The sequence below is a fragment of the Lysinibacillus sp. JK80 genome, assembly GCF_027557635.1.
GTDB classification, from domain to species: Bacteria; Bacillota; Bacilli; order Bacillales_A; family Planococcaceae; genus Lysinibacillus; species Lysinibacillus capsici.
Map to the genome: position 1 here is coordinate 496711 of NZ_CP058997.1, position 57671 is coordinate 554381.

Annotated in this window: 62 protein-coding genes and 1 pseudogene (1 of these 63 running past the window's edge); 38 read left to right on the forward strand and 25 right to left on the reverse strand. The window is 37.9% G+C overall.

What is annotated here, in order from left to right; genetic code table 11:
* Positions 1-2: 2 nt before the first annotated feature.
* Positions 3-1193, forward strand: coding sequence for an MFS transporter (locus HXV90_RS02530; RefSeq protein ID WP_009370354.1), 1191 nt, complete (start codon positions 3-5; stop codon positions 1191-1193).
* A gap of 253 nt (positions 1194-1446) precedes the next feature.
* Positions 1447-4053 carry a cation-translocating P-type ATPase gene (locus HXV90_RS02535; protein ID WP_269898276.1) on the forward strand — a complete coding sequence of 869 codons (2607 nt, stop codon included), beginning with the start codon at positions 1447-1449 and terminating at the stop codon, positions 4051-4053.
* A 48-nt stretch (positions 4054-4101) separates the two neighbouring features.
* Here the strand turns inward: HXV90_RS02535 and HXV90_RS02540 are convergent, their stop codons facing one another.
* Both HXV90_RS02540 and HXV90_RS02545 read right to left on the reverse strand, forming a co-directional pair.
* Positions 4102-4584: a DUF3231 family protein gene (locus HXV90_RS02540; protein ID WP_269898277.1), complete on the reverse strand. Its 483-nt coding sequence runs from the start codon at positions 4582-4584 to the stop codon at positions 4102-4104.
* A 97-nt stretch (positions 4585-4681) separates the two neighbouring features.
* Entirely contained in the window at positions 4682-5338 is a 657-nt protein-coding gene (locus HXV90_RS02545; protein ID WP_442916333.1) for a cupin domain-containing protein, read from the reverse strand.
* Between the two features lie 240 nt (positions 5339-5578).
* Between HXV90_RS02545 and HXV90_RS02550 the strand changes: the two genes are divergently transcribed.
* From HXV90_RS02550 to HXV90_RS02565, 4 genes are read left to right on the forward strand one after another with little or no spacing between them, the layout of a single operon-like run.
* Positions 5579-5800 (forward strand): transcriptional regulator, encoded by a 222-nt coding sequence (locus tag HXV90_RS02550; RefSeq protein WP_048392481.1) that lies wholly within the window; start codon positions 5579-5581, stop codon positions 5798-5800.
* On the forward strand, positions 5797-7056 hold the full coding sequence (locus HXV90_RS02555) for a Y-family DNA polymerase (RefSeq protein WP_269898279.1): 1260 nt from the start codon (positions 5797-5799) through the stop codon (positions 7054-7056). The genes HXV90_RS02550 and HXV90_RS02555 overlap by 4 nt, the downstream gene beginning before the upstream one ends.
* A gap of 12 nt (positions 7057-7068) precedes the next feature.
* Complete coding sequence (locus tag HXV90_RS02560) at positions 7069-7404, forward strand: YolD-like family protein (RefSeq protein WP_269898280.1); 336 nt, start codon at positions 7069-7071, stop codon at positions 7402-7404.
* Positions 7388-7741, forward strand: a complete 354-nt coding sequence (locus tag HXV90_RS02565) for a YhjD family protein (protein ID WP_009370358.1) — start codon at positions 7388-7390, stop codon at positions 7739-7741. The genes HXV90_RS02560 and HXV90_RS02565 overlap by 17 nt, the downstream gene beginning before the upstream one ends.
* A 61-nt stretch (positions 7742-7802) precedes the next feature.
* On the opposite strand, the gene HXV90_RS02570 is transcribed toward HXV90_RS02565, so the two are convergent.
* The 5 genes from HXV90_RS02570 to HXV90_RS02590 all read right to left on the reverse strand — a co-directional run bounded on the left by HXV90_RS02570 (position 7803) and on the right by HXV90_RS02590 (position 10556).
* Positions 7803-8543 (reverse strand): hypothetical protein, encoded by a 741-nt coding sequence (locus tag HXV90_RS02570; protein ID WP_269898281.1) that lies wholly within the window; start codon positions 8541-8543, stop codon positions 7803-7805.
* Positions 8544-8749: 206 nt separating this feature from the next.
* On the reverse strand, positions 8750-9226 hold the full coding sequence (locus tag HXV90_RS02575; protein WP_048392488.1) for a GNAT family N-acetyltransferase: 477 nt from the start codon (positions 9224-9226) through the stop codon (positions 8750-8752).
* An 87-nt stretch (positions 9227-9313) separates the two neighbouring features.
* Positions 9314-9598: a hypothetical protein gene (locus HXV90_RS02580; protein WP_036076476.1), complete on the reverse strand. Its 285-nt coding sequence runs from the start codon at positions 9596-9598 to the stop codon at positions 9314-9316.
* Between the two features lie 360 nt (positions 9599-9958).
* The gene (locus HXV90_RS02585; protein ID WP_269898282.1) at positions 9959-10084 is read right to left on the reverse strand and encodes a YjcZ family sporulation protein; all 126 of its coding nucleotides are present in this window, start codon (positions 10082-10084) and stop codon (positions 9959-9961) included.
* A gap of 247 nt (positions 10085-10331) precedes the next feature.
* Positions 10332-10556: a hypothetical protein gene (locus HXV90_RS02590; protein ID WP_004224247.1), complete on the reverse strand. Its 225-nt coding sequence runs from the start codon at positions 10554-10556 to the stop codon at positions 10332-10334.
* Positions 10557-10755: 199 nt separating this feature from the next.
* Here HXV90_RS02590 and HXV90_RS02595 point away from each other — a divergent pair, with 199 nt between their 5' ends.
* On the forward strand, positions 10756-11736 hold the full coding sequence (locus HXV90_RS02595; protein ID WP_269898283.1) for a DUF2268 domain-containing putative Zn-dependent protease: 981 nt from the start codon (positions 10756-10758) through the stop codon (positions 11734-11736).
* Positions 11737-12268: 532 nt separating this feature from the next.
* On the opposite strand, the gene HXV90_RS02600 is transcribed toward HXV90_RS02595, so the two are convergent.
* Positions 12269-13255 (reverse strand): SDR family oxidoreductase, encoded by a 987-nt coding sequence (locus HXV90_RS02600; protein ID WP_112118814.1) that lies wholly within the window; start codon positions 13253-13255, stop codon positions 12269-12271.
* 92 nt (positions 13256-13347) lie between these two features.
* On the opposite strand from HXV90_RS02600, the gene HXV90_RS02605 reads away from it, so the two are divergent.
* The 9 genes from HXV90_RS02605 (at position 13348) to HXV90_RS02645 (ending at position 21504) form a co-directional block, all read left to right on the forward strand.
* Positions 13348-13518 (forward strand): hypothetical protein, encoded by a 171-nt coding sequence (locus tag HXV90_RS02605; protein WP_167444824.1) that lies wholly within the window; start codon positions 13348-13350, stop codon positions 13516-13518.
* 557 nt (positions 13519-14075) lie between these two features.
* Positions 14076-14798 (forward strand): SDR family NAD(P)-dependent oxidoreductase, encoded by a 723-nt coding sequence (locus HXV90_RS02610; protein ID WP_048392494.1) that lies wholly within the window; start codon positions 14076-14078, stop codon positions 14796-14798.
* A 337-nt stretch (positions 14799-15135) separates the two neighbouring features.
* Positions 15136-15684, forward strand: a complete 549-nt coding sequence (locus tag HXV90_RS02615; RefSeq protein ID WP_036076496.1) for a hypothetical protein — start codon at positions 15136-15138, stop codon at positions 15682-15684.
* Between the two features lie 372 nt (positions 15685-16056).
* On the forward strand, positions 16057-17118 hold the full coding sequence (locus tag HXV90_RS02620; protein WP_269898284.1) for a suppressor of fused domain protein: 1062 nt from the start codon (positions 16057-16059) through the stop codon (positions 17116-17118).
* A gap of 65 nt (positions 17119-17183) precedes the next feature.
* The gene (locus HXV90_RS02625) at positions 17184-18845 is read left to right on the forward strand and encodes a DUF6138 family protein (protein WP_269898285.1); all 1662 of its coding nucleotides are present in this window, start codon (positions 17184-17186) and stop codon (positions 18843-18845) included.
* A gap of 13 nt (positions 18846-18858) precedes the next feature.
* Positions 18859-19554 (forward strand): DUF4274 domain-containing protein, encoded by a 696-nt coding sequence (locus HXV90_RS02630; RefSeq protein ID WP_269898286.1) that lies wholly within the window; start codon positions 18859-18861, stop codon positions 19552-19554.
* Between the two features lie 17 nt (positions 19555-19571).
* Complete coding sequence (locus HXV90_RS02635) at positions 19572-20372, forward strand: hypothetical protein (protein WP_269898287.1); 801 nt, start codon at positions 19572-19574, stop codon at positions 20370-20372.
* Between the two features lie 175 nt (positions 20373-20547).
* Positions 20548-21015, forward strand: coding sequence for a DUF4259 domain-containing protein (locus HXV90_RS02640; RefSeq protein ID WP_269898288.1), 468 nt, complete (start codon positions 20548-20550; stop codon positions 21013-21015).
* A 21-nt stretch (positions 21016-21036) separates the two neighbouring features.
* Complete coding sequence (locus tag HXV90_RS02645; RefSeq protein ID WP_103118297.1) at positions 21037-21504, forward strand: hypothetical protein; 468 nt, start codon at positions 21037-21039, stop codon at positions 21502-21504.
* A gap of 61 nt (positions 21505-21565) precedes the next feature.
* On the opposite strand, the gene HXV90_RS02650 is transcribed toward HXV90_RS02645, so the two are convergent.
* The gene (locus HXV90_RS02650) at positions 21566-22600 is read right to left on the reverse strand and encodes a YdcF family protein (protein ID WP_269898289.1); all 1035 of its coding nucleotides are present in this window, start codon (positions 22598-22600) and stop codon (positions 21566-21568) included.
* A gap of 116 nt (positions 22601-22716) precedes the next feature.
* Positions 22717-23883, reverse strand: a complete 1167-nt coding sequence (locus tag HXV90_RS02655) for an immunity 26/phosphotriesterase HocA family protein (protein ID WP_269898290.1) — start codon at positions 23881-23883, stop codon at positions 22717-22719.
* 183 nt (positions 23884-24066) lie between these two features.
* Between HXV90_RS02655 and HXV90_RS02660 the strand changes: the two genes are divergently transcribed.
* The 4 genes from HXV90_RS02660 (at position 24067) to HXV90_RS02675 (ending at position 26635) form a co-directional block, all read left to right on the forward strand.
* Positions 24067-24501, forward strand: coding sequence for a GNAT family N-acetyltransferase (locus tag HXV90_RS02660; RefSeq protein WP_269898291.1), 435 nt, complete (start codon positions 24067-24069; stop codon positions 24499-24501).
* A gap of 12 nt (positions 24502-24513) precedes the next feature.
* Positions 24514-25005 carry a nucleoside 2-deoxyribosyltransferase gene (locus tag HXV90_RS02665; protein ID WP_103118295.1) on the forward strand — a complete coding sequence of 164 codons (492 nt, stop codon included), beginning with the start codon at positions 24514-24516 and terminating at the stop codon, positions 25003-25005.
* Positions 25005-25319 carry a YbjQ family protein gene (locus HXV90_RS02670; RefSeq protein ID WP_004225046.1) on the forward strand — a complete coding sequence of 105 codons (315 nt, stop codon included), beginning with the start codon at positions 25005-25007 and terminating at the stop codon, positions 25317-25319. Before HXV90_RS02665 ends, HXV90_RS02670 begins: the two co-directional genes overlap by 1 nt.
* A gap of 395 nt (positions 25320-25714) precedes the next feature.
* On the forward strand, positions 25715-26635 hold the full coding sequence (locus HXV90_RS02675; RefSeq protein ID WP_259951132.1) for a helix-turn-helix transcriptional regulator: 921 nt from the start codon (positions 25715-25717) through the stop codon (positions 26633-26635).
* A gap of 32 nt (positions 26636-26667) precedes the next feature.
* Here HXV90_RS02675 and HXV90_RS02680 read toward each other — a convergent pair whose 3' ends face one another.
* Positions 26668-27099, reverse strand: a complete 432-nt coding sequence (locus HXV90_RS02680; RefSeq protein WP_257960817.1) for a hypothetical protein — start codon at positions 27097-27099, stop codon at positions 26668-26670.
* A 93-nt stretch (positions 27100-27192) separates the two neighbouring features.
* Here HXV90_RS02680 and HXV90_RS02685 point away from each other — a divergent pair, with 93 nt between their 5' ends.
* From HXV90_RS02685 to HXV90_RS02710, 6 genes are all read left to right on the forward strand, one after another.
* Complete coding sequence (locus tag HXV90_RS02685; RefSeq protein ID WP_269898292.1) at positions 27193-28881, forward strand: AAA family ATPase; 1689 nt, start codon at positions 27193-27195, stop codon at positions 28879-28881.
* A gap of 198 nt (positions 28882-29079) precedes the next feature.
* Complete coding sequence (locus tag HXV90_RS02690) at positions 29080-29589, forward strand: TetR/AcrR family transcriptional regulator (protein ID WP_269898293.1); 510 nt, start codon at positions 29080-29082, stop codon at positions 29587-29589.
* 92 nt (positions 29590-29681) lie between these two features.
* Complete coding sequence (locus HXV90_RS02695; protein WP_269898294.1) at positions 29682-30101, forward strand: DUF3995 domain-containing protein; 420 nt, start codon at positions 29682-29684, stop codon at positions 30099-30101.
* A 44-nt stretch (positions 30102-30145) separates the two neighbouring features.
* Positions 30146-30763 carry a histidine phosphatase family protein gene (locus HXV90_RS02700; RefSeq protein ID WP_269898295.1) on the forward strand — a complete coding sequence of 206 codons (618 nt, stop codon included), beginning with the start codon at positions 30146-30148 and terminating at the stop codon, positions 30761-30763.
* 78 nt (positions 30764-30841) lie between these two features.
* On the forward strand, positions 30842-31678 hold the full coding sequence (locus HXV90_RS02705) for a D-alanyl-D-alanine carboxypeptidase family protein (RefSeq protein ID WP_131520045.1): 837 nt from the start codon (positions 30842-30844) through the stop codon (positions 31676-31678).
* A 467-nt stretch (positions 31679-32145) separates the two neighbouring features.
* The gene (locus tag HXV90_RS02710) at positions 32146-33408 is read left to right on the forward strand and encodes a polysaccharide deacetylase family protein (RefSeq protein WP_048392523.1); all 1263 of its coding nucleotides are present in this window, start codon (positions 32146-32148) and stop codon (positions 33406-33408) included.
* Between the two features lie 48 nt (positions 33409-33456).
* Here the strand turns inward: HXV90_RS02710 and gltS are convergent, their stop codons facing one another.
* Together gltS and hutG are read right to left on the reverse strand one after the other, a co-directional pair.
* Positions 33457-34641 (reverse strand): sodium/glutamate symporter, encoded by a 1185-nt coding sequence (gene gltS, locus HXV90_RS02715; protein ID WP_016993292.1) that lies wholly within the window; start codon positions 34639-34641, stop codon positions 33457-33459.
* Entirely contained in the window at positions 34638-35603 is a 966-nt protein-coding gene (gene hutG, locus HXV90_RS02720; RefSeq protein ID WP_269898296.1) for a formimidoylglutamase, read from the reverse strand. Before hutG ends, gltS begins: the two co-directional genes overlap by 4 nt.
* A gap of 140 nt (positions 35604-35743) precedes the next feature.
* On the opposite strand from hutG, the gene HXV90_RS02725 reads away from it, so the two are divergent.
* From HXV90_RS02725 to HXV90_RS02745, 5 genes are all read left to right on the forward strand, one after another.
* Positions 35744-36631 (forward strand): LysR family transcriptional regulator, encoded by an 888-nt coding sequence (locus tag HXV90_RS02725; RefSeq protein ID WP_048392528.1) that lies wholly within the window; start codon positions 35744-35746, stop codon positions 36629-36631.
* 150 nt (positions 36632-36781) lie between these two features.
* Complete coding sequence (locus HXV90_RS02730) at positions 36782-38017, forward strand: acyl-CoA dehydrogenase family protein (RefSeq protein ID WP_269898297.1); 1236 nt, start codon at positions 36782-36784, stop codon at positions 38015-38017.
* Positions 38014-38790, forward strand: coding sequence for an SDR family oxidoreductase (locus HXV90_RS02735; protein ID WP_048392531.1), 777 nt, complete (start codon positions 38014-38016; stop codon positions 38788-38790). Before HXV90_RS02730 ends, HXV90_RS02735 begins: the two co-directional genes overlap by 4 nt.
* Positions 38791-38803: 13 nt before the next feature.
* Positions 38804-39847, forward strand: a complete 1044-nt coding sequence (locus tag HXV90_RS02740) for a phosphotransferase family protein (RefSeq protein ID WP_269898298.1) — start codon at positions 38804-38806, stop codon at positions 39845-39847.
* A 290-nt stretch (positions 39848-40137) separates the two neighbouring features.
* Complete coding sequence (locus tag HXV90_RS02745) at positions 40138-40353, forward strand: DUF3955 domain-containing protein (RefSeq protein WP_269898299.1); 216 nt, start codon at positions 40138-40140, stop codon at positions 40351-40353.
* Positions 40354-40390: 37 nt separating this feature from the next.
* Here the strand turns inward: HXV90_RS02745 and HXV90_RS02750 are convergent, their stop codons facing one another.
* Both HXV90_RS02750 and HXV90_RS02755 read right to left on the reverse strand, forming a co-directional pair.
* Entirely contained in the window at positions 40391-40876 is a 486-nt protein-coding gene (locus HXV90_RS02750; protein WP_257960826.1) for a tetratricopeptide repeat protein, read from the reverse strand.
* Positions 40877-40906: 30 nt separating this feature from the next.
* Positions 40907-41350, reverse strand: a complete 444-nt coding sequence (locus tag HXV90_RS02755; protein WP_112118483.1) for an SMI1/KNR4 family protein — start codon at positions 41348-41350, stop codon at positions 40907-40909.
* A gap of 183 nt (positions 41351-41533) precedes the next feature.
* Here HXV90_RS02755 and HXV90_RS02760 point away from each other — a divergent pair, with 183 nt between their 5' ends.
* Complete coding sequence (locus HXV90_RS02760) at positions 41534-42376, forward strand: alpha/beta fold hydrolase (protein WP_269898300.1); 843 nt, start codon at positions 41534-41536, stop codon at positions 42374-42376.
* A gap of 81 nt (positions 42377-42457) precedes the next feature.
* Here HXV90_RS02760 and HXV90_RS02765 read toward each other — a convergent pair whose 3' ends face one another.
* From HXV90_RS02765 to HXV90_RS02775, 3 genes are all read right to left on the reverse strand, one after another.
* Positions 42458-42880 carry a hypothetical protein gene (locus tag HXV90_RS02765; RefSeq protein WP_269898301.1) on the reverse strand — a complete coding sequence of 141 codons (423 nt, stop codon included), beginning with the start codon at positions 42878-42880 and terminating at the stop codon, positions 42458-42460.
* 142 nt (positions 42881-43022) lie between these two features.
* Complete coding sequence (locus tag HXV90_RS02770; RefSeq protein ID WP_269898302.1) at positions 43023-43598, reverse strand: GNAT family N-acetyltransferase; 576 nt, start codon at positions 43596-43598, stop codon at positions 43023-43025.
* A gap of 16 nt (positions 43599-43614) precedes the next feature.
* Positions 43615-44481: an AraC family transcriptional regulator gene (locus HXV90_RS02775; RefSeq protein WP_269898303.1), complete on the reverse strand. Its 867-nt coding sequence runs from the start codon at positions 44479-44481 to the stop codon at positions 43615-43617.
* A gap of 267 nt (positions 44482-44748) precedes the next feature.
* On the opposite strand from HXV90_RS02775, the gene HXV90_RS02780 reads away from it, so the two are divergent.
* A complete protein-coding gene (locus HXV90_RS02780) occupies positions 44749-45504 on the forward strand; it encodes a class I SAM-dependent methyltransferase (RefSeq protein ID WP_269898304.1) in 756 nt (251 codons plus the stop codon).
* A 47-nt stretch (positions 45505-45551) separates the two neighbouring features.
* On the opposite strand, the gene HXV90_RS02785 is transcribed toward HXV90_RS02780, so the two are convergent.
* The gene (locus HXV90_RS02785; protein WP_269898305.1) at positions 45552-46745 is read right to left on the reverse strand and encodes a Ger(x)C family spore germination protein; all 1194 of its coding nucleotides are present in this window, start codon (positions 46743-46745) and stop codon (positions 45552-45554) included.
* Positions 46746-46887: 142 nt separating this feature from the next.
* Between HXV90_RS02785 and HXV90_RS02790 the strand changes: the two genes are divergently transcribed.
* On the forward strand, positions 46888-47271 hold the full coding sequence (locus HXV90_RS02790; protein WP_054550489.1) for a VOC family protein: 384 nt from the start codon (positions 46888-46890) through the stop codon (positions 47269-47271).
* A 161-nt stretch (positions 47272-47432) separates the two neighbouring features.
* On the opposite strand, the gene HXV90_RS02795 is transcribed toward HXV90_RS02790, so the two are convergent.
* Complete coding sequence (locus HXV90_RS02795; RefSeq protein ID WP_269898306.1) at positions 47433-48347, reverse strand: class I SAM-dependent methyltransferase; 915 nt, start codon at positions 48345-48347, stop codon at positions 47433-47435.
* A gap of 134 nt (positions 48348-48481) precedes the next feature.
* Between HXV90_RS02795 and HXV90_RS02800 the strand changes: the two genes are divergently transcribed.
* Entirely contained in the window at positions 48482-48739 is a 258-nt protein-coding gene (locus tag HXV90_RS02800; RefSeq protein WP_269898307.1) for a hypothetical protein, read from the forward strand.
* 1647 nt (positions 48740-50386) lie between these two features.
* Here the strand turns inward: HXV90_RS02800 and HXV90_RS02805 are convergent.
* The 3 genes from HXV90_RS02805 to HXV90_RS02815 all read right to left on the reverse strand — a co-directional run bounded on the left by HXV90_RS02805 (position 50387) and on the right by HXV90_RS02815 (position 52243).
* A complete protein-coding gene (locus tag HXV90_RS02805) occupies positions 50387-50677 on the reverse strand; it encodes a hypothetical protein (protein ID WP_269898308.1) in 291 nt (96 codons plus the stop codon).
* A gap of 142 nt (positions 50678-50819) precedes the next feature.
* A complete protein-coding gene (locus tag HXV90_RS02810; protein ID WP_269898309.1) occupies positions 50820-51689 on the reverse strand; it encodes a hypothetical protein in 870 nt (289 codons plus the stop codon).
* Between the two features lie 2 nt (positions 51690-51691).
* The gene (locus tag HXV90_RS02815) at positions 51692-52243 is read right to left on the reverse strand and encodes a VanZ family protein (protein ID WP_269898310.1); all 552 of its coding nucleotides are present in this window, start codon (positions 52241-52243) and stop codon (positions 51692-51694) included.
* 398 nt (positions 52244-52641) lie between these two features.
* Between HXV90_RS02815 and HXV90_RS02820 the strand changes: the two genes are divergently transcribed.
* Positions 52642-52803, forward strand: coding sequence for a hypothetical protein (locus HXV90_RS02820; RefSeq protein WP_004225101.1), 162 nt, complete (start codon positions 52642-52644; stop codon positions 52801-52803).
* Between the two features lie 465 nt (positions 52804-53268).
* On the opposite strand, the gene HXV90_RS02825 is transcribed toward HXV90_RS02820, so the two are convergent.
* A complete protein-coding gene (locus HXV90_RS02825) occupies positions 53269-53730 on the reverse strand; it encodes a DinB family protein (protein ID WP_269898311.1) in 462 nt (153 codons plus the stop codon).
* A gap of 174 nt (positions 53731-53904) precedes the next feature.
* Positions 53905-54108, reverse strand: coding sequence for a hypothetical protein (locus HXV90_RS02830; protein WP_048392560.1), 204 nt, complete (start codon positions 54106-54108; stop codon positions 53905-53907).
* Between the two features lie 246 nt (positions 54109-54354).
* On the opposite strand from HXV90_RS02830, the gene HXV90_RS02835 reads away from it, so the two are divergent.
* Together HXV90_RS02835 and HXV90_RS02840 are read left to right on the forward strand one after the other, a co-directional pair.
* Positions 54355-54864, forward strand: a complete 510-nt coding sequence (locus HXV90_RS02835; RefSeq protein WP_054550367.1) for a ClbS/DfsB family four-helix bundle protein — start codon at positions 54355-54357, stop codon at positions 54862-54864.
* A gap of 749 nt (positions 54865-55613) precedes the next feature.
* Positions 55614-57671, forward strand: a pseudogene (locus tag HXV90_RS02840) (chitobiase/beta-hexosaminidase C-terminal domain-containing protein) (it continues 2069 nt past the right edge of the window).

Consider the following 57671-nt stretch of genomic DNA (forward strand, 5'->3'; position numbering starts at 1 on the left):
CGATGAATTGGAGAGTTTATATTCTTGCTGTGACTACCTTTGCAGTAGGGTTAGTTGAATTAATTGTTGGTGGAATCCTGCCAAATATTGCAGAGGATTTAGATGTGTCTTTAGCGACAGCAGGACAATTAATTACTATTTTTGCACTTGTTTATGCGATTTCTGCGCCTGTCCTACTATCCTTGACAGCCAAGGTGGAACGCAAGCGCTTATTCCTTATTTCTTTATTTATTTTTACGTTAGGAAATTTAATGACCTTCTTTAGTACAACGTTTATCATTGTGCTAATCGCACGTATTTTCACAGCTATGAGTACAGCGTTAGTGATTGTTTTATCATTAACGATTACAACTAAAATCGTAGAGCCTCGCCATCGTGCTAAAGCACTGGGGCTTGTTTTTATGGGGGTAAGTTCTGCGCTGGTGATCGGTGTGCCAATGGGTATTTTTATTACAGAAGCGTTTGGCTGGCGAGCTGTATTTTTAGGTATTAGTATCCTATCAACGATTTCAATGATATTAATTGCTTTATTACTTGAAAAAATGCCAATTGGAGAAGTAGTGCCACTCAAGGCGCAAATTAAATCGCTGGCGAATTTAAAAATCCTGACAGCACAGTTAACTACCCTATTTATGCTAGCGGGCCATTACATGCTCTATGCCTATTTAACACCATTTTTAGTAGAGGCATTTGATATGAATGCTTCATGGATTAGTATCTGTTACTTAATCTTTGGTATTGCCTCTGTTAGTGGGAATGCTGTAGGTGGATGGGTGAGTGATAAAATTGGCACAAGTAAAGCCATAATTTTAATTGTCTCAGCCTTTGCCATTGTCTTATTTAGTATTCCTTATACAATTATTGCCCTTCCACTGTTTTTAGTATTTACGGTTTTATGGGGTGCGTTGAGCTGGGCACTGACACCGCCATTACAAAATTACTTAATTCAGGCGGATCCTCAATCATCGGATATTCAGCAAAGCTTAAATACAGCTGCCCTGCAAATTGGTATTTCTATCGGATCAGCAGTTGGTGGCGCAATGTTTGCTTGGACAGGGTCCGTTATGCACCTAGCTAGCTTTGGTACAATTCTAGTTCTTTGTGCATTAGGCTGCGCGATCTTTTCTATTAAAAGGGCACCTCTTGGACAGGAACAGCACGTAGATTATCAGTCAGCACATCATCATTCATAATCGAACGATAGCCCTGAAAGGTATTGGGAAAGCCATCCCAATACCTTTTTAATTGGTTTGCATGAATCTATTTTCGTACACTTCCCAAAATTAAATTCTCTATGGTTTCTTAGCATACTCTAATTACCTATGGAATAGATTGTTGTAGTTAATGAATTTACAGATTTGAGGAGTTTGAGATTTTAAGAGCGAATATTATTTTTAAGAAAAATAGTAGGAGACTTTCAAATCTTGTAAATGGAAGGAGAACTCAATGACTGAATATCATCAACAATCAACTGCTGAAGTCATGAAGATATTGAACGTCACCATGCAAGGTTTGACTGATGATGACGTCCAAAAGAGGCAACAGGTCTATGGCTATAATGTATTAGAGGAAGGGAAAAAGACAAGTACGTTGGCTGTTTTTATGGGCCAATTCAAAGATTTATTGGTCATCATTTTACTCGTTGCTGCTTTCGTTTCCTTTCTACTAGGAGAAGTAGAAAGCACCATTGTGATCATGATCGTGGTTATTTTAAATGCCATTTTAGGTACAGTGCAGCATGTGAAGGCCGAACAATCATTAGATAATCTAAAAGCATTGACCTCTCCCATTGCCAAGGTCATGCGTCATAATCAACTAGTCGAAATTCCTTCTGAAGAAATTGTAGTAGGGGACCTCCTGATGTTGGAGGCTGGAGATTATATTAATGCGGATGGAAGACTACTAGAAAGCCATAATTTACACATCAACGAAAGCTCTCTTACAGGCGAATCGATTGCTGTGGCAAAAAGTACAGACCCCATTCGGAAGCAGAATATCACCATTGCGGATAAGAAAAATATGGTGTACTCAGGAAGCTTTGTGACCAATGGACGTGGCATCGTGATGGTTACGGCAATTGGGATGCAGACGGAAATCGGAAAAATTGCGAATTTACTCGATACAGCCAAGGAAAAGAAAACGCCATTACAAATTAGTCTCGATCAATTCGGTGAAAAATTAGCCTTAGGGATTACGCTGATTTGTTTAGCAATCTTTACGATTGATCTTATCCGAGGACGAGCCTTAGTAGAATCCTTTATGTTTGCTGTATCTCTTGCTGTGGCGGCTATCCCTGAGGCTTTAAGTTCTATCGTGACCATCGTATTAGCTTTTGGCACCCAAAAGATGGCAAAGGAAAATGCGATCATCCGCAAGCTTTATGCTGTGGAAAGCTTGGGGAGTGTATCGGTCATCTGTTCTGATAAAACAGGTACTTTAACAGAAAATAAAATGGTGGTACAGGAAGTTTTTGTGGACCAGAAGAAAATTCCTCATGATTGGCTCAATCCAATAAATCCAGTGGAAAAAGAACTAATGGTAAAAGCGCTTTTATGTAGTGACGCTGTCGAGCGTGACCACAAAGAAATTGGTGATCCTACAGAAATTGCGCTCGTGAAATTGGGGAAACAGTATGGGTTAGATGAATTGAAGATACGTGAGCAATATCCACGATTGGCTGAAGTTCCATTTGATTCGACGAGGAAGCTTATGAGCACTGTCAATCAGATGGACAAGCAGCCCATCATGATTACCAAAGGGGCTCTGGATGTACTCTTACCAAAAGTGACACGAATCAAAACATCAACAGGTATTTTTGAGATAACCCCGCAGCATCGCCAGAAAATCGAGGCGGTGAATCGTGATTTTTCTATGAATGGTTTAAGGGTGTTAGCCATTGCTTATAAGGAGGTATTGCCTCTACAAAAAGTCGATCCACGAGCGGAACGAGATTTAATCTTTGTCGGCTTAGTAGCGATGATGGACCCTCCAAGAAAAGAGTCGAAAGAGGCTGTGGAAAGCTGTATAAAGGCAGGTATTAAACCCGTCATGATTACAGGAGACCATAAAATTACAGCAACCGCGATTGCCGAACAAATTGGTATTTTGCAAAATCCAGCTGAAGCTATAGAGGGACATGCGCTCGAAGGCTTAACTGATCAAGAGCTGCAAGAGAAAGTACAGGATTATTCTGTTTATGCCCGTGTTACACCAGCCCAAAAAATTCGAATTGTTAAAGCATGGCAGGATAAAGGACATGTGGTTGCCATGACAGGAGACGGTGTCAATGATGGACCTGCTTTGAAGCAAGCAGATATTGGGGTGGCTATGGGCGTAACAGGCACAGAGGTTGCAAAAGATGCCTCATCCATGATTTTAACGGATGACAATTTTTCAACAATTGTTAAAGCAATCGCCAATGGCCGTAGCATCTATACAAATATTAAAAATGCCATTCTGTTCTTATTATCTGGAAATGCAGGCGCTATTTTTGTCGTGTTATATGCAACGGTTCTGGGCTTACCTGTTCCTTTTGCACCTGTCCATCTTCTATTCATCAACTTATTAACAGATAGTCTGCCTGCTATTGCCATCGGTTTAGAGCCAAATAATAAGAAAACAATGAAGGACAAGCCTAGAAACATTCATACTCCTTTATTAAATAAAAAATTTACCACACAAGTTGTGCTTGAAGGGATATTAATCGCCATCTCCACCATTATTGCGTTTCAAATCGGTTTATCGACAGGCGATACGTTAACAGCAAGCACGATGGCCTTTACAACACTATGCCTGTCAAGGTTAGTCCATGGCTTTAATTCTCGATCCAAACAATCCATCTTTGCGATTGGTGTATTTTCGAATAAATATACGTGGTTCGCCTTTATCATTGGTGTGCTAAGTTTACACATGGTCTTATTTATGCCGATGCTTACAACGGTCTTTGAGGTAGCTCCATTAACACCTGCTCAGCTAGGCTTTATTTATAGCCTATCGGTGTTACCATTCCTAGTCAATCAATGGTATAAGCTACTGTTCGTGAGAAATCGATAAAGATTAAAAAAAGAAGCTTCCGTTAGTTATTAAAACGGAGGCTTCTTTTTAGTGTGTAGAGGCTAATAACCAGCCTTTACTCTTACTTAGGTCAATCAATCTCGCTCCAAGTAGCGCATAACGCATATGGAGTTCACTATATTTAGTTAGATGTGTCTTCTTTACTGCCAGCTCTAAAGCTTGGCTTACGGCAATCAAAGAAGAGGCAATATTCATCGATAAAATAGCACTTATTTCGCCATCATTAATGAAAGATTTCCCACGAATATCCGTTATTTTCATTTTACTGTATTCTATCGATGCTGTTGGTGCCAGCACACCGTTTTCCTTTAATAGCAGTGTTAGCTGTTTATTTTCCTCTTTTAAACATTGAATAAATTCCAATGTAAGGATTTTTAAGTTTTTATCACGCGTATGCTTAAAAAAAGCATGACTGGAAGCAATATAGCCTTGATTGATCCCAAGCTGTGACCAAAGCTTGAAAACCTCCTTAAATCGTAGCGATGCTAGATTATCATTTATCATTGTCATCCTGACACTTCCTAACTCTTAGGTTGATTTAAGATTAGGATGTAGCAGTAAATGACATTCTATTCATCTTTTACAATAAAAAATGTATAAGAGGTCGCTAATAGTAGGTGCCATAAGGGTACATAGGAGGGTAACGATAGGGATAAGGGTATGGACATGGTTTCATATATTGCTGTGGCATGGTTGGTTTATAAGGGGCTTGATCGGTTGCTGATTGGACACGATTGCAGCCTTTTGCTGGTCCGATATAAGTCGTAGGAACAATCGGTGCAATCGTTTTCTTCCATTGTTCTTCATCTAAACAATACGTATGGGCCATAATATTGGCTGGTGTGAATTTTAAGATATCAGAGCCTAAAATGACCTCTGGCGTTGGCGCATCAAAAATAGCAAGTAGATGCGTGTCATCTTCTGTGGCTACTTCATAATGCCACCAGCCCTGTGGTACATTCGCAACCTGCCCAGGCTTGATAGGATAGTTTTGAATTTTCTTGGTAAAGGGATTCAATAGAGAAACCGTTACTGCTCCTGCAATACAATAGACAAGCTCTGCAGCATTTTGATGGTAATGTGGCTCGATGACATTGTCTTTACTTAAAAAAATATCAAGCAAAGATGTATTTTCTAATGTATTTAATTGTTCCACACCGAGAATATTAATGTAATTTCGGGAGTCTTTTTTAAAAAGCGTACTTTTATTGACATCAAAAGTGAACGCTGCAGAAGGGGAGCTATAATCGATATTTGAGCTGATACTTACATCCTTTCTCATATAAATTGAGCTATTCATCATCATAGATTATGTTTTAGGTACTTCTAGACTTACACAAATGCCTAGCTACAGTCAGCCTCTATCTGGATAAAAAATTAGCTAAAATTACCACTTCTATTTCAGAACATACGTGCGTATAATAAAAACACAAACGTTTGTTCTTAGTTATCAAAAACTCTGTTCAACATGAACGCAAACAGAGTCAGTAAAGGAGCATTCAACATGAAAGAACAGTTGATAAAAGCCATGCATCGTCACCAAATCGTTCACATGATGTATATAGCGAAATCAGGTGCCATTACGAAAAGGCGCGTGAAAATCATCCACATTAAAGGTGATTCCTTTACCGCCTTTTGTTTTACAAGGCTAGCGAAGCGTACGTTTCATATTAACAATGTTCTAGCACTTCTGCCCATTCTCCAACGGGAGTCTGAGGTGATATGAATTACAAAGACTTCCCGCAGAAAGATATTTTTTGTATTGATATGAAGTGCTTTTATGCAAGCTGTATTGCCATGCTAGAAGGGCTAGATGTGCTGACAGATCCAATTGCTATCATCGGTAATTTTGAACAACCTGGCAGTATTGTGCTGGCTGCATCACCAGTGATGAAAGAAAAATTTAACATTAAAACAGGGAATCGGCGTTATGAAATTCCCAAACATCCAGATATTAAGTTGTTTGAACCAAAAATGTCCTTTTTTCTAGAGATGTCAATGGCCATTACGCGTCTGATTGCACAATATGTCCCTCCAGAGGCGATCCATGTTTATAGTGTGGATGAAAGCTTTATAGATCTAACAGGCACGGAGCAACTTTGGGGTTCGCCTGAGCAGGTAGCCAAATTGATTCAGGAAGACATCTATGAAAAGTTTCGCATTCCGTCCGCCATTGGCATGGGACCAAACATGTTGATGGCTAAATTAGCATTAGATTTAGAGGCAAAAAAAACAGGCTTTGCCAAATGGACCTATGCCGATGTCCCAACAAAGCTTTGGCCAGTGCGTCCTTTATCTGATATGTGGGGGATTGGGAAACAGATGGCAGCCAATTTAAATGCGATGGGTATTCAAACAGTCGGTGGATTAGCCCATGCCGATTTAGCCGAATTAGAAAAGCGCTTTGGTATTATGGGTAATCAATACTATTACCATGCATGGGGCATTGATCTCTCCACATTAGGTGAGCCATTGGTGAACAATGCGGCATTAAGCTTTGGGAAGGGTCAAATGCTCATGAAGGATTATCACACACGAAAGGATATTGCGGTTGTACTCCTAGAAATGTGTGAGGATGTGATGCGACGTACACGAGAAGCAGGCTATGTCGGGCGGACTGTTAGCTTGGGGCTCTCTTACAGTCGCAATGCGATGACGAAGGGGTTCCATCGCTCAAGAACCATCGAAAATCCAACCAATGAGACCCTTGTTATGTATCAGACTTGTCTGGACTTACTAGATGAGCATTTTGCGGGTGAGCCAGCGCGTCAATTATCTGTTAGACTGACAAACTTAGAGCCAGAGCGTAGCATTCAGCTTGATTTATTTGATGAGCGTAAGGACCAGCGACAGGTCATTGGTCATGTCATGGATGCGATTCGTAGAAAATATGGAGTGGTGGCCTTATTACGCGCAGCCTCCTATACCAGCGCTGGTACAGCTATTTCACGGAATCGCTTAGTGGGCGGGCATTTAGCATAAGGAGTGGAAAAAATGATAAGAGATAGAGGAACGATGAAATGGACAGCGATGATGCTACCAGAGCATTTAATGCTTTTGAAGGCATGGAAACAAGAGGTGTTGACAGAGTTGCCTCGGGAACATGCTGAATGGGAGCTTGAAGAATTACAGCAAACAATCACACAAGCATTCACACAGCATAACTATATTATGTTAACTATATGGGAACAAGGTAACTATGTGCAATGGGGAGGTACCATCCAAGCTATGAACGAGGAGCAGCTGCTACTAGAAACCATTACCACAACGAAGCCCATCCCGTTAAGATACATTTATGCTGCTCGTATAGAAGATGATGGATGTGATTAATGGAGAGCAGCGGCGATTATTACATCAATATTTGCTGCTTGATTTAGCTGTGAAATCCTTGCAGCACGACCTAACAGTGGCGGAACATTTTAAGATGAAGCGTGTATTTTTACCTGCTATGGATGCTTTATTAAAGCAGCTACACAAAGATTATTTTCAATTAAAACGTCAGCTCGCCCAGCAAAAAATACGATTAGTTGGCTGGCATCGAATTGATGATTATTTTAGTGATGTGCAGGTGGCTACCGCAGGCAATGATGAGGTACTACGCTATGCCAATCAAGCGTTAAAAACCCAAGTCGAAGAGCTAATGAATAAACATTTACACAATGCCTAGGCTTACGTCTACGACGAAAAAGCCAAAAGCTGATGACAGGAGTGGTCAGCTTTTGGCGGCTTTATTTCTCGATAGGTTTCACATCAATTTGCTCAACAAGAAACTCATTGTTAGTACGATTAAATTGATAGGTAATACGAACATCGGCTACATAGATAGGTGAGATGCCAATCGATCCAGGGATGTTTAACATTATTTTTTGATTTTCTACTGTATAAATGACCACACCACCGAAAGCAAGTTGCGCTTGATTGATATCTGGTGCTGGATCAAAGTCATAATCAAATGTAGATTCTTTTCCCTGTGCTTTCATCGTAATCGCTAATGTGCCATCATCTTTTTTCGTAATCGTTGATTCAATAGTATGTGCAACGATGTCTTCATAATGTTGGACATTCATCTCCGATAAATCCTCTCCATTTACCACATGAATCTCATAGTGATTAAGGCCTGTCCCTCGTCCAGTTTGGATAATAATAGCAGCCTCTTCCTTATGATCATTTGTCAGATCTGTATAGAATAACTGAGGTTTAGTTCCTGTATCAGGGATTGTCCAGTCAAAATTTTTCCGCTTACCATCAATATCTAAAGTTACCTCTGTAATTTCATTTTGTGCTTCATTTCGTGCAAATAATTTCACCTTCTCATCATCGGAAACGGCAATCAATGGAGCCTCATGCTGTATCTCCAGCTGTGATGAGACCTGTTCAGCAGGGGTGTTTACTGTCTCGTTTGGAACAGTAACACTACATCCAGCTAGTAGAGAAATTCCTAATAACCATAGCCACATCTCTTTTTTCAATGTCTAGTTCCACCTTTTCTATAGCTAATTGACTTTATTATACTGTACAAACATGCCTCATAGCAGTTGAATTCGTGAAGGAAAAGCTTATATGCCAGGGAGTGGAGGTGTAACAATGAAATTCTTAAAGATGGTAGGGGAAAATAGAATTCCATTGTTTGTAAGGTACGTCTCGCATTTTGAAAAGCAAATGAGTGACGATTTCTTTACAATGGCAAATTCATAACGATTTGCTCACCAATAGGTCCCATTCTTCTTTCTCCATGATCCATAAAGCCCACTTTGACATATAAATTCTGTGCAGCTATATTTTTATGATTGACGACTAACACTACTTCATTACATTCTTTAAACTCCTGCTTCACAAAATCAGCAAGTGCAGACATAGCCTTTTTAGCATAGCCCCTACCTTGCTGCTGATGGTCGATGGACAGGGCAGTTAGTAACATTGCCTGAGGATTACTAGAATATTGTTGGACTCTGTCCGTTGCATGAAGAACAAAAAAGCCGACAGGTACGCCACCACTTAAAATCACAATTGGATACTGTCCGACCTTCTCGATTGAAATCTCTTGAGGAAGTGCCGTAAATTGGTGTTGTTCTTCAGGTAATTCAAAACGATTTAACTGCTCTACATAGCTTTCAGAGAAATGTACTAACTCAATATTCGTTGTTTCTTGCATAAAAAAGCCTCCTTTTCTAATAGTTTAACCATAGAACAAACGTTCGTCAAGGAGGCTTGTATTAAAATAATGTGGGGGTAGGTCATTTTAACTTAAAAGGGTACCAAAAAGTAAAATAAAAGAAATACTAATCATCACAATAAGTGTAATGACCATTGTTAAAATTCCTCGAAGCAAGGTCGTTAAATTTTTAACATTTTTCATACCGACCAGGCTTAGGTAGAAACAGGCAATAGACAAGAGTAGTGTCAACAGTAATGGATGGAAATGAAGATATGTGTCAAAGAAGTCTTTCATTGAACCTGATAGAAAAAATAATAGAATACAGCCCAAAGATAAGATAAATGACCAGAGATTTAAATTAATTCCCATTGTTTTCCTCCTTCCTATAAAAACGAATTTGTTGTAGGAATGTTCCGATGATTCCGCTTGATAGGGAAAAGGAGAAACTAAATGTGTAGTTGCTAGAACAGGGCCACTCGGACGAAAGTGACCCCAAGTACCAAAAGGAGTGTAAAGTAAAGTTGAAAGTACTTTACACTATTATTATTATGTGAAGCTAGCGGTTTAAGATAGTTATCTATCTAAATTACTAACTTTTAATTGTGAGTAAAAATGAATGAGCTAGAATAAAACGAAAAGGGAGGAGATTTGAATAGCTGTGGTAGCGATTCATGGTAAAAAGGCTTTAGCTTCTGTAATGGAACAGAGGCTAAAGCCTGAGACGATCAATTAACACATGAAGCTAGCACCAACGATAATAAGAAGGATGAATAGTACAACAATAAGCACGAATGTAGAGCTATTGCCGCTTTCATTGTCCCCGCCACAGTAACTATTGAAATTACAGTAACTCATGAAACACACCTCCTTTCTTTCTTTTAAAGTATGTATTGGACAAAAGGGGGGTGTTAGCGAGTAGAGAAAAAATGAGTTGTCCCTTCATTCGGGAATAAAGAGGTGAAAGCTTTACTTTATTATTATGATGGAATAGTAGCTTGAGTTAGTTGTTAGCCTGTATAGCATCAAGAATAATGAAACAAATTCTACTAATTGTATTGGTATTCAACACGATGTAAAAAAACATCCGTTCTAGGATGTTTTTTTAGTATAACGGCTGCTGCGTATGACAAGGGGGGAAGCCGTTCACATCATGAATCATATGAAGGTCGTACTGCTTTAAGGCAAATTGACTTTGATACAAATATTCAAGAACAAGCAGTTTTCCTCCTGATACGCCACAGAGGACACCAGAAGTTCCTTGACCATTTGTAAAAGAAACACCAACAGGCTGACCGATTAAATACGGAATTTTATGTTGCCAAGGCACAATAGCCACTCCTTTCACTATAATATATGAAAAGAGTGGCTAGAGGTTCTTACCTTCACAAAATCGTACACTCTGTTTGTGGAGATGCTAACTAAATACTGACAAATCAATCATTCTTTCATTACTGTTTTTATGGTAATATAAGTTATATATGGGGTTATAAAGAATTTTTAGTTATTAACGATCGGGAGGAGAATGGATGAAATTTAAAAAGGCAATCACCTTTATTCTAGGTCTCTTACTACTTATGCTTGCTGCCTGTACACCAACAGAAAAAAGTGAGAGCCAACTTCATGAGAAAAAGCAAATAACAGATGATGAAGAGATGGTGCTCTCATTTGAGCACCCTCAAACCAAACAAAAATACAAAATCATTCATGCCAATCAACTGTTTTATCCGTATATGGAAAAGGTCAAAGAGAATCCGAATCTTTCAAGCTCGGAAACTCTGGATTTGTACAATAAGGAAGTTATTCAACCGATCTACCAGGATTGTTTTGAAAATGGGGAATATTATCATATGGCAGAAACCCTGCTTTCTACGGTTCCTACAGGGTTAACAGAAATTCAAGTGGAGAGTGAAAAAATGGAGACGCATAAAGCAGAAATCAATCAACTCATTCAAGAATCGCTATTGAAATCCGCAGACCTCTTACCCTCTCAAAGCGATGTAGCCGTTTGTGTATTCCCTTCAGCAACCAATAATAGAATACCCTTCGCAGTTGGAGCGGGCAAAATAATCCTCCCGCTTAATCTAAATGTTCTGGATGATGGTATAAAGTCAACTGTTGCCCACGAATACCATCACAGCGTTTGGGCGGAAAAATATTTCAATAAAGATGTCGGAGCTTCGGTATTGGATAATATCGTCTTTGAAGGAAAAGCGGTCATGTTTGAAAAAAACGTTTATCCCGACTACGGCTATACAGCGAAGAATGTAACTTACAACAAGGAATTATGGTCTAAAGTAGAACCTGATTTACATAAGTACGACAGTAATCGTACCTCAGACATCTTATATGGTGGAAAAGGGTTACCGAAAAATTATGGTTACAGTGAAGGCTATAAGATGGTTAAATCCTATCTTGACTTGCATCCTAATCAAACACCAGAGGATTGGACAGCCTTAAGTGCAAAAGAAATTTTCGAAGAAGGAAAATACTTGGAACACTATCAATAACTATTTTGATGACACTTATTTGTGAGAGTACAAAATTAAAGAGCACTTTTACTGATTACAACATGAACTAGTAAAACATGCAGCATAATGATAGGACTTTCTCAATCGAAAAAACAAACAATAAGTCACTACGGTTTTAAATCGCAGTGGCTTATGTAATGCCGCACAGTCCTATTAGCCTGATGGAATGAGGAGAACCTTCCCAAGAACAATGCAACGGCTTATTAATGAATTAAATCTTGGGGAAATCTCCAACTAAACAGAGTATGTAAAAAGGGATAGCATTGTACAAAAACATCTTGGGGGCGATGTTAAAGGTGCTATCCCGACATTAATGTATGTGAAAGAACTTAAGAACATTACCACTGTAAGTAAATTGAAAAGTAATTGAAATAAGGGTGTAAAGCTTTTATTATAGGTATAATCCTAGGCATCATGGATAAAAAAGGTGGTTTTTCCTTGTCTGCTATGGATGAATTTATATTTTCATTTAATAGAAAATTTTTAGTACATATTTTAAATATAATGTCGATTATGAATTGGTTGATTCGCCACCATCTACATGCAAGACTTGCCCTGTAACATGCCTCGAATCATCTGATGCTAAATAGACAAAAGTAGGGGCGACTTCAAAGGGCTGAGCCATTCGGTTAAATAAATTAGTTCCATGTAAGGCGTTTTCATCAGAGGAAAAGCTAGAAGGAATAAGTGGTGTCCAAATACGGCCAGGGGCTATCGCGTTGACACGAATCTGTTTTTTGGCAACGCTTTTAGCTAGGGAACGAGTCCAGCCTACGATAGCCGCCTTTGTAGCAGAATAATCGATGAGTAAAGGTTCTCCAGCATAAGCCACAACGGAGGCAGTGCCAATAATGGAGCTTCCTGCTCGTAAATAAGGGAGAGCGGCTTTTGTCGTATAGAAGTGAGCATATACATTTAATTTAAAGGTTTCATCAAACTGTTCATCCGTGATGTCTGTCAGCTCATTTTGCTGAAATTGAATCCCAACATGGTTACATAAAATATCCAATTGACCAAAAGTGCTCATCGTTTCGGAAACAATGTCTACACATTGTTTTTTAAAGCGAAGATCTCCAGGAAGCAGCAGACATTTTTGTCCTAATTCTTCAACTCTTTTTTTCGTTCTTAGCGCATCTTCATGCTCATCTAAATAAGCAATGGCCACATCGGCCTCTTCTTTCGCAAAGGCAATGGCAGCAGCTGCACCCATCCCACTATCACCCCCAGTAATAAGCGCCACTTTTCCCTTTAATTTACCACTCCCTTTATAATGAGGATTTTCTATGATGGGCTTAGGAACCATTAAGCTTTCCAATCCCGGTTGGCGTAATTGTCTTTGTTCAGGTTGAGTAAGTGGCACTTCTTTATATTGCGTAATCTTCCCATAGACAGGATATTGCGGGTATGGATCTTCCTTTTTATTGTCCTCAAACCACTTTTGATAAAAGTGGATTTGTGCTAATAATTCACGATAGTCCTTGTCATTCGGATTAGTAATAACCAATCCCTCCTTTTCAACATATACTATGAAAGCTTAGCTTTTTGTGTTAAACATCCAAACAAGCAGTGAAGGAAACAGGAGGACTGAAAATGGAGGTTGAATTTTTCCCAGAGGTTACGCGATTATTAGAAAATGAAGCGTCTACACTTGAGATCCATTATTTGAATGACACCTGGTTAACACCAACCATTGGCGTAAGACCACCTTATTATAGCTACCCAATCTACGAGTCATATTATCCGATTTGGGACAATGAATAAACTGTAAACGAAGAAGCCATCTGGTGTTGTTATTTTTTCAACATCCGATGGCTTCTTGTTGCAGTTAATTCGGGAGTTTTTTTATTCTCAAAACTATTCGCAAAGACAGGTAGGTGATTCACTAAAAAATGAAACGAACGTAATTGTATAAAAGCTTTCTTTTCAGCATTCACCTGCTTTAACCACTACCCACAAAATGAGAGCATGTTTAATCCAATAAATTTTATTGGTAATGACTAACAAATGTAAAGTAGAGATTGATGAAAAGTAAAATAAGGTTAATTTTTCTAAAAATATGCTGTGTAACTGCAACTACTTTAGGTTCTCTTCACAATAATTTTCATACGACAATCGTAAAAGAGACAGTGGCAAGTTCAAGTGATAAAAAGAGATTAATAGCATTAAATAAGTTAAGATCAAATAAGGTGAAAGTTATTCATTCTTTTCAGTTAGTAGCGATAATTTTGAAAGGCAGAAATTCCTTTCACTTAAGGATATATTGATCGGCAACAAGCTACAGTTTTTCATTACATTTTGTCATGAGAAAGGATGGTAATATGAGTAGGAATTTTATTATCTTTGGAGCTAGCCAAGGATTGGGAGATGCATTTGTTAAGGGGTTACCTGTCAAAGGAGATACAGTATGGATGGTAGCACGAACGAGACCCAATAGTTTAGAACTAAATGATGGAGTAAATCGTCACTGGCTATCCATTGATCTGTCTAGTCAACAACAAATTTCCACTTTAAAAGAAGTGTTACAAGGCATTCCGCTCGATGTATTAATTTATAATGTGGGTGTATGGGAAAAGCATGGTTTTGAAGATGATTATACATTTGATAAGGATGAAGTAGAGGATATTTCGAAATTAATCAATATCAATCTAACTTCTACTATTACATATATTCAGGCACTTTTACCCAACTTAAGACAAGCGGAGCAGGGAAAGGTTATTTTAATTGGATCTACAGCAGGCTTAGATCACACAAACAATGCACAAGTTTCATTTGTCACATCTAAATTCGGCGTAAGGGGCATTACAAATGCACTACGTGAACATTTAAGGAAAGATAAAATTTCTGTCACATGTATTAATCCTGGTGAACTGGCAGCAGAAGTACCCTATGAAGAAGGAGCGGAAAAAGCCATTCATTTATATGAAGGTACACGAATCCCCGTACAAGATATTGTCTCTCTTGTGCAATGTGTAATTAATCTATCAGCAGTCTCCTGTGTAAAAGAAATTAATGTCCCAGCCATAACGGATTTAAATGCATGATTACTCAGTGAACGCTACTCAAAATTGAGTAGCGTCTTTTAATAAAAAGGACAAATAGATTCCGTGCCTTAGAAAAAATTTTCACGATCCCTTCACACATAACACTACAATTAAGCTCATATAAATAAAGGTAGTAAAAAAATCAACATCCTTTCATCGTCATAATCAAATTCTAAAAACACTTCCAGCCTATCAAATCTTAAGAAAATCTTCAGGTTCTACTAGGAAATATTTAAGATTCGCTGTGTATAATTATAAAAAAAGGAAATTCACGAAACCATTTGAAGATTTAAAACGTATTGGTAGTAGGAGAGAGAATATTGAAGTAGGTGAAGATATGGCACATACGATTTACATAGTATTAACCAAAACAGGAACGTTATTATCAAAAGCGATCGGCATGTATACAGGCAAGGAGATGAATCATGCATCCATAGCCTTTGATGAGGGGCTATTTGAGATGTATAGCTTTGGTCGAAGGCAATTGAACAATCCGTTAAGTGGGGGCTTTTTACGAGAGGATGCAGAAAGAGGGCTATTTGAGTGTGCCGATTGTGTTATTTATCGCTGTCGTATATCACATTATCAATATTTAGACATGATGAAAATTGTCCGTTATATGTACTGGAATCGAGATCGCTATAAATATAATTTTATCGGACTTTTTGGTGTGGTGATGCAAAAGGAAGTGAGACGTGAGCGTGCTTATTTTTGTTCCCAGTTTGTAGCGACGCTACTAAAGGTGGGAGGGCTAAAAATATATCAAAACCCAGCATTAATGACGCCTCATTGCCTAGCGCAATTACCGTATTTAGAGAAAGTATTTGCAGGGAAATTGGCAGATTATTTACAAACGGTTCGTGAGCCAGCTATGCTATATGGTTAAGATGCACTGCCTGACGTTTAAATAGTAAAATAGACACTCATGCGACAATCTTCTATTTTGTAAGAGGATTGTCTTTTTATCTTTCAGCGGAAAACACCCTTCTTTATCGGTGGTGCGATAAAGGTACAAATTGTACTTTTTGATTCAATGGTGTCTCAATACTTTTCGAGCAAGCTCGAAAAAAATGAACGCAATTACGCTAAGGCGTCATCAATATTAGTCATATTTACCCCATATAGAATGTCAATAAACCTAGTTGCTGGAAATTGTAAAATGAGTCCTATTCCTGTTAAAAGAGTCACCATAAAATTGCTATCATAAATAATAGATACGTACGTTCTATGAGTGAATATCAGCAAGGAGGATATGGAAATGAGTGATGAAATAGCAGCAGTTGGCTGGGATGCGATTGATCAGGCATTAGCACAGGTATATGGTGAGCAGGAGCCAAAGCATTATGGAACTTTGATTCCCTATTCACTAGGAGGACAAGATCCTTTAGATGGAATTAGTGTTTATAAAAGCGAAACATCCATTCCACATTGGCATTTTGTTACATATGGCTTCTCGGAACTATATGAAAAGGAATTTGAAAACAAGGACTATAGTGGATATGGATTTGAATTAACATTTCGACTAGTACGTCAACTAGATGAGGACGAGCCACCTGCTTGGGCATTGAATTTACTACAGAATATGGGCAGATATGTGTTTAATAGTGGTAATGTTTTTAGAGCGGGAGATTATTTGGATGCAAATGGTCCGATTTGCCTTGATGCCGACACACAATTAACGGCACTAGCCTTTACACATGATCCAGAGCTTGCTGAAATCGATACACCAAATGGCAAGATGGAGTTTATCCAAATGGTCGGTATTTCAGAGGATGAGTTAGAAGCGATGCAGACATGGAATACACTTGGTGTACTACAGGCTGGCATGAAGCAAATACCAAGCTATACTACGGATTTAACAAGAACTTCTCTCCTGCAAAATTCTGAAGTTGCCGAGGCAGTTGTGCGAGGAATGGAGGAAGATGGCTCTAATACGGGGTTTCTTTTCGTAGATCAACTTGCTTGGGAAGTAGAAAAAAAGAGCTGGTTTAACAAACCGTCTAATGTTGTTCAACTTGGAGCAAAGCAAGCAGCTGTCATTAGTAAATTATTACGTGGACGTATTCTGAAAGATAAAGATCTTACCTTAGTCGGTCAACAAATAACGATAATATTTAAAGCAGGCCCTCAGGTAGGCTATTCAGAGAATGGTCAAGAGATTACGATCACATTGAACAAGGCAGCGGTAGGAGAATTAAGTCAGAGGCTGATACCGCAAGAAAGTCAATTCACTATTTCTTCTTTAGCTGGTGTAAGTTTTCAAATTTTGAAGACACATATTAAAAATCAAGAAGGAGCGGTTGTGAAAACAATCGGATAAGATGGATCTCTCGCTAAGGCTTTAGCGGGAGATTTTTCTCTAACAATAGAAAGGGAGGATGTACAGTGAAGCAGTGTGTAGAGCATTTTCTAGCGGCTGTGTGGGAGCAAATCACGGCTGTTTATCAAGAAGAGAGTAAACGAATAACAGGGCTGAAAGAGCAAAGTAGGTTACAAGCAGGCATCCTTCAATATTTGAAAGTTGCCTGGAAAAAAGGAAAAAGTCCTAATGGCACAATCTTTATAGATGTTTATGAGCCATTTAGTTGGAGTGATAGCTCCTATAAGGTGGAAGCGGGTTCATACATACAAGAATTTACAGATGTCCAGCATATTGAAGAGCTTTTTAGTGCTTTATGTACTAAAACAGAGGAAGTATTTCAATCTGAGCAATACGGTCCCCGATTTTTTGATTACTGCTTTGAGGTTGTGCTGGAATTTGAACATGATAAAACGGTGCTTCATTATCAAAAGGAGCTGTTGAATAATCGTAAACTAGCGTCAACGAAACAAGTGCTGGCAAGCTTTATAGAAACAAAGGTGATGGCAGAGCTACCAGTAAGACCAAGTGACAATGATGAATTTTTCCTTGCGAAGCATTTGGTCAATCCACATTTTTTTCATCAAACAGCTGATGAAGTCGAACCACTTATTCATCGGCTTCAAGAAAAGCATCGGGCGAATAAAGAACGTTTAGACAAATGGATTTATTATTATACAATGGCCTTTAAGCAGTGGGCAGAGGAGCATTTTTTAACGCACTATTTTGAACAAGCAGGCGATTATAGGAAAGAGTGGGTATTGAAAACAGAGGACTCGGTACAACAACTAGAGCAGGAAAAACTAGATTTCTTTCTTTATGTCGCGTTGAAGATTGGTCAAAAAGATCCAGCCACTCGATTAGAATACTTGGAACTTGCGAAGCAGCTTGGCTCGCTGCAGGCAGCTAATTATTTGGAAAAAGGAAGCGGTCGTTTTGAAAGTATAAGAAAGCGGGATGTATTCGAAGGACAGGCAAATGATATTTTACAAACGATTGATATACGAGTGATGGTAGAAGAGGAAAACGCTTATCGTGAAGCCCTTTACTATATCATTCAACTGCTACAAGAAGGTTTTCCAAAGGGCTATAAGCTGACTTTAAAGAGTAAAGCGAAAAATTATCTTCCTATTAAAAAGTTAGCTAAATCAAAGCTTCATCAATTTTTCGCCAATTGCCTACAATATCCAAATCTTTTCCTTTTATTAGCGGACTATGCCCAGCTTGCTATGGAGGAATTTGCTTGGTATCAGGATGTTGAGCCGAGTGAAAAATCAGCTATGCCCAGCACCTATGCGGTTTTTGGATTAGGACTTTATAGCAAGGATTATTTTCCACTTGTTCAACGATATATGTTACTCGTTGATACAGAGCATCAATCCGTGCAAGATGCTTATGCGGAAGCCTTTCTTGAAGCTCATGGCTTATCAGTAGAGATGATGCCTGTGTTTGTAGCTATTTTACTTGGTGCAAGTGAATCAGCTAAGCCAATAAAGAACATTGACATCATGGATTTAGATTTGCTCGTGGCACTCGGACAAGAACTTGAAAAGAAAGCAGATTATCAGCGTCCATTTGTTTTATATCGAATATTCGGTAGTTCCAAGAAGCTTGCTCAGCGACTAAAGCAAGAATCAGCACCAATAAGGGATGAACTTGAGAAATTACTGCAATGGATGGATTCCTGAAGGGGGTAGACGAATGGAATGGACGGAAGTGAGTAAATCCAAGGATTTAGAGGTCGTTCGGGAGGCCATTAGTAAATTAGATGTAAATGAGCGAGATGCACGTGGGAGAACACCATTGATGCTTTTTATAACAAATCGAATGCCACATGAAGGAGTCAAGCTTCTTTTGGCACAGCATATAGACTTGGAGGCACGAGATAAGCTTGGTGATACAGCACTGAAAAAAGCGGTAAAGTTTAAGCAGAAAGAAGTGATTTCTTTACTACTTGCAAAGGGTGTAAATTTATCTGAGCCAGAGGGGATTACCGCTACAGCTTGGTTTGCGGCAAGAGAGCATGCAAGAATAGCTGATTTATTGGTAGATACACCAGGTGCAATCCGTCTAACTTTGAATGCAGAAGAACAACAGCAAGCTGATGCCATTTTATACGAGGATTCTCTCAATACAATGTGCCAGCGCATAAGCAAGATATCATCAGCTGTTATTTTACATGCCATTGTCAATAGCTATAACTGGGATGATGGCCCCGAGCCTATGCTCGCAGCATTAGCTAATCCAGTTTGTGCCCCTATTACCATGATAGACATGTTTGAGCTAATGGAAGGAGAATATTGGCTAGCACTAACAGAGGAAGAGATAGCGAGTTCCGATTGGAAGCGACCATGGAAAGAGATGGCACTAGCCTTACAAGAAAAATTAAAGTGCTAGCTAGCGAGGAGAGAGTAATGGACCAAAAAGCAAGGAAAATATTAATGCAAACCTATTGGCAATCTGGTGGATGGCGTTCAGGTGGTTATACCTATACAGAAGAAGATTTTCAATATGCTAAAAGTAAGGGCTTGATGTTTGATCGATTAACGATTTCCCATGATGAATGTGTACAAAGATTGCAACAGCTGCATGAGAAATTCTTAACAAAGGAGCTTGTGGTAAAGGCATTTTTGCATAGCTTATCGACGCGCAAAGTACATTTACGCAGTGCCTTATCGAGCTGGGCTCTTACGCATGATTTACCAATGCATACGTATGATGAACAACCTGTGGCATTGGTCTCCTATAGTGGCTGTGGCTACTGTAATGAGCAGAAAATCATGTCCAATGCTACGTATGTCAATGAAGATTTAAATGTGCTTAATTTTGAACGCATCAAGTGGGGAGGGGTTCGCCTCAATTGGCTCATCTATTGTTTACTAGACTTAGAATGCCTAGTGAAAGAACAAGAAGCATTGAATGTAAGTGAGGATGACGTAGCCATCTTAAAACAGATGGTAGCAGCAATAGAATCCTGTAACGACACAGATGCAGCTAGACAGCTTGAAAAGCGCTGGAAAGATGTTTTCAAGTCCAATCAACATGAACGAGATGTGGTCATGGAAATCTGGGGTTATGCGGGACTACTCGTATCAAAGGATGATTATCGCAAGGAGCGTGGACGTGGAACTGATTTTATGTCAATGGCGACTTGGAGAGGACAGGATGGCTATTCACAGGAAAAGATGAAGTTTTACTTTGGCTCCTACCTATAAAAAGGAGCAGTATTCGATCACAAAACTGACCAAAGGATGCTGAGGATTATTGATATAGCGAAGGAATTTTAAGAGCGGCTACTATAATGAACTGCTGCCATGGTCATGCACTAATTATGTGCAGATTTTACCTTTACCAGAGCTTTACTAGAATAAGAAAGAGAGGTGCAGTGAGATGGGGGCTTGGGGATACAAAGCATTGGAAAGTGATGAAGGTTTAGATGTAGTGGCGTTTTTGCGGGAGTTTATGGAACAGCATAAGGAATCCAATCAGCTAACATTATCGGATATTGTACAGGCTATGAAACAGCAAGGCTTTTTTGGTAAAACATTGGAGGATATAGATTTTTTCTACGATATAAGTGCCCTGGCTTTGGCAGAGCTTTATAGTCAATATCTGAATACGGGAACCATTTATGGTCAAGAAAGTAAGGATGAACAAATACAATGGGTAGTAGATGAAAGCTCTTTGACCTTTATATTGCGGTATTTACAGGACATTAGAGATGAAGTACCTGATCAACATGGTAGTAGAGAGATTGTAGAATTATGGCAAGAGTCCAAGAGTTGGCCAGAATGGCAGTCCAACTTAGCCTATCTTATTCAGACGGTGGAACAAGCAATTAACCGTTTGCCACAATAAAAATAGATGGAGTGATAGGAAATGACCTATGATTTTTGGATGATGGCTTCCATCATGGAGTTGGTTGAATATCCAGATGAGACAAGCGATGACTATATAGCACATCCAACTTTACAGACGATCATGGATGTGCTTGAAATCCAAGTACCGATAGCAGAGATTTACGAACGTTATTTTGGTCAATCCATTCATACAGGACATGTTTTAGTATTTGCGAATAAGCAGCAACCACATGTCTGTGTGGTACTTGATACTTATCGAGATCCGCTCGATCAGCTGGATTTAATTCAATTTGGCTGGAGAGTGAACACAAAAGATGTTCACCTAGTAAGACAGCTGACACGAAAACTATTTGATAATTGTGATGAGGGGATTCGCTATGAGGAAGGTCAATCCATTCTCTATCAGGTATTACAAGAACAACGCTATCCTCGAAAACTTTACTATGAGACATTATATGAACAACAGCTGAAGAAATTTTGGGTATGATAGCATCAAAAAGGATTCGTAACACTTTCTATAAAAAGTGTACGAATCCATTTCCTAGAACCTATACAAAGAAAAAGCTGAATAGAGATAGCGCAATCGAAATGATTACAATAGGTCCAATCATTTTCATATGTCGTTTTCGTGCCATTACAACAATCGCTACATATTCACGAATCATCGCATTTGGCCAATAATAAAAGGCTGTCTTAGAGCCAATGCCCTGACTATCTAAGCCCGCAAGTCTTGCATAAATACCCGCACGAAAAAGATGGAAATTATTCGTGGTGAAAATACTGTTATAGGCCTCACCCTGTTTCCGATCATCCATGAGCTGCTTAGAAAATAACATATTTTGATAGGTATTCACAGAGCGGTTCTCCTGAAGTGTATGCTCAATGGGAATGCCTTTTTCTATTGCATATCGTTGCATTGCTTCAGCTTCGGGTAGATTTTCATCAGGACCTTGTCCACCAGAGAAAATAATGGTAGGTGGAGTAGTCACTGCTGCTTGCTTATGATAGAAGTCAATTGCCTTTTGAATTCTACTAGCTAAAAGTGGAGGCACCTTATCATTAATTAATCCACTGCCTAGTACAATAATAAAATCTTGATTCAATCGAGGGCGATTGAATTGGTAGAGGAAATAAGCAGATAAAAAATTGGATAAATGGATAAAAAAATAAAACGTAATGAGTGAAATTCCACCAAAAATGGGCTGGAGGTGGACTGAAAACAAACTCGCTGGATTGATAATCGGTAATAGGATAAAAAGTAAAATGCCAATCGCCACAAGTAATGTTAAGGAATTGGCTAAACGTCTACCTTCTCGCTTCATTAATACTCTCGCATTTAAAAATAAACCAAACATTAAAGCAACAATACCAAAAGGAATTAAAATGAAAAGAGCAATCAGTGGAATAATGACAATAAGCATTAAAAAGTAATGGTCAGATGCTAAAGATAGAATGACGCAGAATAGCAGAAATGAACAGACAAATAGATTAAATAATAGTCCGTTGATCATTTTTCTTGGGTCTTTGAAGTAAGAAATAAGAAAAACGATGAAAAGAATCAGTGGAATAATGCCAAAATACATACAAAATGCACCTCTAGTGATGGAAGTTGGTTAATGATATCTCTATATTATAAGTAATTATTGGATGAAATCAACCATCGATGAAAAAGTGGAGGGGGAGCATCTAGAAGCTCCCTCTATTTTTTTTGTGTACGATGATAGGTTTTATTGAGGTAATGAATATATTGGGTGCGGGTCAATCCACCCGTTTGGCGATTAAAGTCATCGTAGGAGATATCATCTGGAAAACTAAATTCAGCGAGTGCCCGCTGACGATCTTCGCGGAAGTGTGGATGATCTAGCGACTCTGTTACAATTCCTTCCTCTTGCTTCAACCAATCACTGGCAACGCCTGCATAGACACCATGATTGGTAAAACGGCTAGCTGTTTGATAGGAGGTGGAAGGTGCAGGTTTACTAATTGTTCCTGTTCCCCAGGATAGACGATATCGAGGCTCTTTCCCATAGTTTAGTGTCACGCCATAGCCCATTGGAAAGACAATATCGGATTCTGTTAACATTTTATGGCCTATCTTTTCATAGCATCCTCGCATAAAATGGTCATCCATCACAATATGGGTTTGAGGGGCCAATGGAGCAGATATGATTTCCTCAAGAGAAGGCAGGCGCTCTGTCGTTGTCAACAAATAGGGCCGTACAAACAATGGCATTGTCATTACATTATGCCAAATACTATCTTCTCCAAATAGATGATCCTTTTGCATTTGTCGTAAATCGCCAATAACAAGCACATAGCCATCTACAAATAAATCGATTTCTACACGAAAAATATCACCTGGTACAGTCTTATAGCGTAGACTTTTCATTTTAGTTAGCTTTTCTAGCTTGTCTGTGTAATCTGCAGGTAGCTGGGAGGGAAATTGCTCTAACCAATTCAAGAGAGCCGACTTAGTCGTTAAATGCTCAAAGCCTGTTAATGGTAGCTGGTAATATGTTTTAGTGTTACGAGCTGTGATATAGCTAGATGGATGGTTTTCATTACCTAGACCAACAGAAAAAACAACGCCTGCAGCTTTCACAGCGGAGATATTGGTATAATTCAATTTCTTTTCTTTTCCACGCGCAGTTTGAGGGACAATGACTTCACGATTACGTGTTAAAATGTCGACATCCGCTTCTTGGTAGCTATGCTCATTCACGAAAATTCTTTTTTTAATGAGATCGCCTTCAAGGCAAATAAAATAATCCTCTCGAATCGGAATCGTTTCCCAATGTGCTTCTAAAGTATGTAGGCCGAAATAGGGGCGCAATGAATTCGTTAACCAACTAGTAAATGGTGTCAATCGAATTTCCTCCTAGCTATTGTTTTGTATTTTGGTCAAGTATACTGAATTTGGTGGGTGTCGAAAATAGCTTAGATGGAAAATAGTTACTTTTATGCAGTGATAATAATTGCTTTTGGAGCAGATGTCTACCTTTTTCTTCAGGCTATAGAACTGCTATAATGACAGACAGAGGTGATGAATATGCATATTGTGACGATTGAAGGCATACCCTATGCTTGGCTTGAACAATTACAAGAAATCCACGCTCACGTTTTTGATGGAGCAAATTTGCCACTCGAAAAGCTAGAAAAGAAAGAAGGCCTTCTTTGCATATTGGCAGTGGAAGGTGACACATTGATCGGCTTTAAACTAGGCTACCCACATCCAGATGATATTTTTTATAGTTGGTTGGGTGGCGTTCATGTAGCACATCGAGGTCAGGGAATTGCAAGTCAATTAATGAAACAACAGCATGAATATATCAAGACTTTAGGCTTTCACAAAGTTCGTACATATGGAAGAAATACATTCAAAGCCATGCTCATTACCAACCTCAAGCATGGTTTCGATATACTATCAACATTTATTGATGAAAAAGGCAGACATAAAATTATATTTGAAAAAACAATTGATTAAGGAGTTTTATACATGAAAGCATATTTAGCAAATGGGTTATTTTCGTTAGGCGATCGTTTTGTAAATGAACAATTGGCAGCAGCTATTCGCGAGGCAGTACCAGGCATCGCATTATATGTACCTCAGGAGAATGAGGCCATCAATGATAAATCTGCCTATGCAGATAGCTTAGCGATCGCCCAAGCAGATTTAGAGATGCTACAGGATAGCGATGTTCTGATAGCTGTATTAGATGGGGTGGAAATTGATTCAGGCGTTGCCGCAGAGATAGGTGCGTTTTCGATGCTGAATCGTCCCATTGTTGGGGTGCTAACAGATGTTCGTCAGCAAGGGCGGGACAATATGCAAAAAATAGAGGCACTGATCCGAGATGGGCTAGAGAATCAGTTTGTTTATCGTAATTTATTTGTTGTGGGGTTAATTAAACGCAATGGCGTGATTACATCTTCTATTGAAGAGGCTGTGAAAGCCATACAAAAACTACAGAACGGGGAGGCATCATGATGCTATTAGCTACATCAGACATGGTGGCAGGAAAAGATATCATGGAAACATTAGGGCTAGTGAAAGGGAATTCTGTTCAATCTAGAAATATTGGTCGTGACATGATAGCAGGTCTTCGCAATATTGTAGGTGGAGAAATGAAGGAGTATGCGGAGATGCTTGTGCGCTCTCGTGAAATTGCCACAGAGGCAATGGTAGAGGAAGCCAAACAATTAGGTGCAGATGCAGTTGTAGGCGTTCGTTATGCTACTTCATCTGTCATGGATGGTACATCCGAAGTATTGGTATATGGAACAGCTGTAAAATTCAAATAAAAGAGTAGAAGGACTTTCATTCAATGGAAGTCCTTTTCCAATGGTTAAAAAGTGACACATTCATCTAAAATGCTGTAAAATTTTAGTTAATTATGTCAAAAATACAGTCTATTGTGCTGCTTGAATGGTGATTTATTATAGGATGCGTATAGTACAAATTATACCAATAAAGTAGAAGTTTTATCTTGATTCATTTTATAGATAATGAGATGAATGCACAAATGGAGTAGGTGTCAAAACACCAACTGAATCAAGATAAAAGCCCAAGCGGAGGTCACAGATTTTGAAGAGGAGCTTTTTGAGCAACTCGCAAAAAATCTGGACGCAATCAGTATAAGGGCTATTTATGGCCAATATACTGCAAGCTGGGCATGATAGAAGAAAGAGTGGGATATATGGTAGATTCACAACAAGGCAAAGGCTACCGCGTACTATCGATGTTTGATCGATTGATGGATGGCCAAGGAATCAACAAGAAGCAAGAAGCATTGACACATCAGGTTGGTGAAAAAACCATACAACGGGATATCGATGAAATTCGTACGTATCTGGAAAAGGCTAAGCTAGATTACCATTTACAATATGTACGTACAGAAAAAGTGTATAAATTAATGCATAAAAAAAACAATCGTTTATCTAAAGAACAGGTACTAGTCATCGTTAAAATACTGATTGCCTCAAAAGCTCTCGTAAAATCGGATATCGGTGAGATCGTTAATCAACTTCTCTCACGTGTAGCAGACGATCAACTGTTATTAAATGAAAAAATTGTATATGAAGATATCCATCAAAACAAGTCATTATTGTCCTTGATATGGGGAATTTCAACAGCCATACAAAAGAGAAAGGTCATTACAATTGATTATTTACAGGAGGGTGAAGCGATTCCAACTACAAAAATTTTAAAGCCGCTCGCTGTTATCTTTTCAACACATTATTTTTATTTAATAGGAGATAATCAAGAAACCCCAACTGTTTACAGAATGGATCGTATTCAGCATTTTCGTGAAATGACTATACATTTTGAATTTCCATCTGTACATCCATTACAAGTAGAGGACACTAATGACCTTACTCATATCCGTCTTCTCTATAAAGGCCGTTCTCCTCAAATAGTCTACAGTCGTTTCCCAACAGCCCACCTAGTTTCACAAAACAATCATGAATATGTTTTTGAGGCAGAAGTGTTAGAATATGGCGTGAAAGAGTGGTTGTTAAGTCAAGGAGCCGATATGGAGGTATTAGAGCCAATTGAACTGAGAGAAGAGATCATTGAGACCTTACAAGCTATGCAGCAAAATTATCGTTACATATAAAAACCCGTGTATACATGCACGGGTTTTTACGTTTACTGAAACAATTGTTTGATAAATGTCATATCGATATCCTTAGTGAGCTTATAATCTTTCATGTAATTTTCCTCATATAAATACACGAATAAATGCTGGTCATCATCTAAACGCAAGCCAATTTCCCTGTTGTCATTAATTGAGAGTGTTAGCCAGTATGCTTCATGAGAATCAGAATTCGAAAACCACACCTTTTTTAAAGGTAGGTCCTTGAATGGCTGCATAATTTGATTGATTTCTGCTGCGTCAGTAATCGTTACTGTTTTTTCATCTGAGGAACGAATAATTTCAATCTCATGAATTTCCTCCATTTCGAGACGTTCTGTTACCTCTGTTGTAAAATCAGTGTCTCGTGTTAACAGCATTGTCGAGATATACAGAATAAGTAGTGGTAGTAAAATGCCTAGAAGTAGTTTGTATCTTTTTTTCATGCTTGTCTCCTTAAATTCTAAAAATTCACACATATGTATTCTTTTCCACGCTATAATTGAGCATATACTGAAATGATGAAGGAAGGCAATTAAATGACACATAATCATGAAGAAAAAGAACTATTTTACCCAAGTGGAATCATCATGTATCGAGGTGGCGTCAAGAAGAATGATTTCGGTCACGATATTTATGACGGCAAAGGCTCGCTATTTGATCAAGAGGGAGAATTATTATTCGAGGGTGAATTCGTCAATCATATGAAGCAAGGCAATGGCATTATGTATTTGAAAGGACAACTCATTTATCAGGGTGAATTCATACAAAATAAAAAACAGGGTCATGGCATTTTATATAAGGATGGTCATATCCATTATGAAGGTCATTTTCGCAATGACTTAATGGATGGTTATGGTGTTTTATATTATGAAGAAGAAGTAATTCGCCCTTATCAAACACTACGAGCACAGTATCCACATTTAAATCAACCGCAGTATGAGGGTGACTTTGTCCATGGCATGAAAAAGGGAAAAGGCAAGCAATACTTTCCAAATGGATTTTTACAATATGAGGGTGATTTTATTTGGCATCATATGCAAGGGGCTGGGAAGCTATATTACCCTACTGAATCACCAACAGCTGAGGAGCTTGCACGTGGTGTAACTAATCTCCACTATGAAGGTCATTTCTTTGAGGACCTAAAGCATGGTAAAGGCAAAGTATATTCTAGGGATGGAATTTTAGAAGCGGAAGGGCAATTTAAAGAGGATATGATGACAGGGCAAGGAACGCTCTATTATGCCAATGGGCAAGCTTCCTATATTGGTGACCTTGTTCAAGGCAAAAAACATGGACGAGGCGATTATTATAATGAAGAAGGCAAAATTATCTATAGTGGTGAATTTATTAACGATGAGCGGTTACGCATTACACCTGAAGTCGAGCAAGAGATTGCCAAGCTACAAAAACAATTAGATAGTCTTGTAGGTCTTCCGAATGCAAAGAAGGAATTACATAATTTAATAAACTTTATTAAAATTCAAAGTCTGCGTGTGGATCATGGTTTAACAAGCTTTCCTATTACGTATCATCTTGTCTTCTCGGGCAATCCAGGCACAGGTAAAACAACAGTGGCCCGCATTATTGGCCAAATCTACAAGCATCTTGGCGTCCTTTCAAGTGGGCATTTTGTGGAAACAGATCGTGCAGGTTTAGTCGCTGGCTATGTTGGACAAACAGCGTTAAAGGTTCAGGAAGTCGTTAACAAAGCAAAGGGCGGGGTACTTTTTATTGATGAAGCCTATTCATTAATGAATGATAAACAGGATGCATTTGGGAAGGAAGCTATTGATAGTTTATTAAAGGCAATGGAGGATCTACGTGATGACTTGGTAATTATTGTTGCGGGCTATACAGAGCTAATAGAAGATTTTTTACAATCTAATCCAGGCTTTAAATCTCGCTTTAATCATTTTGTACAATTTGATAATTTTAGCACGGATGAACTCTATGATATTTTTGCGATGCTTTGTCAAACGAACGATTATCAATTTGGCGAAGCATTTGCCCAACATATGAAAACACAGCTACGTCATATGCCGATTGAAACCATCCCTAATTTCTCGAATGGTCGTTATATTCGAAACTTGTTTGAAAAACTAGTGACGATCCAATCAAACCGATTGATTCAACAGGCAACAATCTCGAGAGAAGAACTCATGACATTTGAGGAGCAGGATATTTTACAGGGCATTGCAGAAAAGTTGTTTGACAATACTTTTTAAGAGAAGGAGTAAATTCATGAAAAAGCTATTAGTGTTTATTTTAGTGTGTGCATGTATTTTACCACGACTAGTAACAGTTCATGTTACAGTGAATAATCATATTAATGTACGCCATAAAAACGATAAAAGTTGATGAGTGATGTATAAAGTGGTAATATAAGACAAAACATACGCTAACGTATTTTTTGGAGGGCAATTATGCAAGTAACGAAAGAGGATTGGATTAGAGCGGGTCTAGAGCAATTAGCAGAAGCGGGGATTCATAAAGTACGTATTGAAGCACTTGCTCGATCATTAAACATTAGTAAAGGTAGCTTTTATCATTATTTTCGTGATCGTCAACAACTTTTAGATGCCATGCTAGACTATTGGGAAACCCACGCAACAAAGGCCATTATTCAAAATATGGAGCAAGTTGATGCTACTTTAGAGCAGCTTTTACGGATAAGTTTTCACAAAAATAAAAAGATGGAGATAGGCATTTATGCTTGGGCCAAATATGATTCAGATGTCGCAAAGCGTATCGTTCAAATAGAGGAGCAGCGAATAGCCTGTGTGGCGACACTCTATCAAAAAAGTGGTATCAGCATAGACGAATCCACTGATCGTGCAAGATTAGCTTATTTAACCTATATAGGCTGGATGACACGATTTGAAGCCAATCCTCATTTCGATCTCGAAAAAATGATTAAGCTGTTAATACAGTAAGAGGGTCTCTCGGAGCTAACATGGGCTTTGAGGGACTATATTTAACGCTAGAACATACGGTAGCGTATGTAAATGTGAAGAGGAGGTGGAACATGTTTATTTTATCAATTGTCGCAGTGGGACTATTATGGCTCATGAGTATCCTACATATTTATTGGGCCTTTGGTGGTCGATGGGGTACAGAAGCTGTTATTCCTATGAAAGAAGGCAGCCAACAAGCCGTTTTTACGCCGAGAAAATGGGGAACGCTCTTTGTTGCAATGCTGTTGATGCTAGCAAGTGGTATCATCCTTGTTCAAGGAGGCTTCATGCCATCTTTTCAAGCCTCTATTTTTTCAAAAGTAGGAAGTATCGTTTGTGCGCTCGTATTTTTGCTACGAGCAATTGGTGATTTTAAGTATGTTGGTATTTTTAAAACGATTAAGCATTCCACATTTGCTCAAAATGATTCAAAATGGTATAGTCCTTTATGCTTGTTTCTTAGCTTTGTTTATGTGCTGGTGTTAGTTTAACAGCAATTTTACTTTAATAAGGGGAGCAGAATGGGGGATATAAAATGGAGCAAATGATCTACTTACTTCGCCATGGTGAGACGAATTATAATACACAAGGGAGATATCAAGGACAGCTTGATTCACCACTCACTGAGCGTGGTCGGGAGCAGGTTCAGCAAAATGCACGCATGCTGAGATCACTCATTGGCGATGCAGATGAATGGACCATCCTATCAAGTCCAATGGGAAGAGCCATGCAAAGCACAGCCATACTTTGTGAAACACTGGGCTATGACAGCAACAAGGTGAGGCAGGATTCACGTTTAACAGAGGTTGCTGTGGGACAATGGGCTGGATTAACCATGGCGGAAATACAGCAACAATGGCCTGCCTTGTTAACGAACACAGATGCCTTCAATTGGTATTTTCGTGCACCAGATGGGGAAACCTATGAAGCTGTTGTAAGCAGATTAACTGCTTTGCTTGAAACGATTCAACCACTTTCAAAAGTGATTGTTGTCTCGCATGGCTTAACTGGTCGTATTTTACGCGGCGTCTATGCAAGTCTAAGCAAAGAAGAGACGCTCAAGTTAGAGGTTTCTCAAGATGTAATGTTCAAATTAACAAATAAAGAGATTACAAGAATTAGTTCAAATTTCGATGATGATTTTTACCTGTGAAAATATTTGAGCGCATCCCATTTTTCTCAAGGAATATTCAGAAATGCCGCCTCTTATAATGTGTAGGAGGCGTTTTTTATGAAAAAGTGGATGTTAGTAGGCTGTATTTGTATCATGGTTTTCTTATTTTATTATACAAGCAAAACATATGAATTCACGCATCTAGAACTGCCATCATTACATAGTCAAAATGCTTTGTTACTCAATGAACAGGGCGATGTATTATACGAAAAAAATGCGGATGCTATTATTTATCCTGCATCTTTAACAAAGATCATGACAGCCATCGTTGCCATAGAGATGACAGATAATTTACAAACACAAACCATTGTAGAGCCCCAAACGATTGCGAACTATACGGCACAAAATGCTTCGATGGCAGGCTTTCAAGCAGGAGATTTTGTCACGATGGAGGATTTATTGTATGGTACACTCCTTGCCTCAGGTGCCGATGCAACAGGAACACTTGCAGATGCTGTCGCTGGCAGTGAGGACAAATTTGTCACGTTGATGAATAACAAGGCGCAAGAATTAGGCATGCATGACACATATTTTGTTAATACCAGTGGCCTACATGATGAGGCACATGTATCCACCGTGCGGGATATCAGCAAGCTTCTGCGATATGCATTAGAAAATCCTACCTTTTATCAAATATTTACCTCAAAAAACTACACAACCTATGTTCCCAATCAATTAATCATCACAAACTCATTATTTACAAAATTACCGGGTCTAGACAGTCCGATAATAGGTGGAAAAACAGGCTATACCCCAGAAGCAGGACTGTGTCTGGCGACCATAATCGAGAAAGAAGGGAAATCTTTTTTATTCATTACAACCAATGCTCCTAGCTATATATGGAACCCACCCCCACATATTGAAGATGCCCTAACGGCCTTCGAAGCTTTATAGCAGGAAGAATAATGAAAAAACCTCAACTTTTTCATGGTTCCTAACGTCTTAATAGAAAGGGGGATTATATAGCTGAGGTTCGGTGGTGGATAACCAGCTTTTTATAGGAACCATCAAATACGGGGAGAGCTGCTTCTCAAAGAGGTGAGAGCCCGCTCCCAGTAAGGAGAAGGTCACTCACCTAAGTCCGTAGGCCATTTAGCAGCATGAGAAAAAGGAGCTAACAAAAAATCTACAAAATAAGCCACCATCATTTAATTATCATAACCTATGCATAGTTTCTCAGTAAAAAGGGAAGGAGGAATGTATAAGTATTTACTAAAATATGAATTTTAGCAGCATCGTAAAAGGGAATCTAGTTGATTATTACTATTTTATGGCAGGGTTGTTTACTCTATAATAAAAGTTAAATCTTAGCAATTTTTTAGCAAACAGACATGGAAGACATCTAAGGGCGGTGTAGAACAATGAAAAAATTTTTACCCTTTGCCATCGTTTTGACGTTTATGATGTGCATCTTGGCAGGGCAACTTTCAGTAAATGCTGAAGGGTCAGTGGTGATTCACAAGGTAGTCAAAGATACGGTTATTTTTGAAGAAGCTTCTACGAATAGTGCGGAGATCGGGGAACTTTCGAAAGGTAGCTTTGTTTCAGTAACAAAAGTAAGTAAAGGTTGGACACATATTCAAACGCCAGAGCAGGAGGGCTATGTCACATCTGATGCTTTAGTCAAGTTGAAGTCTGAGGGATACCTAGTGATTCAAAAGGGCGGTACAACATTATTTACAGCCCCAAGTCAACATGCCCAGCATGTAGGACAGCTCTATGAAGGACGAATAATTTATGTATATGGCACAGCACCTGGTGGTTGGTCTTTCGTTCAATATGGCGAGGAGATAGGATATGTAGCGACAAACGCATTAAAAAAACCAGCTCCAACGAAGAAAAAAATTAATGCTGTTGCTGGTGCTGAATTACGTTTAACAGCTAGTCCAGACGGAGAAGTTCTTGGTACACTTCCCAATAAAACAACTGTCCAGTATTACATAACACTTGCTGGTTGGGCTTATGTAGAAGCAGGCGACCAAAAAGGGTATGTCAAAGCTTCTGAGCTAGCCGATATTCAGTTAATAGATAATAAAGTTTATAATAAAGGTGTGCCAGTAGCGAAAGGCGCAAAAAAACGGGTAGCCTTAACATTTGATGATGGGCCAGATGCTAAGGTGACTCCACAAATTTTGGCAACGTTAAAGAAATACGATGCCAAGGCTACATTCTTTATGGTAGGTAAAAATGTGTCAAGAAATGCTGCAATCGTTAAACAAGTCTATGAAGCAGGGCATGAAATCGGAAACCATACCTTGAGCCATAAAAAATTAACGACCTTATCAATAGCAGGCGTTAAACAAGAAGTCAATGGCACAAGTAATGCTATTTATGCAGCCATCGGGCAGTATCCAACTGTTTTCCGACCACCCTATGGGGCGACCAATGACCAAGTACGTTCTGTCATGACAATCCCCTCGATTTTGTGGTCGATTGATACACTGGATTGGAAACATCATAATCCAGATAAAATTTTAGCGTATGTCAAAGCCTCTGTAAAAGATGGGAGTATTATTCTAATGCACGATATCCATCAAACGACAGCCAATGGTTTAGAAAATGTTATTCTTTATTTACAAAAACAAGGCTATGAATTTGTTACAGTAAGTGAGATATTACAATAATAGAAAAGCTTTGCAATCGTCTACTCAGAACGAATGCAAAGCTCTTTTTTATTTAAATAAATTGATAGTCGTAATAATAATAGGAATCCCAAATACGTCAATTAAAAATGCGCCGACAATCGGTACGACAAGAAAGGCTTTTTTAGAAGGACCGAAGCGTTGCACAACGGCTGACATATTGGCCATGGCATTTGGTGTTGCGCCTAGACCATGTCCTGCAAAACCTGCTACCATAACAGCAGCATCGTAGTTTTTGCCAAGTAATTTAAATAACACAAAAATACTAAATACAACAATAAAGAATACTTGCGCAAAAACAATGATGAATAATGGTAGTGCCAAATCAGCAATTTCCCATAATTTAATACTCATGAGAGCCATGGAAAGGAATACACCTAATGTGACATCTCCAATTAATGAGATGCTTTTCATATTAATGGCTTCAGGTTTGAATTTATCCATAATATTGCGTACTAATACAGCCACAAACATTGCTCCTACATAGCCAGGTAGAACGAAACCTGTTGCTTCTGAGAATAGTGTGCCGACGTACGTACCAACAGCCATACAGAAAGTAATTAATAAGACTTGTGTAAAGAACGAATCCGATGTAATTTGCTCATGTTTATTTTCATATTGGACTTCTTCCGATTCTTGTTCATCTGGTGTTAAATTATATTTACCTACTAAATATTTGACAATTGGACCACCAATTAAGCCACCAGCAACTAGACCACATGTTGCTGCAGCAGCACCAATTGTCATAGCTGAAGAAATCCCTAAATCTTCTAAGGTTTGGCCAAATGCAGCTGCAGCGCCATGACCACCCTCCATAGAAACGGCACCCGCCATCATACCGATTAAAGGATGGATCCCCATAAGTGAGGCCAGAGATACCCCAATGACATTTTGCATTAACGCTAGGAAGCCACATGCTAGCCAGTAGATAATCAGTAATTTACCACCGAGCTTTACAAGTTTAAAGCTTGCACCTAAGCCAATTGTCGTAAAGAAAGTAATCATAAATAAGCTTTGTAAAGAAGTATCAAGTGATATTTCTAAAATACCCGTTGTTTTTAAGATAGTGGCAAGAGCAGCGAACAATAAACCACCAACCACTGGTGCTGGGATACAGAAACGCTTTAAAAAGCCTATTTTATTGATAAGAAAGCTTCCTAATGCAAAGAGTGCAACAGCTAGGAATACCGTTGTAATTTGATTAATTTCGATCATGAACCTTGCCCCCTAAGTAAGTTGTTCAGTGCCTCATATACAAAATAGGCACCTAATTTCACTGTAAGTCCGTTTTCATCTAATAACGGATTGACCTCACATATATCAAATGAATGGGTGTGAGGGTGTGAAGTGACTTGTTGCAAAATGGAGCGCACAGTCGATGGGTCAAGCCCAAACGGTGATGGAGCACTTACACCTGGAGCAAATGCTGCATTCAATACATCCATACATAATGTTAAAAGAATATAATCATGCTTATCCATAAAATGTTGTAATGCATCCGTTAATTGTTGTTGGTAGGCTACCGTCATTTGATCCTCATAAACATACTTCACGTTCAATTCATCAGCTTTTTCGAAAAGTTCTCTTGTATTGCCGTAGCGTTGAATACCAACAACAAAATAGTCAGCGTGTGGATCCTGCTCTAAAATTTGACGGAACATCGTACCTGACGAAGGTTGTTCATCATATGGTCGTAAATCAAAGTGAGCATCTATATTGATGATGCCGATTTTAGCTTCCTTTGGTAGAGCAGAACGAACGCCTAAATAATGGCCATACAGCGTTTCATGCCCGCCACCTAGCACCACACATGATATGTTTTTTTGTAGTACTGTTGCTACGACTTCACCAAGCTCACGTTGCGCCTCCTCTAAAGCATGGTTTAGACAAACGATATTGCCAACATCAATAATTTGCTGATCGTCCTCAAATGTCCACGGTAAACTGGCTAAGCCTTCTCGTAGGGCGTTTGGACCATTTGCTGCCCCTACACGGCCTTGATTTCGACGTACCCCTTCATCGCAGATAAAGCCAACGAGAGCAGCACTTTTCTTATCTGAAGCGCTTACATCATTAATCGCAACTCTTTTTACTTGTTGATGTAAACGAAAGCTGCTTGTATTTGTCGTTGAATCTATTCGGCCTTTCCATTGTTTTTGATCTGTCATTGTGTACATAAACTTATCAACCCCATTGTGAATATTATTGTAGAAAAAGTATTGTTGTAATTCATTATATATTCACATAATTATAATTACTAATATATAATTAATATTAATCTATAGCTTTTAACTATAAATCTGGGAGGTATCTATAGGTGGACATAAAACAATTACACTATTTTATCGCTGTTTCAGAACAGATGAATTTCTCAAAAGCCGCAGAAAGACTGCATATTTCGCAGCCTTCCTTAAGTAATGCGATCAAAAAATTAGAACAAGAGATTGGCTCCCCTTTATTAGAGAGAAATACTAGAAATCTGCAATTAACAGAAGCTGGAGAGTTACTTTTTGAACGAGCAAAAGTTATTGTAAAAAATATGGAAGTGCTAAAAATCGAAATGGATGAAGTGATTGTTCATGGCACGAGAGACATCACCATTGGTGTCATGGAATCTATTAAGCATTGGCTGCCAAAGGTAATCGCCAACTATAAAAAAGACTATCCTCACATGAAAATTCACTTAGTCGATATTTTAGGTAGTAAACGTGTGAAAAAATCCTTGAAAAGCTATAAAACTCATTTAATCATCACCAATCAGCTAATGGATGATCCAGAGTTGGAAGTTCAAACTTTATATGAAGAACGGTTGGTCGCAGTATTACCTTTACATCATCCGTTAGCCCAAAAGGATACTTTAACCATCTCAGATATTTGTGAAGAACCATTTATTATTAGTACCGAGGGCTTTCAAACAAGACGAGATATCTTAACGTCATTTGAACAGGCTGGTAAAAACATCAATATTCAATTTGAAATTGAGCGTTTTGAAACCGCTGTATCGCTTGTACGAGAACATTTAGGAGTGACCATATTACCTGAAAATTACTTGCAAGGACCGACTGCCAAAACGATTGTAAAAAAAGAAATAGAAGGTCTGAATTTAAGTCGCAATGTCTATCTAGTGTACTTAAAAAACCGTCATTTACCATTAGCCATCCGACAATTACTGAAGGATATAGTACAGTTTTTTGAAAATAAATGATGTAAGTCCATAGTAATGAATTTTCTCTTTTATTAGAAAATTCAAAAATAGAACATTGCTTTACTAGAAAAATAGCGGTAACATTTATTGTAAGAATGAAAATGAACATTCATTCATTTTGCGAAGTTCAAGCAAAGGGGGTATCTTCTAATGAATTTTTCCTATAGTGAAAAAGTTGAGAAGTTACAGGACAAGCTGAAGAATTTTATGGCGCAATACATTTATCCAAATGAGGCCGTTTATGCTGCACAGGTTGAGGCAATGGAGGATCGTTGGGGAGCGATTCCACCGATTATGGAGGAGCTGAAACAGAAGGCGCAACAGGCAGGTTTGTGGAATTTATTTTTACCAGATAGTGAATATGGGGCAGGTTTAACCAACTTAGAATATGCACCTTTATGTGAAATCATGGGCCGTTCACTTCTGGCCCCCGAGGTGTTTAACTGTAATGCACCTGACACAGGCAATATGGAAGTACTTGTACGCTATGGAACGGCACAGCAAAAAAAACAGTGGCTAGATCCATTATTACGAGGTGAAATACGGTCCTGCTTTGCGATGACGGAGCCAGCCGTTGCATCCAGTGATGCTACAAATATTGAGGCAAGCATTGAACGCGATGGAGATGAATACATTTTAAATGGCCATAAATGGTGGACAACTGGTGCTGGGGATCCTCGCTGTAGGGTGGCTATTTTTATGGGCAAGCATAAAGATACAACGGCTCCTATCCATGAGCAGCAGTCTATGATTCTTGTACCGATGGATACACCAGGAGTAAAAGTGGAGCGTATGCTAACGGCTTTTGGCTACGACCATGCGCCAGAAGGACATGGTGAGGTTACATTTACCAATGTGCGTGTACCGGTGGAAAATATTTTATGGGGTGAAGGTAAAGGCTTTGCCATTGCGCAAGGCAGACTAGGACCAGGTAGAATTCATCATTGTATGCGTCTTATTGGTGCCGCAGAGCGTGCATTAGAGGAAATGTGTGTACGTGTACAAGCGCGACAGGCATTTCATCGACCACTAGCAGATCAAGGGGTAATGCGGGAGCGCATTGCAGAATCTCGGATGGATATTGAGCAAGCAAGACTTTTAACATTGAAGGCTGCTTATATGATGGACACAGTAGGCAACAAAGAGGCAAAAGCTGAAATTGCTATGATTAAGGTAGTTGCTCCAAATATGGCACTCAGAGTCATTGATCGAGCTATCCAAGCATTTGGTGCTGCTGGGGTAGGTCCCGATACTACGCTTGCTGCACAATGGGCGAATTCTCGTACATTACGTTTAGCGGATGGACCAGATGAGGTGCATCGTAATACCATTGCTAAACTAGAATTGAAAAAGCATGCCAACAAACAAGAGGAGCTGGTGAAATGACGGTCCTAGAGTTATTTAGCTTAAAAGGTAAAACAGCGATTGTGACAGGTGGAGGACGTGGACTCGGTGCGCAAATTGCTCAAGGATTTGCAGAGGCTGGAGCCAATGTGGTCTTATGCTCACGAAAGGTGGAGGCATGTGAGGAGGTTGCCGCAGGACTCGAAAAGCTTGGTGTTCAAGCATTAGCTCTAGCCTGTGATGTCACAAAGCCTGAGGATATTGCCAATGTGGTAGCCCAAACGATTACAACATTTGGTAGAATTGATATTTTAGTCAATAACAGTGGCGCATCATGGGGAACACCTGCCATTGATATGCCCTACGAAGCCTGGCAAAAAGTATTTGATGTCAATGTCAACGGGACATTTTTATTCAGCCAAGCCGTTGGCAAAATTATGCTAGAGCAGAAAAGCGGCAAAATCATTAATATTGCTTCTATTGCTGGACTAGGTGGGACGCTACCAGCCTTTATGGATACGATTGCCTATAACGCGAGTAAAGGGGCTGTCATTACTTTAACGAAGGATTTAGCCGTCAAATGGGGGCCACATGGAGTCAATGTCAACGCTATTGCACCAGGTTTTTTCCCTACGAAAATGTCCAATGTCTTAATCGAACGTGGACAAGACTATTTGATGGGTGTTACACCGTTGAAACGCTTAGGCTCCGAAAATGATTTGAAGGGCGTAGCTTTATTTTTAGCAGCACCAGCTTCGGACTATGTAACAGGGGATGTCATTGTAGTAGATGGGGGCATGAGCTCCATTATTTAAGGAGGGAAATAGAATGGATACGATGCAAGTAAGGTCAAGTGAACGTTTGGATGTTGATAAACTACATGCCTTTTTAGAGAGTTATTTCACTGAGCTTCCACAGGGGAAGCTTGAAATAGCACAATTTAGTGCAGGGCATTCCAATTTGACGTATTGTTTAAAAATAGCTGATTTTGAAGCTGTTCTACGTCGTCCTCCGCTTGGACCAGTTGCCAAAAAAGCGCATGATATGAAGCGGGAATTTACGATTTTATCGGCACTGCATCCATTTTTACCATCGGTTCCAAAACCATATGTCTATGTAGAGGATCGAGACATTATCGGTAGTGATTTCTTTTTAATGGAGCGCAAAAAAGGAATCGTCCTTGATACACATTTTCCAAAAGGCACAGAACCAACAGAGGAGCTAGCACGTCAATTGTCCGAACTGATGGTTGATTCTTTAGTTGCATTACATGCTATTCCTTATCAGGACACTCCGTTAAAGGATATCGTGAAGCCTGACGGATTTCTTGAAAGACAAGTGTATGGCTGGATTGAGCGTTATGAAAATGCGAAAACAGCAGAACATGCAGAAGTAGCGATGTTAACAGAGTGGTTAAAAAACAATCTTCCGTCCAATCATGAGGCAACCATTATTCATTATGATTATAAATTGAATAATGCAATGTTCTCTGAGGACTATACCGAAATAATTGGCCTTTTTGATTGGGAGATGGCAACAGTAGGGGACCCACTTGCTGATGTTGGTGTAGCAATGAGTTATTGGATGCAAGCGGATGACCCGAAAATGCTATTATATGCACTTGGTGAACCACCAGTAACTGTATTACCAGGCTTTTATACCCGACAGCAATTTATTGATCGTTATGCAGAGAAAAGTGGGCGAGATGTGTCAGCTATTCATTATTACTGTACATTTGCTTATTTTAAATTAGCCGTTATTTGTCAGCAAATCTATTATCGCTATGTTCAAGGACAAACGCAGGATGATCGCTTTGCTCAGATGGATAAAATGGTCGCTGCCCTCATACAACAAGCTTCTCAATCAATATGATTTTATGGAAAAACGGTTACTTTTAATAAAGTAGCTGTTTTTTAAAGCCTATTATAACAGATTATCCGACATTAATTTATATAATTATTTATACTAACTCGCACAAAATTTACTCAAAAAACATAATAAATCACGTACAAGAAATTAAAAGAGGAGGGAACGTTCGTTCTTTTAGGTGGGAGTGTTAATCAATAACTATTTATTGTTTTTCGATAAAAAATAATTGACTTGCAATAAAAATAACGCTATCATCAATTACAACAAGGATTTAACAAATGGAGGAAGAAATAATGGGGAAATATTTACTTGCCACAATTCCGATGATCATGGGGATCGTATGTTTATTTATAAAAGGCCTTATAGGAGATGAGATACTAGCAGATGGTACGATAGTGGAGAAAAACTTTTTTTTAATTCCATTGAGCTGTTTATTTTTCTTTAGCGGCATACTTACATTCTTGATTATGGCGTTATCTTCTTCATTCAAAAAACATAGTTCCGTATAATAATGCTAAAAACAGGCCCTGAATAGGAGCCTGTTTTTTATAACCATGTTTGATCTAGTTTATCACTATAGTAGTGAATAGCTTTTTTATAATCTTGAATGCCTTGATGATTGGTTGTGCGTAATATCGTGTTCAATAATGTTTCCATTGATTTTGCATGTTCCCCAAGATTATAAAGTGTCATGGCATAGAAGACCTTGATATGCTCCGCCTTCGGGAACTCGTGAATGGCTTGTTCAAAGATCCGTTTTGCTTGCTCGTATTGTCCTATAGTCCGATAGGTGCTCCCTAAACCAAGATAGGCATCCACTAAAACTTCTGGCTCTAGCCCCAACTTTATCGCTTCTTCGTAGTGCGGAACAGCCTCTTTTTCCTGCCCTAAAGAATCAAATGTCCAAGCACATTGAAATTGATAATAAGCATTTTGAGGATGTTCCTTGACCAGTGCCACCATACATTGATTTGCTTCCTCAAGCTGTCCGTTTTTTCTTAATGTAAGTATGTGTTCTAATTGTTTGTCCATTATATTTAACCTCTTCTTTACTTAAGTAACTTACCATTCATAAAAACAATCTTCTATCAGCAACTCAAATGAATCAGCTATTCGCTTAATTTCTCCACAATCATGATCGCAAATAAAAACATGGCCTGATGGATCGATGAAAATGGGATTACCTCCACCATCCATTGAAATAACATAGCTCGTTTCTAAAACATTTGGAGATAGGAACTCTTTATATTGTTGACGAAAATCCAGTGTTAAATCGACAACGGTTTCGTTTCCAAGACTTGAGCCGTTAGAAAAAGCATGGATTGCTATACCTGCATATGCCCCACCAAACGTTTCAATGAACGCTACGTAGTCGCTGTGAAATTGTACATGAAGTTGTTGCTGTGCCTCTATGATTTCCCTTTGACTTGCAGGTTTACCCACTAACGTTTGATGCTTCTCATTAAATAAAAATAACCGCAAACGCTTTATTAGATCTTCCCTCATAGACATTCTCCTTTTATTCAGTATACACGATCCTTCATTGCTAGGAATCTATGGGAATGATATTGTTAATGTAAAATAACATCTACTGGGGTGATAGAATGCTAGAGCGTTCAATGGAAAAAACACGGGAAAACCAAGAGGGAAGGGAGTGATGATACAAAAATAGAAAAGAGGATGAAGATAATGACATATCAAAAACTTATGTGTGACGGATTTGAATTAAACTATTGTATAAAGGGGCAAGGCCAACCAATTTTAGTGGTGGGGAGTAGTGTTTATTATCCACGTCTGTTCTCAGAAGACTTTTATCAACATTTCCAGGTGATTTTTTTAGATCATCGAGGTTTTGGTAAGCCAGCTCAAGCATTTACGCAAGAAGATTATACATTGGACAAAATAGTGAAGGATATGGAGTATGCGAGACAAATCCTACAGCTAGATAATTTAATAGTGTTAGGACATTCAGGACATGCATTTATGGCAATGGCGTATGCCAAAGCCTATCCTCAGCATGTTCAAAAACTCGTACTCTTAAATTCAGCAACATCGAATAGACAAGAAAGACAGCAACAAAGCTTGGCTTATTTTGAGGCACATGCAAGTATGGAGCGTAAACATCAATTTGCGCACGAAATAGCCTTATTGGAGCAGGATCTAAAGAAGGAGCCTGAACGACGCTTTGTTCATATGTGTATTCGTATGGGGGCACATAGCTTTTATGATTATATGTTCAATGCTACCTCTATGTGGGATAACGTTCATCCGAATATGGAAATTATTGATTATCTATGGGGAGTAGCTTTTGCGGAGCAGAACCTTTTACAACAAATGCTACAAGTTAACAAGCCAATTTTTTTAGGTCTAGGCAGGTATGATTATTTAGTAGCCCCTATTTCATTATGGGATGCAGTAGATCATATTCCCCATGTAAAGAAAGTCATTTTTGAAAAAAGTGGTCATAATCCTATGTTTGAAGAGCCTGTATTTTTTAAAGAACAACTAATTCAATGGATAAACGAGGGGTAGTCGAATGGTTGGTTATGCTTGTATAGCAATTAACCAGCCTTTTTTAATAATAAAAAGAAAAAAGCCAAAGCATCAACTACCTCAACAAGTTTTACGTATCGCATCAATGTTTTGACAGTCCATAATGACAGGCCGTGCCATATCATCGATTTGAAGGAAGTACCCGCAGTAGCTTTGCGGAATAAGATAAATAAAGTATATTCCTAGAAATTGGCTGCCATCTGAAAGGTATACATCTACTAAAGTCCCTGGTTCAAAACATTCTAAGTGACTACAAATACAGCTTTGGCAATGCTTTTCAATTTGATTTTGTTTCTGATATTTTTTTTCAAATTGGGGACTATTATAATATTTTATTTTATAAGAATCTTCCTCAATAATGGGATGATCTACGCTGGGAGAGTGACCAAGGTAAACATTCTTTGATTCACAATAGCATTTAGAAAATTTATGATAATTGTTAAATTCCCAATTCATTCGTGTTAAATATCTGTTTCCATCCATTTCTAAAACGCTCCTTTATGATTACAATGTCATGCTAGCATGAGTCATCTATTTCTAGTCTATGTTAAAGAGCCCTTTAGGAGATGGTAAAATGTCCATTTATCTGTACAATATAAGAAAAGACTAAACTCATTAGTAGAGTTTAGTCTTTCAAGTTGTAATCGCCTTTCAATAAGCCATATATCTCTAAATCAATAACACCCTTACCAGACCATAATGAAGCTTGTCTCAAAAGACCTTCTTTTAAAAATCCATTTTTTAACAGAACCTTTTTCGAGGGTTCATTTAAAGGCATGACTTCTGCCTGTATTCGATTAACATTTACCTCTTCCAATAAAAATTTTACGATTGTTGCAACTGCCTCTGATGCAATGCCTTTTCCCCAGGATGCTTCAGCTAAATAGTAACCGATTGTTACCATATCTACTTTTTGATTAAAGTCCATCGCTTCGATAATCCCTACTAGTTTTTCACGCTGTGATATTTCGAAGATCCCCCATTTAATCCTGCTTTTCTTCGTATAATCACGTTCAAAATGGCCAATCATTTTTTGAACGGTTTGAAGGTTGTGTTTTGGGATGATGCCACAATACTCAAATACCTTGTCATTATCATAAATAGCAAATAGCTCTTGTATATGTGAGTCTTCAATTTTTTTAAATTGTAAATTAGCTGAATGTAGGGTAGGGAACTGCTTAAATACTTTCTCAATAATCATCGACCTTGCTCCTTTATTATTCTTTAATGGGAATGTAGATTTTCATTTTCATCTCCTGTGGATAGATAGATTGCATGACATCGGTTATTTCAAAATCAGGACCCGTATCGCGCTCATAATTAGAATTCGGCAACCATACCCCGTAAATGAAACGTCTTGTATTTTGAATTCCTTCCGCAGTACCATTCAATGTAAACTCTGCATATTTACCAGCAGGAATTTCAAGGTGGGTAAAGCCTTTCTCTAATTGCTCCTCAAAGATTTCGACTTCCTCTCCTATAATAAAGGAAAACCGGCCATCCTCCTGAAAGTTTGTAGAAATGCCATACGCCATATTAGGGGCTACCTTATGGGAAATTCGTTCATAATATTGCTGCTGACCAAAATCCAAATAAAAGCTAGGGATTTCTGCATAGTACTGTTCGTCTTGTAAGGATGTTTTGTATTCATAGCCTGTAATACGTTTTTTAGATAAGTGAAGTATTTCCGGTCGCTGCATAGGGAGTTCTCCTTCCAGTTTATAATCCAAAAAGTTTATTTTGGTTTGAAATGGTATGGAGTCGGCTCCTTTTCGGTATTTAGCAGGTGTGACACCAAAATACTGAACAAATGCCCGTGTAAATGCCTCCTGAGAACCATATTGAAAGTTGATTGCAATCTCAAGTATATTCTGCGTTGTTGTTGCTAATAAGGAAGCTGCTTCAGAAAGTCTCCTGTTGCGAATATACTGCTGCACAGAAAAACCTGTAATGGCTTGGAAAAGTCGTTGGAAATGAAATGCTGAAAAGTAAGACTGAGAAGAAATATCTGTAATCGTTAACTTTTCATGTAGGTTTTTCTCAATAAACTCTATGGCGTTTTGAATTCTTTCAAAATAATCCATACCATCATCCTTTCTTAACTCAATGGTACCGTTTAATGGGAAGGTTTTTTTGATAGTTTGTGCTAATTTGTACATTAAATTGTAATGTATAGGAAATCAATAGAAACATTGATTAAAACAATGAATAAATGTATAATTTAACTAAATTTACAAGAAAGTGAGTGATAGATGATGATAGTCAGCTCTGTTTTCCCATTGAATATAATAAAGGTGCGGGAGAATAAATAGATTAGTTGATTTCTTCCGCAAACAATCGGAGGAGAATATATGTACAAAAATTACGGACCGTTAAGCACAGCACTTTATGATTTTACGAAACCAGTTGGATACTCGCTTGGTGGAGATATTGAATATTATCTAGAACGACTGCAAGGTGTAAAAGGGAAGATTCTAGAAGCAGGGGTTGGTTCTGGACGTTTCTATATTCCTTTTATGGAAAAAGGCTTTGATATAGAGGGAATTGATCATTCCCCAGAAATGCTAGCATCCTGTCGAAAAAGATGCCAAGAACGTGGATTGACGCCAGTGCTGTATGAGGGAACTGTTTGCCAATTCACCTTAGGTCAACAATACGAAGCCATTGTTATGCCTACAGGCTCATTTTGTTTAATTGAAAATCATCAAGAAGCACTATCAGCTTTAACCTCTATGTATCAGCACCTTGTCCCTGGTGGGAGACTCCTCGTAGATTTATTACTTCCTACAGACTGGAAAACAGGAGAAATTACGACATCTTACCATCAAATTTCACAAGATGAAGGAATTGCCCTTGAAAGAAAATCGATTGCCATGAATTGGGTGGAGCAATATACGCTGATGGTTTTAAAATATGAGAAGTGGCAACAAGGCACATTAAGTGATACGGAACTACAAAAGTTTTTATTACGCTGGTATGGGATTGAAGAATTTAAGCTTCTATTACAAAGTGTTGGCTTTTCTGCAATAACTTGTTCTGCGAATTATAAGTTCCTTCAACAACCAACTGAAGAAACGTCACTCATAACGTTTGAAGCGGTACGTTAATTAAAATGACCAGTATTCCTTAAAAGAGTACTGGTCATTTTTACGAATTAGTCAAGCTTTAATTTTGTTGCAGTTCCTACTCCTTTTGTATGCACATCGACTTCAATTTGAACTTCAAGATTAGGGTAGAGGGTTTGCCAGTTCTTTTTAATTCGATTCCATGCTCGATAGTCCTCTCGGTGTAATACATTACTAAATTTTAATAAATCGGCTTGATAGGTTTGTTGAATTGTTTGAAGTGTACGTTCTAATCGTTCCTTGATTTGTTTGCTCGTTTCTTTATTTAAAGCATCGATGGTTTTTGATTTCGTTAAATCCAAAGAGCAACTTACCTCTGCAACGTTTTGCTCAATATCAAGTTTAATGGAAATCGAGGGTACATCATTTTGAAAATGACCCGTCATTTTAGTAGAAGAATTAATAATTTCTGTTGAGATTTTCCCTTCTTCAGGACAAGCAATAATTTCAAATGTACTTTTTATATTATTATTTAAAAAATTATAGTCTCTGCTTTCTTGTTCTGATAAATAGCCGATGAGTTTATAATTTTTAAAAATAGCCAGTCCACCATATTTTAATTGTGCAGGGCTATCAATTTTTTCTATATTCGAGCTAAAATCTCCAGCATCCGCATCACCGTGTATATGAATAGAGGGTAAGACGGCACTATGATCAATACTGCCTAAAGATTGGATTAAATCATCAAGAATAACAGATTCTGTTGTCCCCCATACTGCTTCAGAAACCTTTAATGATTTAAACATTTTGCTAGCAGGCACATCCTCTAAAGGGGTTAAAACACTTAATATTTCTTGTGCAGTCGAATCATGAGAAACAATAAAGTTAAAATCACTTCGTCCTTCTGGGTCTCTTTGAAATAAATCTAAAATGCTATTCATACCTTCCTCAGCCATTTCTTCACCAATAATAATAATTTGGGCATGCGCATAATAAGGCTTTCTAGGTGTTAGCGCTGTTAATTTTCGAATGGCATCAAATAATGATTTACCTTTTGCATGGTAGGTAAAAACAGGGACCTGAATGCCAGATGCTTTGTTCGAAGCCACTTGACTTGGATTAACAATCTGAACAGAAATTTCGAATTGCTCGTCCGATTTATCCACACCAACAGCCGTAACAATAGCTAGTTCGTTTAACTCCCGCTTATTCCAGCATCCACCTAGTAAAAGAAGTACTGACAGCAATAGGATGAATGATACCTTGTGTTTAATGGTGGACACCTCCTCTAGGAAAAGAAGACATTTCCGATACTATTAAGGATAAGCAAAAGACAGGTAAAATAATCAATAATGAAAATCTCAATGAATTTTTTTGAAGGAGAATAAAATGAAGAAAACAAACTGTGAAATGGAGGTAAGAAAAATGAAACAATCCTTATTTAAAGGTGTAGAGGCCATTTTTATTCCAATAAAAGATCCTAAATTATCGTCTAAATGGTATGAGGAAATACTCGGATTTAAGCTTCAATATATAGAAGAGGGCGCAGCAGTTATGAAAATCACTGAACAATCCCCCACGGTCATTTGCTTAGTAAAAGCTAAGGAGCATCAGCCATGTCATTTTCCAGACAATCACTTTGGTGTGGGGAAATATGTAAACTTCCTCTCTCAAAATATTGAAGAGACCTATTTATTTCTAGTAGATCATCATGTTCAAGTCGAGGCTTTAGAAGGAGAAGGGGACACCAAATTTTTTACCTTCTATGACCCTGATGGGAATCCTTTAGGTGTTTGTCAATCATTATAAGCGGGTCACTGCGTTAACAGTGACCCTAGTAACAAATCTAGGAGGTGTAAGGCTAATTAGCTTTACACTACTATAGTATACTAATTCTCTATATTGAAATAGTTAATTGCCTGGGTAATAAAAAGAAAATTTAGAATTTTATAAAATTAAATGGGATGGACCTATTTTTTAACAATATGCATATAATGTATAGTTTCAAAAGCACATAAATAATCTGTTCGATTTTGAAAATACAGCTCTTGAATCGCTGTAGGAGATAGATGTTCATATATAAGCAAACCTAATCGATCTAGCATCCTCTCCATGTCCTCATAAGCATAGCATGATTTCATTGGTTCACCACCAACTGCGGCCATTTTGACCATGTTTTCTACTCTATTGGAGAGTCCTTTTTCCGTGAAGAGTGTTTCATCAGCATAATCCAAAACAATGGAACTACCTGATGGAACTAAGGCAAATAGATGATTGAGTAAACTTGCTAATTCATCTTTTGTTAAATAATAGGACACACCTAACAGACTAAAAAATGTTTTTTTAGATTGAAAGCCTTGCTCTGAAAATAATTGAGATTGAAATTGCTTTGTAAAATCCATCGGTACAAAATGCAGATGATTCAAGAGGGGGAGAGAAGCTTCCTGTAATCTTTTCATTTTGGATGCCTGTGTTGCGGGATAATCCACCTCAAAAATTTCTAGCATGGTTTGCCCTTGCTGCTGACGATACGGAAAAGTATCAAAGCCAGCACCTAAGATGACATATTGCTCGACACCAAGCTGTATTTCGCTATGCAAGACCCTTTCACAATAAGCAGCACGTGCCAAAGGAGTCGGTGAGAGTTGAACTTGTGTAATCCATTTTATTAATTCCTTTGAATTGTCTTTAAACTTTGTAGCGATATCTTTATTAAAAAATGCAATGCCTTGTATCAAATTAGCTTGGATATTTTGATATTCTTCTTGTGAAATCAATTCCTTGGCTATATAATCATCAAAAATTTTCGGTGTATCAAATTGGCTATGGTAGGCTCTACTAAAGGCAGCCACTAATGAAGTGATACTAGATTCCTGTTGATTCATACCAACACTCCTTAACAAAAAATAGGATTCCCCTGGCCAGGAGAATCCTATTATATATAATATTTATTTAAATGTAAATTTTAGCATAAAAACATTTTTTTGTCAAGTTTTAGGTACTGAGAAAGAGGAGTAATATGAAAAAATTTAAAATAGGCTTATCTTTACTCTTAGCAGTAATTGTTAGTGTTATGCTCATTACATGGAAAGATCAAAGCTATTCTGCTATTGATCTATTAGAAAATGCTAATTTTCATGTGGAAAATTCCACTGTTACGCTACATCGTATAGATACAGATACAGAAGATATCTTTTCTGAAATGAAAATATCAAAAGAAACACAGCAAGAATTGATACAGTCTTTTCAACAGGCAACATTCAAAAAACAGCCATAAAAACTATTGATTACGATTACCGAATGACAATTTCACTCAATACAAGCTACCCGATGTTCATTGATTCTAAAAATAAAATATTGGTTCTCCTTAACACAAATGAAAGCTTTGAACTGATAAAAGATCACGCTTTTTTTAGTCTTTTAGAAAAAGCAACGGAAGATTCACAGAATTAGTTAGTATCCAACACAAGCTAAATAAGTAGGGATACAGCATAGATATTCCCTGTGAATTATGTAGATGAACCAACTGGAAATGGTGAATTTCATACCTCCTTTTATAGTGACCATTCTGATGAAGAACCTGTATCTGATATGAGGTGAAAAATAAAGGCACACAACAATTTAACTGGAGTGTCACGGCTTCGGAAGGGAAAATATGGGCTAAAGGTAGAGTAGCTGCTGAAGGACAAATATCTTTACTGGAAAAGAAGCCTATATAAGTCAGAGGAGCGTGTGCTATAGATGGAGCTGACGGCGTGTTTGATTTTGCCATTTAATTAGTAGAGTAAAAAATTTTTAAGAATGTGTAACTTTTTAAAACATCAGCCGTCTAACTCATCAGTAGAATACAAAGAACTAAAGCAAACTAGTAACATTCACTTTTCACAAAAGGGCCAGGATTCACATTTTTTTGTGTTTCCTGGTCTTTTTGTGGTGGTGGTCCTATAATTTAACGAAAAAATAAAGAAATTTATGAAACCTTTAGCCTGTTCATTCGTATTGTAATTTGAATCTAAAGCTAGACAAGATTTAGTAAGATTCACTTTCACTTAAAAGACTAGAGCTTACATCATCATGTGAGAGTCTAGTCTTTTTTGTATGGTTGTTCAGATATTGTTCAGAATAATATGTTAATCTATGAAAGAAGATATTTCATAGTCTTCAACCTAAACGCAAAATGACCAGTTCTCTTTAAAAGAGTGACTGGTCTTTTTGTTTAATGTTCCTTTACAGACGTGTTTCTTCAGCATATTTTATGAATAGCACGAAAAAGTTAGTAGCTTCACCTATCATAGTTAAAACCATAGAGACCTGTATGGTTGTAACAGCCATGTCTTGCTTGTATTGCTTTCCCATCACCATGCGAGAATGATGAAGTGGATTTCACGCTTTCAGCAGAAATTTTTCAGTTAGAGCAGAGGGAGCATTGTTATCAATTTCAGTTTGTAGAAACATACTTTAAATTATGTGAAAATAGCAAACAGTCACCCACCCATACAGTGGGGCTGTCATCGGTAAATGACCCTGTGCAATGAGCTACGTTCAGTCATTTTCATTATTTCTTATTTTAATGAAACTAAGAAAGACTTAAAATTTGATAGAATGATTTATTTTCTTGAAAAAGCATTAATTCCCCCTAAAATCCTATTGGAAAATATTTTAACTTGTTCAGCGCCTCAAGTTGTCGTAGTATTATAACGAATCAAAACTAAGTAAGTTAGTAAGATTCACTTTCACAATAAAACCAGATGCTCCTCAAAAGAGAGCATCTGGTTTTTTGTTATATGCAACTTGGAGTCACTTGATTATAAGTAAGAAATATGTAATGAAGTATTAGAGAGCCGAATACTCTCTTAGTCAAATCAAAAAGATCCCCTCTCTATAATTTAGAGATGAGAGCTACTGTCCTTTATATACTTTTAATCTAACCACTCAATTGAACAATCGTTAAGGAGCGGTTAGCATAACTAGCGACGAAGGAATCTGAAGCTGCACTGGCTCCCACCAAATCCCCTGCGGCTAATGTAGCTTGGACCACATAGGCCGAGCTACTTCTATTGACAACATTAAAGACTGCAATGCCGTTTAAAAAAATCGGTTGACCATTGACGGTAATGCTCACTGTGAAAAATGGTTGATCAGGATCAGGGGCTGCTGTTGCTTGCGCATTAATCGAATTGGTGATTTGATAGACACCGTCATTTTGAACAACCAATTCATTCCCAGATGGGCTAACCGTTTTGTTAGAAGTAGTCCAAAGTTTGAGATGTTGAAAGAGAAATTAACTGTTTCAACTCATATAAAAAGAAAGCCCAGTATCAAGTCTGGGCTTTCCTTAGTTAGCGGTATCAAAAAAGCTACTTTCTCGCCTGAATCAATGTGAACCAACTTTTTCCATTGAATGTACCAGAAACTCTGTATATGGGTTGATAGAAATCTTTTGTATCATACATATACGAGAGCTCTATTAAATCAACAGTAAGCTGATCGCCTTTTTTTATCAACAGTTCTTCTTCTGTTACGAGTGCATTATATTTTATCTGTGGAAATTCGCCCTTCTTAATTCGCTCATACACCTCTGCAGGTGACAAAATATTTACTTCACGGATCAATTGATGCTCATGAATATTATACGATAATGAATACAAACTACCATCTGGCTTCAAACCGAGCTCTACTTCACCAAGCCAATAATCTTGGTTCAATTCAGCTTGGTCAGGAAGCGTCCATTCAAATACACCATTATCCAAAGCTGTAAACTCCCCATCTTTAGGAAGGAGAGAAAGCTCATCCATCATACTCTTTGCCTTCTTCACAAGTGTCTCTTGCACAGCTAAAGAAGGTTGCACGGGCGTATAAAGATCGTCTGTTAGCGACCAATTTCCCTCTGAATTAATAAATAGCGTATACGAGTTCTCGGCTTTATCTTTCAATAAGAGCTCACGATCACCACTAATATCCTGCCGACTTAACTCTGATAAATCAAATTTCTTTTGCAACAAAGTCTCAACTTCATCTGTATGAATTATTTTTTTATACATGGGGGCAACGGTAGATGCTGTATGTAAATCTAATGAGGTGGTTACATCAACATCCGACATATTTGATTTTGTGTAGGCATTAATTGCTAAATGACCAAATTCCTCTTGAGCGTAGACAATCATCATGCCAATAAAAATCAAACCCATCATGAGAGGAATGGCTAGGTTTCCGATCAAACTTTTCATTTTTATTTTTTATGCTGAACAATGGAAGATCCTAGTCTATAGAACTGGTATCCAATAATCCCACCAAGCGAGTTGTTGATTAAGTCATCAAGCTCGAAAATCCCTGCTCCTGTAAGTGTTTGATACGTTTCAATGGATAAGGTTGCCATCACCACTACAGGAAGAAGCCATTTAAACAATTTAAATTTAGAGAAAAGTAAAGGTAAGAAAATGCCTAGTGGCACAAACATTAAAATGTTAAAAATACAATTTTGAAGATCACGTAACGAGTATTTCTTCCATGCATCTATATAGCCACTAAATGGTTGGAGATTCATTTGCATGAAATGGGAAGAACCACGCCCAAAAATCGTTAGTTCACACACAAATACAATATAGCCGATAAAGAGTGCTACAAGTATCAGTTGCTTAAAGTTTATTTTTTTTCGATTTGACTGTTGTTTTTTATGATAGAGGAAATAATAAAGTCCAATAAGTAAGAACTCAGCACCAACTATAAGGATGACTGGCAACATTAAAATTCGAATGTTATTCATAATATCTGTAACGCCCAAGACAAGATGCTCCTAACTATGTTAATCTATTGTCGACTTTTCTTATTGTAAATGGTAATTATTAATAATTATTGAGAAAAATTATGAAGATTTCTTAAGATTTTGTAGCATATCTACTTGAGGGAAAATGCTTTTATTTTCCGTAAAAAAGGGGAGGAACAGTCTAGGGATTATCAACAAAGTTTGTGAAAATTGCACGTTTAGAGGCAAAAACAAACCTTGCTGTTTCGATTTATCAGCATAATTTTATGGGCAATAAAGTATAGGTAGGCGTTTTTTATAAGACTTCCGTTGTATTGTCTTGTCAGTCCTTGTAATCAAAATTGACATAAACAATTGTCAGAAAATATCAATATACCCTATAATAAATAAAAAAGCTGAGAATAAGAGGTGAACTTATGGGGAAACCAGTAGATTACAATCTATTTCCGGGTTATCAAAACACACTTGACTCCAGACTTGATGAACGTAAGGAAGAATTTATTGAGGAACTAGAAAGAGCAAAAGTTGATGGACATATACTTGAATTTGAGAAAACACCAGAAGAATTGCCCCAATAGTAAGAGCAAAGCATCTTGAAAAAAGATGCTTTTTTCTTTTATTTGGAGCTTGTTTATATGTATAAATTGGGCTTTTACTTCAAGGAGCTCTGCCTTTTTAAGCGATTATAATTGATAGAAATGTCAATAATCAATAGGATGTAGAGTACACTAAATACATTTAAAGTTAACGAAGGCAAAGGGAAAATGACCTCTCTAATCAATATTAACCAAATAGTGGTTGATACTAAAACAATCGCATCCAATAAAATAACCATAGTATGTTTATGGGCTTTAAAAATAAAATTAAATACAATTAATCTTACTAAAATTGGTGTCGTGAAGAAGTAAAATGAATAGATCTGTGTAATTTCTTCTAGGCTCACATGCATCTTCCTTTGGTGTTATTTGAGTTAAATAAGCGGCAGCACATAAAAATAGGACTATTAACAGTAGTCCTATTTTAAGAATATAGCATATAAATGTCTATTTTTCCATTTTACGTAAATAGGCGAGTTGTCCAATATGATAGGCATTATGGGTAGCGGCATTAGATATGATGGCCCACCATTGCGCCTTCACAGGGAACCCATTTACGATAGATAAAAGTTGCTCTTCCTCAATTAATTCTTGCCACTTAAGTAGGATATGTAATAACTTTTCTTTTAATTCATAGAAAGTTACCTCCTCTTTAACTAGAAACGTATTCGCATTATTTGTTTGCGAAGGAGCCTTCACTTGATTTTCTCGATACCGTATTTGCCAAATTTCATTCCAGTAGATTAGATGCTGGACAATTTCAGCCATACTATGGCTAGAAGAATCGGGTTTCCAAAAGGTTTCTGCTTCAGTTAACCCTTCTACGACTTCAGAAAATGAGATATACCAACTTGGGTCATTTGCATTAGCTAAAAGTTGATCTAACAAAATGGTCTTCGCCTCCATCATTCACGTTCCTTTCTTCAAAGTAATTTATTGAATAGTATAACATTTTAAGTTTTAATATACCGATAAAATAGTAGTTCTGACTAGCTTTTATGAATGCAACAATAAAAAAGCTGCAGCTTATTAGAGCTACAGCAAATATAGATGCGGATTTTAACACTAGTTAAAACAGGCAAATCAGCTTCTATTTTCAGCTTTTTCCGATTCTTCTTTTTTACTTCTGAGTAGTAATGCCATGAATAAGAAACTGGCCACCCAAAAGGCAAAGAATAAATTTTCTAGCAAAGCCCAATGACCATTTTTAATATAATTCCAAATGGTTGTAAATAAAAAAATAATGATGAAGAATGCGATATATAAGCATTTTCCGAATGTAGTCACTTCAAGCACCTCTATTATTAATCATCACACATAAGAAAAGAAGAACGTAATAAAACCCTCTGTTTCACTCGTTATGGGTGATACACTCAAGGTTAGTGTGTGTAAATTTTGGTTACTTATACATCCACCGAAAAAATAGAAGGTAACACTTACCATATAACAACTTTTTTAAAAAAATTTCAAAATTAGCGTATTCGCGTTATGTTAGACTGAACTTAAGAAATAGGTGGAAGGGACGGAAATAGAGTGAGACAGTATGCCAACAAAGAAGAATTGATTAGTACGATTAACGAAAAGTATAAAAAATATATTGCCGAATTTCATGATATACCAGAAATCTTGAAAAACAAACGGATTAAAGAAGTTGATAAAACGCCGTCTGAAAATCTTTCTTATCAACTTGGTTGGATAAATCTTTTGCTTCACTGGGAGCAAAAAGAACAAAAGGGCGAAGAAGTACATACACCTGCAGAAGGCTATAAATGGAATAATCTAAGTGGATTGTATAACTCTTTTTATAAACAATACGGAGAGTACTCTTTGAAGGAACAACAATCAATGCTTAATGAAGCTGTCAATCATTTATGTGAGTGGTTAAATACCCTTTCAGAAAAGGAATTATTTGAAGTTGATCAAAGACGATGGGCAAAAACACAAGCTAATTGGCCTGTTTGGAAATGGGTTCATATTAACTCAGTTGCTCCATTTACAAATTTCAGAACTAAAATTCGTAAATGGAAGAAGATGAACCTTTAAAAGATTAGATGTTCCTTACTATAACAAACCAAACGAATTGACTTTAGCCTTCCACAAATGGAGGGCTTTTTGTTATCCACTATGACAACAAGTGCGATGGGTTATGGTGCGTTTTACTGTATCTCGATGCTTCATATGAAGGAGGTGGAAGGGAATCAGTCAAGCAACAATCTTTCAGCGAGCTGCTATTATGGTGTCATGTCAGTCCTTCTCTACAAAAGTAGTGAAGTTTTTTTATGCCGCCGGAACTGAGCTGGTACATTAGCTCATACGAAAATGTAATTACATAATATAAAACTACTATTCGAATGACTATTGTAAAAGATAAATATGGACTATTTTACATAGAATTTAGAATATTCATATTAAATAACAAAGTATTTATTATTTTTCTGTTAAAATTATTATGTTAAACAATATTTTGGTATTGTTTGATAATTACCGATAATTTTGTTAAGAGGATTTAAAACTTATCTTTACTAAACAGGAATAGGGAGGGATTACGCAAAGTATGAGTAGGTGGGGAAATCCAAGTATTTGAACGCATTAACAGCTTCAGCGGTTGTAGTAACACCGATTGCACTGGTAGTACAGGTACTATTTCGGGAGATTTAATCATTTATGCACCGAATGTAACCCTCTCTTTAGATGGGTTAACCGTTGTAGGGAACACAGTAATTGAATAATAACTTCCATGTAAAACCTAAGGAAAAGATTATTTTAGACTAAAATCATAAGGAGCTAAGCGAATGAAGAAATATGAATGTAATGTCGTTACCAAAATAGCGTTATCATTTTTACTTGTAATCTCTATGATTTCACCTTACTTCACAGTTGTAAAGGCCGAAACGACAGAAGCAATTGGAGTGGGGGAAGCGGTCAATCAATTTGATCCAACCGCAGTAAAGAGTAATGTTACTGTAGAGGGATATATAGTAGGGTTCGCCAAAAGTGAAACTTCTTATTCTGTGATAGCAGATAGTGACACAAATATTGCGATTGCTGATACACCAGATGAAACAGATGTCACGAAAATGCTGTATATTCAATTACCAAGCTCCTATAGAGCCAATTTTGGATTATTTACTAACCCAAGTAATCTTGGGAAAAAAGTTAGAATAACAGGTTCACTGGAAAAATATTTTGGCAACCATGCAGGGCTAAAATCACCAACTTCAATGGAGTTTGTTGGGGACGATACTACTGAACCAAATCCTCCCGAGACAGCAACAATTGCCGAAGCTCGTGCAGCTGTTGGAACAGACCGCACAGTTCAAATTCAAGGGACGGTTACGACATTACCTGGTAGCTGGGGAGGCAAGGCCTTCTATGTACAGGATGAGACAGCAGGGGTATATGTCTTCTCTAGTTCTGCAGAAGCAGGGAGCTTAGCTGTTGGAGATATTGTCGGCATCACAGGGAAAACTAGTTTATATAGTGGAGAAGTTCAATTTAATTCACCGACAATTGAACGGATTTCTACAGGGACGGCACCTACACCGCAGACAGTAAATTTACCGATTGCGGATGATAGCACACAAGGAAGATTAATCACACTTGAAAATGTGAAGATTAAAGATTTAGCGCCATCTGGTACGTATGGTACATTTGAATTTAAAGCAGTCGATGCAGCAAATAACGAGCTGTTAATTCGCCATGATAACCGTACAGGCTATCAGTTCTCTCAGTTTGAAGCAGATGGTTTCAATAACAATGATGTCATCACAGTGACAGGGATTGCGTCAATTTTTAACGGGACCTATCAATTAAAAACGTTAAGCGCGGAAAGCTTCCAATTAGTATCAAACTATGAGCCAACACAAGTAGAGAATATTAAGGCTTTACCAGCAACAGGCGAAGTTTATGCAGGAACGAAAGTAACATTATCTACAAATACCCCAAATGCAACCATCTATTACACAATCGATGGTTCTGAACCGTCAGTAGCTAGTGAGGTTTATGATGCAGCAGCGGGGATTGTTATAAATGAAGCCATGACTATAAAAGCATTTGCTACTGCAACAGGCCTAGACGATAGTGACATTGCATCCTTTGATTATACGGTTAAAGAAGAGCCAACTGTTATATCTATTACGGAAGCTCGTAATAAAGAAATCGGGCAAACTGTTATCGTATCAGGGATCGTGACAGCAAAATTAGAAACGGCTACAGCGCACATTCAAGATGAAGATGGGGCGGCGATAGCCATTTATCCTGTGGATAGTCTTGCCGCAAATGTCGGTGATCGAGTGACGGTGCAAGGACGAGTAGATGAATATAGCGGTCTAAAGCAATTAACGAATATTTCACTTGTTGGTATGCCTGTTCCTTCGACAATACCAGAGCCACATCTTATTAAAAGTAATGAGGTTGCGGAAGACAATGAATCGAAACTAGTTACAATTAAAAATGTTACTATTACTGGTTCGGGTCAAAACTTTACAGGTACTGACGAAGTAGGCCCATTTGCTATTTACGATAAAACAAGAGATTCTGGTTTAGTGAGTGGAAAAACTTATGGGGAAATTACAGGGATTGTTGGTCAATATACAAACCATCAATTGCTCCCTCTTCGCGTTATTGAAGATGTAACAAAGGTGCAGGATATCAAAGCTTCTCACGTCGGGGGCGTAACAGCTGGCACGAAAGTCTCCCTTTCTACAATGACGGAAGGAGCAACGATTTATTACACAGTGGATGGCTCAACGCCAACAACAGCTAGTGCAAAGTATACAGAGGAAATCCTTGTTAATAAACCAATGACGCTTAAAGCGATTGCAGTGAAAGAAGGATTAACGAACAGTGCA

Bases quoted from the DNA above. Each gene is read 5' to 3' on its own strand.
- HXV90_RS02675 (WP_259951132.1), top strand. From the start codon at position 25,715: ATGGTAGATTCACAACAAGGCAAAGGCTACCGCGTACTATCGATGTTT.
- HXV90_RS02575 (WP_048392488.1), bottom strand. From the start codon at position 9,226: ATGCAAGAAACAACGAATATTGAGTTAGTACATTTCTCTGAAAGCTAT.
- HXV90_RS02685 (WP_269898292.1), top strand. From the start codon at position 27,193: ATGACACATAATCATGAAGAAAAAGAACTATTTTACCCAAGTGGAATC.
- HXV90_RS02605 (WP_167444824.1), top strand. From the start codon at position 13,348: ATGGAGGTTGAATTTTTCCCAGAGGTTACGCGATTATTAGAAAATGAA.
- HXV90_RS02635 (WP_269898287.1), top strand. From the start codon at position 19,572: ATGGACCAAAAAGCAAGGAAAATATTAATGCAAACCTATTGGCAATCT.
- HXV90_RS02710 (WP_048392523.1), top strand. From the start codon at position 32,146: ATGAAAAAATTTTTACCCTTTGCCATCGTTTTGACGTTTATGATGTGC.
- HXV90_RS02595 (WP_269898283.1), top strand. From the start codon at position 10,756: ATGAAATTTAAAAAGGCAATCACCTTTATTCTAGGTCTCTTACTACTT.
- HXV90_RS02585 (WP_269898282.1), bottom strand. From the start codon at position 10,084: ATGAGTTACTGTAATTTCAATAGTTACTGTGGCGGGGACAATGAAAGC.
- HXV90_RS02740 (WP_269898298.1), top strand. From the start codon at position 38,804: ATGGATACGATGCAAGTAAGGTCAAGTGAACGTTTGGATGTTGATAAA.
- HXV90_RS02550 (WP_048392481.1), top strand. From the start codon at position 5,579: ATGAAAGAACAGTTGATAAAAGCCATGCATCGTCACCAAATCGTTCAC.
- HXV90_RS02640 (WP_269898288.1), top strand. From the start codon at position 20,548: ATGGGGGCTTGGGGATACAAAGCATTGGAAAGTGATGAAGGTTTAGAT.
- HXV90_RS02750 (WP_257960826.1), bottom strand. From the start codon at position 40,876: ATGGACAAACAATTAGAACACATACTTACATTAAGAAAAAACGGACAG.
- HXV90_RS02775 (WP_269898303.1), bottom strand. From the start codon at position 44,481: ATGGATTATTTTGAAAGAATTCAAAACGCCATAGAGTTTATTGAGAAA.
- HXV90_RS02530 (WP_009370354.1), top strand. From the start codon at position 3: ATGAATTGGAGAGTTTATATTCTTGCTGTGACTACCTTTGCAGTAGGG.
- HXV90_RS02660 (WP_269898291.1), top strand. From the start codon at position 24,067: ATGCATATTGTGACGATTGAAGGCATACCCTATGCTTGGCTTGAACAA.
- HXV90_RS02540 (WP_269898277.1), bottom strand. From the start codon at position 4,584: ATGACAATGATAAATGATAATCTAGCATCGCTACGATTTAAGGAGGTT.
- HXV90_RS02670 (WP_004225046.1), top strand. From the start codon at position 25,005: ATGCTATTAGCTACATCAGACATGGTGGCAGGAAAAGATATCATGGAA.
- HXV90_RS02565 (WP_009370358.1), top strand. From the start codon at position 7,388: ATGATGGATGTGATTAATGGAGAGCAGCGGCGATTATTACATCAATAT.
- HXV90_RS02780 (WP_269898304.1), top strand. From the start codon at position 44,749: ATGTACAAAAATTACGGACCGTTAAGCACAGCACTTTATGATTTTACG.
- HXV90_RS02695 (WP_269898294.1), top strand. From the start codon at position 29,682: ATGTTTATTTTATCAATTGTCGCAGTGGGACTATTATGGCTCATGAGT.
- HXV90_RS02745 (WP_269898299.1), top strand. From the start codon at position 40,138: ATGGGGAAATATTTACTTGCCACAATTCCGATGATCATGGGGATCGTA.
- HXV90_RS02690 (WP_269898293.1), top strand. From the start codon at position 29,080: ATGCAAGTAACGAAAGAGGATTGGATTAGAGCGGGTCTAGAGCAATTA.
- HXV90_RS02755 (WP_112118483.1), bottom strand. From the start codon at position 41,350: ATGAGGGAAGATCTAATAAAGCGTTTGCGGTTATTTTTATTTAATGAG.
- HXV90_RS02555 (WP_269898279.1), top strand. From the start codon at position 5,797: ATGAATTACAAAGACTTCCCGCAGAAAGATATTTTTTGTATTGATATG.
- HXV90_RS02620 (WP_269898284.1), top strand. From the start codon at position 16,057: ATGAGTGATGAAATAGCAGCAGTTGGCTGGGATGCGATTGATCAGGCA.
- HXV90_RS02705 (WP_131520045.1), top strand. From the start codon at position 30,842: ATGAAAAAGTGGATGTTAGTAGGCTGTATTTGTATCATGGTTTTCTTA.
- HXV90_RS02645 (WP_103118297.1), top strand. From the start codon at position 21,037: ATGACCTATGATTTTTGGATGATGGCTTCCATCATGGAGTTGGTTGAA.
- HXV90_RS02820 (WP_004225101.1), top strand. From the start codon at position 52,642: ATGGGGAAACCAGTAGATTACAATCTATTTCCGGGTTATCAAAACACA.
- HXV90_RS02800 (WP_269898307.1), top strand. From the start codon at position 48,482: ATGAAAAAATTTAAAATAGGCTTATCTTTACTCTTAGCAGTAATTGTT.
- HXV90_RS02795 (WP_269898306.1), bottom strand. From the start codon at position 48,347: ATGAATCAACAGGAATCTAGTATCACTTCATTAGTGGCTGCCTTTAGT.
- HXV90_RS02680 (WP_257960817.1), bottom strand. From the start codon at position 27,099: ATGAAAAAAAGATACAAACTACTTCTAGGCATTTTACTACCACTACTT.
- HXV90_RS02765 (WP_269898301.1), bottom strand. From the start codon at position 42,880: ATGGATGGAAACAGATATTTAACACGAATGAATTGGGAATTTAACAAT.
- HXV90_RS02650 (WP_269898289.1), bottom strand. From the start codon at position 22,600: ATGTATTTTGGCATTATTCCACTGATTCTTTTCATCGTTTTTCTTATT.
- HXV90_RS02700 (WP_269898295.1), top strand. From the start codon at position 30,146: ATGGAGCAAATGATCTACTTACTTCGCCATGGTGAGACGAATTATAAT.
- HXV90_RS02610 (WP_048392494.1), top strand. From the start codon at position 14,076: ATGAGTAGGAATTTTATTATCTTTGGAGCTAGCCAAGGATTGGGAGAT.
- HXV90_RS02790 (WP_054550489.1), top strand. From the start codon at position 46,888: ATGAAACAATCCTTATTTAAAGGTGTAGAGGCCATTTTTATTCCAATA.
- HXV90_RS02665 (WP_103118295.1), top strand. From the start codon at position 24,514: ATGAAAGCATATTTAGCAAATGGGTTATTTTCGTTAGGCGATCGTTTT.
- gltS (WP_016993292.1), bottom strand. From the start codon at position 34,641: ATGATCGAAATTAATCAAATTACAACGGTATTCCTAGCTGTTGCACTC.
- HXV90_RS02615 (WP_036076496.1), top strand. From the start codon at position 15,136: ATGGCACATACGATTTACATAGTATTAACCAAAACAGGAACGTTATTA.
- HXV90_RS02760 (WP_269898300.1), top strand. From the start codon at position 41,534: ATGACATATCAAAAACTTATGTGTGACGGATTTGAATTAAACTATTGT.
- HXV90_RS02810 (WP_269898309.1), bottom strand. From the start codon at position 51,689: ATGAAAAGTTTGATCGGAAACCTAGCCATTCCTCTCATGATGGGTTTG.
- HXV90_RS02535 (WP_269898276.1), top strand. From the start codon at position 1,447: ATGACTGAATATCATCAACAATCAACTGCTGAAGTCATGAAGATATTG.
- HXV90_RS02735 (WP_048392531.1), top strand. From the start codon at position 38,014: ATGACGGTCCTAGAGTTATTTAGCTTAAAAGGTAAAACAGCGATTGTG.
- HXV90_RS02580 (WP_036076476.1), bottom strand. From the start codon at position 9,598: ATGGGAATTAATTTAAATCTCTGGTCATTTATCTTATCTTTGGGCTGT.
- hutG (WP_269898296.1), bottom strand. From the start codon at position 35,603: ATGTACACAATGACAGATCAAAAACAATGGAAAGGCCGAATAGATTCA.
- HXV90_RS02825 (WP_269898311.1), bottom strand. From the start codon at position 53,730: ATGATGGAGGCGAAGACCATTTTGTTAGATCAACTTTTAGCTAATGCA.
- HXV90_RS02770 (WP_269898302.1), bottom strand. From the start codon at position 43,598: ATGATTATTGAGAAAGTATTTAAGCAGTTCCCTACCCTACATTCAGCT.
- HXV90_RS02730 (WP_269898297.1), top strand. From the start codon at position 36,782: ATGAATTTTTCCTATAGTGAAAAAGTTGAGAAGTTACAGGACAAGCTG.
- HXV90_RS02630 (WP_269898286.1), top strand. From the start codon at position 18,859: ATGGAATGGACGGAAGTGAGTAAATCCAAGGATTTAGAGGTCGTTCGG.
- HXV90_RS02560 (WP_269898280.1), top strand. From the start codon at position 7,069: ATGATAAGAGATAGAGGAACGATGAAATGGACAGCGATGATGCTACCA.